Source organism: Caballeronia sp. LZ062 (assembly GCF_031450785.1).
GTDB lineage: Bacteria > Pseudomonadota > Gammaproteobacteria > Burkholderiales > Burkholderiaceae > Caballeronia.
Genome location: NZ_JARTWB010000002.1, coordinates 515507 through 570338 on the forward strand (window position 1 = coordinate 515507; position 54832 = coordinate 570338).

Sequence of the window (54832 nt, forward strand, 5' to 3'; positions counted from 1 at the left end):
GTCGCGCCGCGCTGTGATCGAAGCCACGCAAGGCGAAGAGCGCGCAAAGCTGCTCGAAACGCTGAAGGAAGGCGCGATCGTGGAAGGCGTGGTCAAGAACATCACCGACTACGGCGCGTTCGTGGACCTGGGCGGCATCGACGGCCTGCTGCACATCACCGACATCGCATGGCGTCGTGTGCGTCACCCGTCGGAAGTGCTGTCGGTTGGCCAGGAAGTCACCGCGAAGATCCTCAAGTTCGACCAAGAGAAGAACCGCGTCTCGCTCGGTATCAAGCAACTGGGCGACGATCCGTGGGAAGGCATCTCGCGCCGTTACCCGTCGGGCACGCGTCTGTTCGGTAAGGTCACGAACATCACCGACTACGGCGCATTCGTCGAAGTGGAATCGGGCATCGAAGGCCTGGTCCACGTGTCGGAAATGGACTGGACCAACAAGAACGTTGCACCGTCGAAGGTCGTGCAGCTGGGCGACGAAGTCGAAGTCATGGTTCTCGAAATCGACGAAGACCGCCGCCGTATCAGCCTCGGCATGAAGCAGTGCAAGCCGAATCCGTGGGACGACTTCAGCCGCAACTTCAAGAAGGGCGACAAGCTGCAAGGCGCGATCAAGTCGATCACCGACTTCGGCGTCTTCATCGGCCTGCCGGGCGGCATCGACGGTCTGGTTCACCTGTCGGACCTGTCGTGGTCGGAAACGGGCGAAGAAGCGGTTCGCAAGTACAAGAAGGGCGACGAAGTCGAAGCCGTGGTTCTGGGCATCGACGTCGAGAAGGAGCGCATCTCGCTCGGCATCAAGCAGCTCGAAGGCGATCCGTTCAGCAACTTCGTCGCGATCAACGACAAGGGCGCGATCGTCGACGGCGTCGTGAAGTCGGTCGATCCGAAGGGTGCGGTCGTCACGCTGTCGGGTGAAGTCGAAGGCTACCTGCGCGCTTCGGAAATCGCACAAGACCGCGTGGAAGATGCGCGCAATGTGCTGAAGGAAGGCGACAAGGTCAACGCGATGATCATCAATATCGATCGCAAGTCGCGCGGCATCAACCTGTCGATCAAGGCGAAGGATTCGGCCGAGCAGCAGGAAGCCATGCGCGGCCTGCAAGCTTCGGACTCGAACGCCGCCGCTACCGGCACGACCAACCTCGGCGCGCTGCTGAAGGCCAAGCTCGACGGCCAGAACAGCTAAGCCTTAACGGTACTGCTGCAGTATGACCAAATCGGAATTGGTCGCCCAGTTGGCCTCGCGATTTCCGCAACTTGTGCTCAAGGATGCGGATTTCGCGGTCAAGACGATGCTCGATGCGATGTCGGAGGCGCTTGCCAACGGTCATCGCATCGAAATTCGCGGCTTCGGCAGCTTCGGGCTCAACCGTCGTCCGTCGCGCGTCGGGCGCAATCCCAAGTCGGGTGAAAAAGTGCTGGTGCCGGAGAAATTCGTGCCGCACTTCAAGCCGGGCAAGGAGTTGCGCGAACGCGTCGATGGCCGCGCGGGCGAGCCGCTGAAGGCGTCGAACGACGACGATGCGGACGATCTCTGATCGGCGCGCATCGGCAGGAAAATTCGTCTGCGCGTGTGCACAGACGGTCCGCCGCGACGTCCGGCCATGAGGCAATCGACCAGAAAAGCACCCCTTGCGGGTGCTTTTTTTTCGCCCCGACGCGCCGCACGCGTGGGCATCGCGTTCGCTAGCGCACATAGCGCCGGCCATTTCGTCGGAGGCTTGCGCCGCGCCGGTGCTTCGCAGCAAACGCATCCATTACAATACCGGTCACTTTGACTCGGGTAATCACGTAGGCCGGACGGCGAATAGACGGCCGCGAGATGCAACCGCTATTGCGAGACGTACATGAAATTCATAGTCTGGCTGATCCGCGTTCTGGTGTTCGTGTTGTTGCTCGTGCTGGCGCTCGCCAATACGCAGCCGGCGACATTGAACTTCCTCGCAGGCTACGCCTGGCAGGCGCCGCTGATCCTGATCGGCCTGGCATTTTTCGTAGTGGGACTGCTCGCCGGGCTCGTGTCCGCCGTGCCTGCGGTGCTGCGATTGCGGCTCGAAAACGGCCGTCTGAAGCGCGACGTGCGCGTCGCCCGAGAAGCGCCGGTGGTCAAAGAAGAACCGCCGATGCCGCCGCTCATCTGAACGCGCATCATCCGGGCGGCGCGCACGCTTGCCGTTGCCCGAAGCAGACACCTAACCGACTCACCGACCAAAACGCATGGATCTAGACTTCTGGTGGCTGCTCGTCATCCCCGTGGCTTTCGCGCTGGGCTGGATGGCATCCCGCTACGACCTGAAAACGCTGCTATCCGAAAATGCGAACCTGCCGCGCTCGTACTTTCGCGGCCTGAATTTCCTGCTCAACGAGCAGCACGACAAGGCGATCGACGCCTTCATCGAAGTCGCCAAGCTGGACCCGGAAACCATCGAGCTGCACTTCGCGCTCGGTAATCTGTTTCGACGGCGCGGCGAGACGGATCGCGCCATCCGCGTGCATCAAAATCTGTTGAGCCGCGCGGACCTGCCGGTCGCCGAACGCGATCACGCGCTGTATGAACTGGGGCAGGATTTCCTGAAAGCGGGCTTGCTGGATCGCGCCGAGGAAACGTTCCGGTCGCTGGACGCCGGCGAATATTCGCTCGGCGCACAGCGCGCTTTGCTGACCATTTACGAGATCGAAAAGGACTGGCCGAAGTCCATCACGACGGCCGAGCGCATCGAGAAGATGGGCGCGCCGTCGCTGCATATGGAAATTGCGCATTTCCATTGCGAACTCGCGCAGGAAGCCTTGCAGCGCAAGAATCAGGACGATGCGCGCGCCGAACTGAAGCTCGCGCTGGCGTCGAATCCGGACAACGTCCGCGCCACGATTCTCTCGGGCGACGCCGAAGCCGCTGCCGGAAACGTCGAAGCCGCGATTGCAGCCTGGAAGCGCGTCGAGGCGCAGAATGAAGCGTATTTGCCGCTCGTGGCGGAAAAGCTGATGAAGGGGTACGCCGCGCTCGGGCGCAAGGAAGAGGGCGTCGACTTGCTGATCGACTACGCGACGCGGTACCCGTCGAACGATCTGCTGGATGTTGCGTACAAGCATGTTCAGGAACTGCGCGGCCTCGACGCGGCGCACGCGCTCGTGCGCAGGCAGATGGAAATCGCACCGAATCTTGCGGGCATGACGCGCTTGCTCGAAGCGCAGGAAGCGACCGCCGAGGAGCCGCGCCGGGGCGAGCTGGAGCTCATGCGCACGCTGGTGAGACAACGCACCAAGAATTTGCCGCGGTACACATGTCAGACGTGTGGATTCCGCGCGCGCCTCTTTTATTGGCAGTGCCCCGGCTGCAGCGGCTGGGAGACTTACGCGCCACGACGCGTCGAACCGATCACGAGTTCGGCCTGACTTCGCACACCATCGCGAGCGCGCAGTTTCCGCGCTCATCATCATCGCCGCTATCTTAGAAACCTACGGAGAGCTATGAAAGTTACCATCGTTGGTACGGGTTACGTCGGTCTCGTGACCGGTGCTTGCCTCGCTGAAATCGGCAATGACGTGTTCTGTGTCGATGTCGATCCGCGCAAGATCGAGATCCTCAATAACGGCGGCGTGCCGATTCACGAGCCGGGCCTCCAGGAAATGCTCAAGCGCACCCGCGCGGCCGGTCGCATCCAGTTCTCCACCGACGTGAAGGCGAGCGTCGAGCACGGCGACATCCAGTTCATCGCGGTCGGCACGCCGCCCGACGAAGACGGCTCCGCCGACTTGCAGTACGTGCTCGCGGCCGCGCGCAACATCGGACGCTATTCGAACGGCTTCAAGGTGATCGTCGACAAATCGACGGTGCCGGTCGGCACGGCGCTGCAAGTCAAGCGCGTCGTGGACGAAGAACTGAAGGCGCGCGGCGTTGGCGACGGCTTCTCCGTCGTGTCGAATCCGGAGTTCCTGAAGGAAGGCGCTGCAGTCGACGACTTCATGCGGCCCGACCGAATCGTGATCGGCATCGACGACGATCAGGCGGGCAACCGCGCGCGCGAAATGATGAAGCGCCTCTACGCGCCGTTCAACCGCAATCACGAGCGCACGCTTTACATGGATGTGCGCTCCGCCGAGTTCACGAAGTACGCGGCCAACGCCATGCTCGCCACGCGCATCTCGTTCATGAACGATCTCTCAAACCTGGCCGATGCAGTCGGCGCGGACATCGAATCCGTGCGTCGCGGCATTGGCTCGGACCCGCGCATCGGGTATCACTTCCTGTATGCGGGTTGCGGCTACGGCGGCTCGTGCTTCCCGAAGGACGTGCAGGCGCTCGTGCAGACGGCGCGCGAAAACGGGCATCGGCTGCAAATTCTGGAATCGGTCGAAGCGGTCAACAACGCGCAGAAGGAAGTGCTCGTCAACAAGATCGTCAAGCGCATGGGCGAAGACCTGCACGGCCGCACGTTCGCCGTATGGGGCCTCGCGTTCAAGCCGAACACCGATGACATGCGCGAGGCGTCGAGCCGGCGTCTGATCGCGTCGCTCCTGGAACGCGGCGCGACGGTGCGGGCGTACGATCCTGTCGCGATGGCCGAAGCGCAGCGCGTGTTCGCGCTCGATCTCGAAGGCCGCCGCGAGGACATGGAGCGTCTGCACTTCGTGCAAACGCAGCAGGAAGCGTTGACGGGCGCGGACGCGCTCGTCATCGTGACGGAGTGGAAGGAATTCAAGAGCCCGGACTTCGGGCACTTGAAGAGCGAGCTGAAGATGCCGGTTATCTTCGACGGCCGCAATTTGTATGAACCGGAAGCGATGGCCGAACTAGGCATCGATTATTTTGCAATAGGACGTCCCCATGTCGAACTCGACGGCAATGGCAGCCGGCAATAGCCCGGCGAATATCCCAGTGGTGCCGCGCGCCCGCATTTCGGCGGCGCGCGTGCTGGTGGTCGGCGATGTCATGCTCGACCGCTACTGGTTCGGCGACGTGAACCGCATCTCGCCCGAGGCGCCCGTGCCGGTCGTGCACGTGCAGAAGAAGGAGGATCGCCTGGGCGGGGCGGCGAACGTCGCGCGCAACGCGGCGGCGCTCGGCGCGCAGGCGGGTCTGCTGTGCGTCGTGGGGCATGACGAGCCGGGCGAGCGCATCGTGGAGCTGCTCGGCGAGAGCCGGGTCGCCGCGCACCTCGCGCGCGACCCGGAGTTACTCACGACCATCAAGTTGCGCGTGTTGTCGCGCCAGCAGCAACTGCTGCGCGTCGACTTCGAGAACACGCCGAATCACGAAGTGCTGCGCGCGTGCCTCGAACGCTTCACGGAACTGCTGCCGCAGCACGACGTGATTCTGATGTCGGACTACGCGAAGGGCGGTCTCACGCACGTGACGAAGATGATCGCCGACGCGCGCGAGGCCGGCAAACCCGTGCTCGTCGATCCGAAGGGCGACGACTGGGAGCGTTATCGCGGCGCGACGCTCATCACGCCGAATCGCGCGGAACTGCGCGAAGTGATCGGCCACTGGAAGTCCGAAGAAGATTTGCATGAGCGCGTGACGAAGCTGCGCGCGGATCTGGATCTTGGCGCGCTCTTGCTGACGCGTTCGGAAGAGGGCATGACGCTCTTCACCGAGAACCAGGTGCTGCACAACTCGGCCGAAGCGCGCGAAGTGTATGATGTGTCGGGCGCGGGCGACACCGTCATCGCAACGGTCGCCACCATGCTCGGCGCAGGCGTGCCGCTGGTCGATTCGATCGTGTATGCGAACCGCGCGGCCGGCATCGTCGTGGGCAAGCTCGGCACGGCGACCGTCGACTACAACGAACTCTTCGCCTGATCTCACATGACTTTCATCGTTACCGGGGCGGCCGGCTTCATCGGCAGCAATATCGTCAAGGCGCTCAACGAGCGCGGCGAGCATCGCGTGATCGCGGTGGACAACCTCACGCGCGCCGACAAGTTCAGGAATCTGGTCGATTGCGAGATCGACGATTACCTCGACAAGACCGAGTTCATCGAGCGCTTCCGGCGCGGCGACTTCGGCAAGGTGCGCGCGGTGTTCCATGAAGGCGCCTGCTCGGACACGATGGAAACCGACGGCCGCTACATGATGGACAACAACTTCCGGTACAGCCGGGATGTGATGGACATCTGTCTCGCGCAGGGCGCGCAGTTCCTCTATGCGTCGTCGGCGGCCACGTACGGCGGATCGAGCCGCTTCGTCGAGGAGCGCGAAGTCGAGAAGCCGCTCAACGTCTACGGCTATTCGAAGTTCCTTTTCGATCAGATCGTGCGTCAGGTGTTGCCGAAGGCGGGCAGCCAGATCGTCGGCTTTCGCTACTTCAACGTGTACGGTCCGCGCGAGACGCACAAGGGGCGCATGGCGTCGGTCGCATTCCACAACTTCAACCAGTTCCGCGCGGAAGGTAAAGTCAAGCTCTTCGGCGAATACAACGGCTACGCGGCCGGCGAGCAGACGCGCGATTTCGTGTCCGTGGAAGACGTCGTGAAGGTCAATCTGCACTTCCTCGATCATCCGGAGAAGTCGGGCATCTTCAATCTCGGCACGGGGCGCGCGCAGCCGTTCAACGACATCGCCTCGACGGTCGTCAACTCGCTTCGCGCGATCGACGGCGAAGCGCCGCTGTCGCTCGCGGAACTCGTGCAGCGCGGGCTGATCGAGTACGTTCCGTTTCCCGACGCGCTGCGCGGCAAGTACCAGTGCTTCACGCAAGCGGATCAGACCCGTCTGCGCGCAGCCGGCTACGACGCGCCGTTTCTCACCGTTCAGGAAGGCGTCGACCGCTACGTGCGTTGGCTATTCGGCCAGCTATAAGCGCCTTCGAAGTCTCTCTACACTGGGTCTCGCGGTCGGCACTGTTCGCCGGCCGGTTCTTCTGGAGACTCAGTATGTTCAAGCAAGCCCTTTCGACCCTCGTCGCGTTCGCGCTCACCCTGTCCATCGGTTCGGCGCTCGCGGCGGTCGATGTCAACACTGCCAATACCGATGCCTTGCGCGGCATCAAGGGCATCGGCCCGGCGAAGGCGAAAGCCATTCTCGATGAACGTCAGGCGCACGGCCCCTTCAAGGACGCGGCCGATCTCAGCTCGCGCGTGAAAGGCATGGGCGGCAAGACGGTGCAACGGCTCACGGCCGAAGGTCTGACCATCGGCACCGCATCGAAAACCGCAGCGGCCACCGCCGCGACTGGGGCGAACAGCGCGAACAGCGTCAGCGCGACGCCCGTGCTGTCGTCGCCGGCGTCGAAGCCCGTCGTCGTCAAAAAGTAAGCGGTAGTGCGCGCGGCGTGGCTTGTCGGCGGCCGCGTCGCGCGTCGCAATGGATTTCTTCGCTCCTTCAGCCTTCGGATGGTTTGGGCTCCCCGCGGTTCGGCTCGCCGCGGGCTTTTTGCGTGGCGCGCGGCGGTGGGCCGTGGCGGGCGCGTAGCCATCCGCGCATGAGGGGCGAGGCGCATGGCGCGAAGCGGTGGGCTACAATCGATGAACTCCCATATCAATATTCCGGCGAACGCGCGCGCGTATGCGCAGTCGTTACGTGGAACTCGAATCCGGTCCGCTATGGCTTACATGACTATCGAAGACACGATCGGCAATACGCCGCTCGTGCAACTCGTCCGCGTGGTGGACGATGAAATCCGCAGCCGCAATAACGTCGTGCTCGGCAAGCTCGAAGGCAATAACCCGGCGGGCTCGGTGAAAGACCGCCCGGCGCTGTCGATGATCAGGAAAGCTGAAGAGCGCGGCCGCATCAAGCCGGGCGACACGCTGATCGAAGCGACGAGCGGCAACACCGGCATTGCGCTCGCCATGGCCGCGGCCGTGCGCGGCTACAAGATGGTGCTCATCATGCCGGAGGACTTGTCCATCGAGCGGCGTCAGAGCATGGGCGCGTACGGCGCGCAGATCATTCTCACGCCGGTGACGGGCGGCATGGAGTACGCGCGCGATCTCGCCGATCAGATGCAGCGCGACGGCAAAGGCATCATCCTCGATCAGTTCGCGAACCCGGACAATCCGCTGGCTCACTACGAAACCACCGGCCCCGAACTTTGGCGGCAGACGGAAGGACGCATTACGCATTTCGTCTCGTCGATGGGAACCACCGGCACGATCATGGGCGTGTCGCAGTATCTGAAGGAAAAGAACGAGAAGATCGAGATCATCGGTGCGCAGCCGGAAGAGGGCTCGCGCATTCCGGGTATTCGCAAATGGCCGGAAGCCTATTTGCCGAAGATCTTCGATCGCAGCCGCGTGGACCGCGTGGAAAACGTGAGTCAGGCCGCAGCGGAGGCGATGGCGCGGCGGTTGGCGTCGGTGGAAGGTATCTTCGCCGGCATTTCGTCGGGCGGCGCGTGCGAAGTGGCGCTGCGCGTCGCGCGTCAGCTCGAGAACGCGACCATCGTGTTCATCGTCTGCGACCGCGGCGACCGTTATCTGTCGACCGGCGTCTTTCCTGCCTGAGGGCACTCATTAATCGCGGTCCGCTTGCACGGCGGACCGCCGATGAGAAGCGCGCTTACTGCGACGCGTCGCCCGCCGCCATGCGCGCCTTCACGGCCTCGCCCAACTGATACACGGCGAGCGCGTAGAAGAAGCTGCGGTTGTAGCGCGTCAGCACATAGAAGTTCTTGAGGCCGAGCGTGTATTCGGTCGCGCGGCCCGGCGTCGGCAAGTCCACGACGGTCAACGGCGTGGCGGCCTCCGCGCTCAGGTTCAGGCCCGGCTCCGTCAGCAACATGCCCGCCTTGGTCAACTGCGCGAGCGACCAGTGCGGTTCCGGCTGGCCGTCGGCCGCGGCTTGCGCGATGCCCTGGCTGCCTTCGTCGCCCGCAATCCGCCACACGACCGGACGGCCGGGCTCCCATCCGTTCTGCTTCAGATAGTTCGCGACACTGCCGATGGCATCCGCCGGGCTCGCGCGCAGATCGATGCGGCCGTTGCCGTCGAAGTCAACCGCGTATTGCACGATGCTGCTCGGCAGAAACTGCGGAATGCCGATGGCGCCGGTGTACGAGCCGAGCACGGTGGTCGGATCGATTTGCGAATCGCGGGTCCAGACGAGCAGGTCCTCGAGGTTCTTGCGGAACGTCGCCATGCGTTCCGCGCGATTCGGCGTGTTCGGATAGTCGAACGTGAGCGTGGTCAGCGCGTCGAGCGCGCGGAAGTTGCCCATGTACTTGCCGTAGATCGTCTCCACGCCGATGATCCCGACGATGACTTCCGGCGGCACGCCGAACTGCGCGGACGCGCGCTGCAACGTGGCCTGATTCGCGCGCCAGAACTTCACGCCCGCGTTGATGCGAATCGGTTCGATGAAACGCGACTGGTACGTGCGCCAGTTCTTGAGCGAAGGCGTGGGCGAAGGCAGCACGAGCTTCACGGCCGTCGCCGAATAGCTGACGCGATTAAAGAGGTCGTGCAGCGTGGCCGGGTCGAAGTCGTAGCGCGCGACCATGTCGTTGATGAACGCCTCGACGTTCGGATTGTTCGCGTACCGCTGCGGCACGATCTCTTCTTCGAACACTTGCCCTTGCGGCGTCGCGCTCTGCGGCTGCTGCGACTGCGCAAGCGCACTGTTGCCGCAGATGCCGCCGGCCGCGCAGAGCAGCGAAGCGATGATCCCGCGCGTCAGCGGCTTCAAGATCGGGTCGAGCGAGGCAAACTGAAAAGTCATAGTGTGCTTGATGAGCGATTGAGGGCGATGCCGGATGTTATGCCGTCGCATGCAGCTTCTTGCAACGATTCTTGACCGAGCGCATTGGCCTGCAACGTGCCGCCGGCGCTGGCTGCCGTGGCGTCGGGGCAGTATAACCGACGCCCCACGGTGCAATGCCCGCGCCAGCCCGCGAGCCGGCTGTATCGAACGGTGTGGTAACTTAACGTCAAATGCGCGGCGCGGGATCGCGTATGACGAAAAAAGACGAGACGAGAGCCGACGATAGCGGCACAAGGAGACATCATGGCCACCGGCTTCTACACTCACTCCGACTGCCTCCAGCACGATAACGGCCAATGGCATCCTGAATGCGCGGCGCGCCTTCAGGCAATCGAGGATCAACTCATCGCGAGCCGTATCGACGCCCTGATCGAGCGGGAAGATGCGCCACTCGCCGACGAAGCCGATCTGGCGCGCGTCCACACGCAGGCGCACATCGACTACATCAAGAGCCGCACGCCCGAGCATGGGCGCAGCGAACTGGATCCGGATACGTCGATGTGCCCGCAGTCGTATCGCGCGGCCTTGCGCGCGGCGGGCGCGGCGATCGCGGCCACCGATGCCGTCATCGAAGGCCGATACGACAACGCGTTTTGCAGCGTGCGTCCGCCGGGCCATCACGCGGAGCCGGCGCGCGCGATGGGTTTCTGTCTTTTCAATAACGTCGCGATTGCCGCGCGCCATGCGCTGGAAGTGCATGGGCTGCAACGCGTCGCGGTCATCGACTTCGACGTGCATCACGGCAACGGCACCGAAGCGGCCTTCACCGGCGACCCGCGCGTGCTGATGTGCAGCTTCTTCCAGCATCCGTTCTACCCGTTCAGCGGCGCGGACAGCCACGCGCCCAACATGGTGAACGTGCCGCTGCCCGCGCGCACGAAGGGCATGGCGGTGCGCGAAGTGATCGACATGCTGTGGCTGCCGCGTCTCGAGGAATTCAAGCCGCAGATGCTGTTCATCTCCGCCGGTTTCGACGCGCACCGCGAGGACGATCTCGGCAACATGGGACTCGTCGAAGACGATTACGCGTGGATCACCGAGCAGATTCGCGCGGTCGCCGAGCGGCACGCAGAAGGGCGCATCGTCAGTTGTCTCGAGGGCGGGTATAACCTGTCGGCGCTCGGGCGCAGCGTCGTCGCGCATCTGCGGACATTGGCGCAGATCTAGCGGGGACGCCCCAAATAGGCGGGCGTAATTAGCCGATCCGAAATCGTTATTAAGCGGAGCGTTCAGCGTCCTGTAAAATCGCGCTTCTCAAAAAGCGGCAGTTCAACAAGCGGCGGCCGGCTGCGCGGGTGCTTTCACCTGGCGAAGCCTCCGCCGTTTGCATTTTCCAGACCGGCGCATGATCGATATACGTAACCTCTCGCAGCGTTTCGCGGGACCCCGAGGCTGGGTCGAAGCGCTGCACAACGTCAATCTGACGATTCCCGCCGGCGAAGTGTTCGGCATCATCGGGCGCAGCGGGGCGGGCAAGAGCACGCTGGTGCGCACGCTTAATCTGCTGACGCGTCCGAGCGAAGGCAACGTGATCGTCGACGGCCGCGATCTCACGACCCTGCGCCCCGACGACTTGCGCGCCGCGCGCCGCGACATCGGCATGATCTTTCAGCACTTCAATTTGCTGTCGTCGCGCACCGTGTACGGCAACGTAGCGTTGCCGCTCGAACTGGCGGGCAAGAAGCGCGCGGAAATCGAAGCGGCCGTGTTGCCGCTGCTCGATCTCGTCGGCCTGACCACGCACAAGGACAAATATCCGGCGCAGATCAGCGGCGGGCAGAAGCAGCGCGTGGGCATCGCGCGGGCGCTCGCGAGCAATCCGAAAGTGCTGCTGTCCGACGAAGCTACGTCCGCGCTCGACCCCGAAACCACGCGCGCCATTCTCGACCTGCTGCGGAAGATCAATCGAGAACTCGGGCTGACCATCGTGCTGATCACGCACCAGATGGAAGTCATCAAGCAGGTTTGCGATCGGGTGGCCGTGCTGGACGCGGGGCGTGTCGTCGAAGAAGGCAAGGTCGTCGATGTCTTCATGCAGCCGCATCACGAAGTCACGCGCGCGCTAATCGGCGATGTTATCGCGCACGAACTGCCGCCCGCCCTGAAGGCGCGTGTCGCCGAGCGCCTGAAGAGCGGCAGCGGCCATTTGCTGCGGCTCGCGTTCACCGGCTCGGGCGTCGATCAGCCGATTCTTTCGGAAACGATCCGGCGCTACGAACTGGACTTCAACATCCTGCACGGCCAGATCGACGAGATTCAGGGTCAGGCGTTCGGATCGCTCGCCGTGCTGGCGGGCGGTCAGCCGGTCAAGGTCGCGGAAGCGATCGCCTATTTGCGCACGCAAGGTGTGGTGGTGGAGGAGTTGTCTCATGTTGAGTGAAATGTTCGACATGTTCGTGCAGTCGTTCTGGGAAACGCTGATCATGGTCGGCATCTCGGGACTCGTCGGCGCGGCGGTGGGCCTGCCGCTCGGCGTGCTGCTGTATCTGACCGACCGCGACGGCGTGCTCCGGAACATGGCCGTCAACCGTGTGCTCGGCGGCATCGTCAATGCAGTGCGCTCGACGCCGTTCATCATCTTGCTGGTCGCGGTGATTCCGTTCACGCGGCTGATCGTCGGGTCTTCAATCGGCACCGCGGCGGCCGTCGTGCCGCTGACCATCGCGGCAGCGCCGTTCATCGCGCGGCTCGTCGAAACGGCGCTGCGCGAAGTGGATCGCGGTCTCATCGAGGCGGCGCAGGCCATGGGCGCGACCACCAGCCAGATCGTCTTCAAGGTGCTGCTGCCGGAATCGCTGCCGGGCGTCGTCGCGGGACTCACCATCACGTTCGTCTCGCTCGTCGGCTATTCGGCCATGGCGGGCGCAATCGGCGGCGGCGGTCTCGGCGATCTCGGCATCCGCTACGGTTATCAGCGGTTCCTGCCGGAAGTGATGCTGGCGGTCGTCGTCATTCTCATTGTGTTCGTGCAGCTCGTGCAGTCGTTCGGCGACTGGCTCGTGCGCCGTCTGAGCCATAAATGAGCCATAAATAATTCCATCGAAAAAAAAGGTCAGCACATGCAACGTCGATTCATCCTGAAGTTCGCCGCGGCGCTCGGCGCGGCATCGCTCATCAGCACGGCCGCGCACGCGGACGACAACGCCATCAAGGTCGGCGTGACAGGTGGCCCGCACGCCCAAGTGATGGAAGTGGTGAAGCAGGTCGCCGCGAAGAACGGGCTGAAGATCACGGTCGTCGAGTTCTCGGACTACGTGCAGCCGAACGCGGCGCTAGCGGCCGGCGATCTCGATGCCAACAGTTACCAGCATCAGCCGTATCTGGACGCGCAGGTTAAGGACCGCGGCTACAAGCTGATCAAGGTGGCCGATACGGTCACGTTCCCGATGGGCATCTATTCGAAGAAGCTCAAGTCGCTGAAAGAATTGCCCAACGGCGCGCGCATCGCCGTGCCGAACGATCCGACCAACGGCGGCCGCGGTTTGCTGCTGCTGCAAAAGCAAGGTTTGCTCAAGCTGCGCGCCGATGCGGGCCTGAAGGCGACGCCGCTCGATATCGTCGAGAATCCGAAGAAGCTGAAGATCGTCGAGCTGGACGCCGCGCAGATCCCGCGCTCGCTCGGCGATGTCGACGCCGCTGCCATCAACACGAACTTTGCGATGGAAGCCGGCCTGAAACCGAAGTCCGACGCCATCGCCATCGAAGATCCGCACGGGCCTTACGCGAACATCATCGCCATTCGCGCGTCCGACAAGGACAAGCCGTGGGTCGGCAAGCTCGTGGCCGCCTATCATTCGCCGGAAGTGAAGCAGTTCATCGAGGGCAAGTACGCCGGTGCGGTTATCGCGGCGTGGTGAGCGCTTATCCGAATTCGGGTTTTTTGGGATACAAAGCGAACGACCGTTCTATTAAAGTGGACGCAAATTTATTGCACGCTGACCCGGCTCGCTCGTCGATGGCCGAAGCGCGAAACGCGCCGCTCGTATAATGACGCTGGGTTGACGTAATCGTAACTTTGGAGCGTGTGGATGAAAATTCTGGTGCCAGTCAAGCGCGTGGTCGACTACAACGTGAAGGTCCGCGTGAAATCGGACAACACGGGCGTCGAACTCGCCAACGTGAAGATGTCGATGAACCCATTCGACGAAATCGCCGTGGAAGAGGCGGTGCGTCTGAAGGAAGCGGGCGTCGCAACCGAAGTGATCGTGGTGTCGTGCGGCGTCACGCAATGCCAGGAAACGCTGCGCACGGCGCTGGCGATCGGCGCGGATCGCGCGATTCTGGTCGAATCTGCCGAGGAATTGCAGCCGCTGGCAGTCGCGAAGCTGCTCAAGGCGCTCGTCGATCAGGAAAAGCCGGAACTCGTGATTCTCGGCAAGCAGGCCATTGACGACGATTCGAACCAGACCGGGCAGATGCTCGCCGCTTTGGCGGGCCTGCCTCAAGCGACGTTCGCATCGAAAGTCGTGATCGCCGATGGCCGCGCCACCGTCTCGCGCGAAGTCGATGGCGGCGCGGAAACGCTGTCGCTGAAGCTGCCCGCGGTCGTCACGACGGATCTGCGCCTGAACGAGCCGCGCTACGTGACGCTGCCGAACATCATGAAGGCGAAGAAAAAGCCGCTGACGACGGTCACGCCCACCGATCTGGGCGTCGATGTCACGCCGCGTCTGAAGACGCTCAAAGTCACCGAGCCGCCCAAGCGCAGCGCCGGTGTGACGGTGCCGGACGTGAAGACGCTGGTCGAGAAACTGAAAACCGAAGCGAAGGTGATCTAACGTGACGACTCTGGTGATTGCGGAACACGACAACGCGTCGATCAAGGCGGCGACGTTGAACACGGTCGCGGCAGCGGCCAAGCTGGGCGGCGACATTCACGTGCTCGTCGCGGGATCGAACGCGCAGGGCGCGGCGGATCAGGCCGCGAAGATCGCGGGCGTTTCGAAGGTGCTGCTGGCGGATGCGCCGCAGCTTGCCGAAGGCCTCGCGGAGAACGTCGAAGGCACGGTGCTGAACATCGCGAAGGACTATTCGCACATCGTTGCTCCGGCGACGGCTTACGGCAAGAACATCGCGCCGCGCATTGCCGCGCATCTCGATGTCGCGCAGATCAGCGAGATCACCGCTGTCGTCAGCGCCGACACCTTCGAGCGCCCGATCTACGCGGGTAACGCGATTGCGACCGTCCAGTCGAGCGATCCGATCAAGGTCATCACCGTGCGCGCGACGGGCTTCGATCCGGTGGCGGCGGAGGGCGGCAACGGGTCGGTCGAGAAGATCGAAGCAGCGGCGGACGCGGGCGTCTCGCAGTTCGTGAACCGCGAAGTAACGAAGCTGGACCGGCCCGAACTGACGAGCGCGAACATCATCGTCTCCGGCGGGCGCGGTTTGGGCAGCGGCGAGAACTACACGCAAGTGCTGGAACCGCTCGCGGACAAACTGGGCGCAGCGCTCGGCGCATCGCGCGCGGCGGTCGATGCCGGTTACGTGCCGAACGACTATCAAGTCGGCCAGACGGGCAAGATCGTCGCGCCGCAATTGTATGTGGCCGTCGGCATTTCGGGCGCCATTCAGCATCTGGCCGGCATGAAGGACAGCAAGGTGATCGTCGCGATCAACAAGGACGCCGAAGCGCCTATTTTCAGCGTGGCGGATTACGGACTGGTCGGTGATCTGTTCGCGGTCGTGCCGGAACTGGTGAAAGAACTCGGCTGACCGCGTGCGTCGCGAGCGGCGCCTGCAATAAAAAGACAAAGGGGCGCGACAACCGTTGCGCCCTTTTTGCATCCGCAAACGAGAGAGGAGACAAACGATGAGCTACCGCGCGCCCATGAAGGACATGCTGTTCGTCATGAAAGAACTGGCGGACATCGACAGCATCGCCGCGCTGCCGGGCTATGAGGACGGCAACTTCGACACCGCGCAGGCCGTCGTCGAAGAGGCCGCGCGCTTCTGCGGCGAAGTGCTGGCGCCGCTGAACGTCACCGGCGACCGCCAGCCCAGCACGTGGGCGAGCGGACAAGTGACGACGACGCCTGGCTTCAAAGATGCGTTTCGCCAGTTCGGGGAAGGCGGGTGGCAAGGCATCGTGCATCCGGCGGAATTCGGCGGACAGAACCTGCCGAAGCTGATCGCGACTGCCTGCATCGAAATGCTCAATTCGGCCAATCTCTCGTTCGCGCTGTGTCCGCTGCTGACGGACGGCGCCATCGAAGCGTTGCTGACGGCCGGCAGCGAAGAGCAGAAGGCGCGTTATCTGCCGAAGTTCATCTCGGGGGAATGGACCGGCACGATGAACCTCACCGAGCCGCAAGCGGGCTCGGATCTCGCGCTCGTGCGCACGCGCGCCGAGCCGCAGGGCGACGGCACGTACAAGCTCTTCGGTACGAAAATTTTCATCACGTACGGCGAGCACGACATGACGGAGAACATCGTGCATCTGGTGCTCGCACGCACGCCGGATGCGCCGGAGGGCGTGAAGGGCATTTCGCTTTTCATCGTGCCGAAGTTCCTCGTCAACGACGACGGTTCGCTCGGCGCGCGCAACGACGTGCACTGCGTGTCCATCGAGCACAAGCTCGGCATCAAGGCGAGCCCGACCGCTGTGCTGCAATACGGCGACCACGGCGGCGCGGTCGGCTATCTGATCGGCGAAGAGAATCGCGGCCTCGAATACATGTTCATCATGATGAACGCGGCGCGCTTTGCCGTCGGCATGCAAGGCGTTTCGGTGTCGGAGCGAGCGTATCAGCAGGCGGTCGCATATGCGAAGGAACGCGTGCAAAGCCGCCCGGTCGATGGCAGCGCGAAGGCGGCGGTGCCGATCATCCAGCATCCGGACGTGCGCCGCATGCTCGCCACGATGCGCGCTTATACGGAAGGCGCTCGCGCGCTCGCGTATGTCGCCGCCGCGCACAGCGACCTGGCGCACGCGCATCCGGAAGAAGCGGTGCGCAAGCGCCATCAGGCGGTCTATGAATTTCTCGTGCCGATCGTGAAGGGCTTCAGCACCGAGATCTCGGTTGATGTCGCGAGCCTCGGCGTGCAGGTGCATGGCGGCATGGGCTTCATCGAGGAGACGGGTGCCGCGCAGCATTATCGCGATGCGCGCATCTTGCCGATCTATGAAGGCACGACCGCGATTCAGGCGAACGATCTGATCGGCCGCAAGACGGTCCGCGATGGCGGCGCAACCGCGCAGGCGCTTCTGGCCCAAATCGACCAGACCATCGCGGCGCTCGCGGAAATCGACGGCCAGCCGTTCAAGTCGATGCATCGCCATTTGAGCGCCGGCAGCTTGTCGCTGGCGCGCGTCATCGAGTTCGTCGTCGCGCGGTTCAAGAGCGATCCGAACGCGGTGTTCGCGGGCAGCGTGCCGTATCTGAAGCTCGCGGGCACCGTGCTCTCCGGCTGGCAAATGGCCCGCGCGATGCTCGTCGCGCAAGCGAAGCGCGCCGAGGACGAGCCGTTCTACTCGGCGAAGATCGCGACCGCCGAGTTCTTCGCGGAGCACATTCTGTCCCACGCGCCCGGCTTCGAGGCGGCGATCGTGAGCGCCAACGGACACGAAGGCGTGCTCGCGTTGAGCGAAGATCAGTTCTGAAAACGACGACGGCGCCTTTGCAGGCGCCGTCGCTGATCGAGGGCGATTCGGGCTTCAGACTCCCGCGTACGCCGGCCGCCCCTTCACGCTGGCATCGCCCAAATAACGATGCACCGACAAGTCGTCCGAGCGGATCGCGGGCTGTCTGCCGGACATGAGATCGGCGAGCAACTGGCCCGAGCCGCACGACATCGTCCAGCCGAGCGTGCCGTGGCCGGTGTTCAGAAAGAGGTTGGGCACGGGCGTGCGGCCGACGATGGGCGTGCCGTCCGGCGTCATCGGGCGCAGGCCCGTCCAGAAGCTCGCGCTCGCGGTGTCGCCGCCGCCGGGGAACAGGTCGTTCACGCACATCTCGAGCGTCTCGCGGCGCGCCTGCTTCAGCGTCTTGTCATACCCGACGATTTCCGCCATGCCACCGACGCGAATGCGGTCGTCAAAACGCGTGATCGCGATCTTGTACGTTTCGTCGAGCACGGTGGAAACCGGCGCGCGCTTCGCATCGACAATCGGCGCGGTGATCGAATAGCCCTTCAGCGGATACACCGGAATCTTGACGAGATCGCCGAGCAGCTTCGGCGAATACGAGCCGAGCGCGACGACATACGAATCTGCCTTGATCAGTTCGCTGCCGCATTGCACGCCCGCGATGCGGCCGTTGCTCACGCGCAGCGCGTCGATTGGCGTGTTATAGCGAAACTCGACGCCTAGCGCTTCGGCCATGGCGGCCAGGCGGGTGGTGAACATCTGGCAGTCGCCTGTTTCGTCGTTGGGCAGGCGCAGGCCGCCCGTCAGCTTGTGCGATACGGCGGCGAGCGCGGGTTCGGCCTTCGCCAGTTCCGCCGCCGACAGAAGCTCGAACGGCACGTTGGCTTCCTTGAGCACAGCGATATCTTTCGCGGCGCCGTCCAGTTGCTGCTGGGTGCGGAACACCTGAAGCGTGCCGCCCGTGCGGCCTTCGTACGCAATGCCCGTGTCGGCGCGCAGCGCCTGCAGGCAATCGCGGCTGTATTCGGCGAGGCGCACCATGCGGCCTTTGTTCACCGTGTAGCGCTCCTGCGTGCAGTTGCGCAGCATCTGCCACATCCACTGAAGCTGGCTCATGGTGCCGTCGAGGCGGATGGCGAGCGGCGCGTGCTTTTCGAACATCCATTTGACGGCCTTGAGCGGCACGCCCGGCGCGGCCCACGGCGACGCGTAACCCGGCGAAATCTGTCCCGCGTTGGCGAAACTGGTTTCGAGCGCGGGGCCGGCTTCACGGTCGATGACCGTGACTTCGTGTCCGGCGCGAGCGAGGTAATACGCGCTCGTCACGCCGACGACGCCGCTTCCCAGAATAACGATTCGCATGTGATCTCCGTTTCCGATCCGACTGGACAGTCGCGAATCGCACGAGGGCTGCGACGGATTGTCCGGCCAGTGTTATCGCCTATACTATTGGCTGTAAGGCAGTTTTAGTTATCGTATTTCGCGGATTTTCAGGAAGGAAACGATGAGAACGCAGCGAAATCCCCTTCGGACGCTCGATAAACTCGATCACAAGATTTTGAGCATCCTGCAGCAGGACGGGCGCATCGCGATGAAAGATCTCGCGGAGCGTGTCGGCCTTTCGGTGACGCCGTGCATCGAGCGCGTGCGGCGCATGGAGCGCGATGGCGTCATCACCGGCTACTACGCGCGCGTGAACCCTGCGCAGCTCGGCGCGGCGCTGCTCGTGTTCGTGGAGATCACGCTGGATCACAAGAGCGGCAACATGTTCGACCAGTTCCGGCGCGAGGTTCAGCGCATTCCCGAAGTGCTCGAATGTCACCTCGTTTCGGGCGATTTCGACTATCTGATCAAGGCGCGCATCGGCGAGATGGCTGACTATCGCAAGCTGCTCGGCGACATTCTTTTGCAACTGCCGGGGGCGGTGCAGTCGAAAAGCTACGTGGTGATGGAGGAGATCAAGGAGACGCTGACCATTCCGGTCGACGTCTAAAAAACGCTTGCGGTCGCCGCGCGATACTGTATATTTGTACAGTCCTTTGAGACGCTGAACTGTGACCGCAATGCCCACGCCGGACGATGAATTTCCTGTCGCGCCGCCTTCGCCGCTGAAGGGGCGCGGCGCTGTGTCCAATATTCAGGGGCGCTACGAGAAAGACGAACGTGAGCGCATCGACGACGGCTGGACGCATGAAACCGCCGACGACGAAGGTTCACCGCCGCTGCGCACGCAGGTTTTCGAGGAGCGCGCGAAGGGCATTCTCACGCGCAACAACTCGCCTGATATTCCGTTCACGGTTTCCTTGAACCCGTATCGCGGCTGCGAGCACGGCTGCATCTACTGCTTCGCGCGTCCGACACACAGTTATCTGGGGCTGTCTCCGGGGCTGGATTTCGAAAGCCGCATCTACGCCAAGATCAACGCCGGCGAATTGCTCGAGCGTGAATTGGCGAAGCCGAGCTATCAACCCGATCCCATTGCGCTCGGTGTCAATACCGACGCGTATCAGCCCGTCGAGCGGGATCTGAAGCTGACGCGGCGGGTAGTCGAGATTCTGCACGACTGCGGGCATCCGTTCGCGGCGATCACGAAGTCGTCGCTGATCGAGCGCGATATCGACCTGCTCGCGCGCATGGCCGAGCGCAAGCAGTTCATGGCGGCGATCACAGTCACGACGCTCGACGCCGACATCGCGCGCACGCTGGAACCGCGCGCCGCCACGCCGTCGCGCCGGTTGCGCACCATTCGCACGCTCGCCGACGCGGGCATTCCGGTTGGCGTGAGCATTGCGCCGGTGATTCCGTTCGTCACTGAACCGGACCTCGAGCGGGTGCTGGAAGCGTGCGCGGAGGCGGGCGCGACGACGGCGAGCTATATCGTGCTGCGCCTGCCGTGGGAAGTCGCGCCGCTTTTCAAGGATTGGCTCGCCGCGCACTTTCCCGATCGTGCGGACCGCGTGATGAGCCGCGTGCGCGACATGCGCGGCGGCAAGGACTACGACTCGGACTTCGCCACGCGCATGAAGGGCGAGGGCTTGTGGGCCGACATGCTGAAACAGCGCTTTAGTCAGGCGACGAAGCGGTTGGGGCTGAATCTGCGCAATCGCGGCATTCTGGATATGTCGGAATTCCAGCGGCCCGCGAGCGTCAAGGTGCAGCGAGGGCCCGTCTCTCCTGCGGGTGGCCAACTGAATCTTTTCTGACTTATTGCGACAACGTCTTGGCGGCTTCGACCTGTCCTTCGAAATACGTCTGGAACGTGAGCGCAAGCCCCGTCATCAGCAGGAAAGCGCCGATCAGCAGCGAAAAAATCACCACGAAGATCACGGTCCAGCCCGAGCGGCTCTGACGTTCCGTGTGGGCGTTGAACTGCGCGTCCCACTTCGCATCGGGTCGCAGGCCGTAGACGATCGCGGAGAGAAACGCCGCGAGCAGCGACACCGCTCCCGGCACGGCGAGCACCCAGCCGAGCACCGAAGTACGCTCGGTTGCAGCGAGCAGCAGATAGCCGACTGCGCCCATCGCGATTCCGACAATGTGCGCCCAGCCGTACTTGTCGCGCATGCCATACAGATAGAAGCGGTGCAGACCGATGCTGCCGAAGAAAAACGCAAGCGCCGCGGTCAGTGTTTTGGAGCGGAAGTACGGCGGCGGCGCCTTGCCCGCGGGCTTCGGGCCGGACTGCGCGGCAAAGGACGAGGAAGTCATCGTGAGATGCGGTGATAAAATCGAATTCGTCATTTTACGATGCAAGGCGCGGCCTAGACACAATGCGACAAATGGGTCGCGGCGGCTCGTCGGGCACACGTCAGCAGCAAAAAATGCGTTAAGTGTTTGTTAGGGCTTCGGATTCCCGTTATAATCGCGTGTTCTGGTAGTTCCGAACCCCGGTTTTCAAGGATTTCAGCATGGTCATCATCCGCTTGGCTCGTGGCGGCTCGAAGAAGCGCCCGTTCTACAACATCGTCGCAACCGATTCGCGTAGCCGCCGTGACGGCCGCTTCATCGAGCGCGTGGGTTTCTACAACCCGGTCGCCACGAAGGGCGAATCGCTGCGTATCGCTCAAGATCGCCTGACCTACTGGCAAGGCGTTGGCGCGCAACTGTCGCCGACCGTCGAGCGCCTGGTCAAGCAATCGAAGCAAGCTCAGCCGGCTGCTTAAGCTGTCTTGCTGCTTGCCGACTGGGGCGGCGCGTCACGCTGTCAAGCGTAAGCAGTCGCCCGAGTCGCTTCATATTTGCCCAAAGGTTCGCTGATGCCCGCGCGTGATCCTCAAAACGGCCACGAGTCCGGTTCCGTCAGTCAACCGAAGCCGGGGCAACAGGAAGGTGCCGCCACGTTCGGCGCGTTCGTCCGCAAGCCGGGCGCGCGCCGCGTGGCGGCCGGCGTTTCCGGCGCAGGCAAGTCCGAAGCACACGTCGAGGGCATCGAGCCGGCGGAAACGCTGCCGGAAGACGCCGTCGAAGTGGGTTTCATCGTCGATGCCTACGGCCTGAAGGGTTGGGTCAAGGTCGTGCCGCACGCGCACGGCAAGTCGGGCGGCGACGCGCTGCTCGCGGCGAAGCGTTGGTGGCTCGTCAAGAACCGCGATCGCAAATCCGCGCGCTGTTTGCAGTCGAAAGTGCACGGCGATTCGATCGTCGCGCGCTTGTCGGGCTGTGACGACCGCGACGTCGCGCTGGCGCTGAAAGGACATGCCGTGCATATCGCACGCAGCGACTTTCCGAAGCTGGACGACGAAGACGAGTTTTACTGGGTCGATCTTATCGGCCTAGATGTCGAAAACGAAGCGGGCGTGGCGCTTGGCCGCGTCGCCGACATGATCGACAACGGCGCGCATTCCATCCTACGGGTCGAGTACCCTGCGACGAACAAGGATGGCCAGCCCGTTACCGGCGAGCGGTTGATTCCGTTCGTCGGCGTGTATGTGAAGACGGTGGATCGGGCGGCGAAGCGTATCGTCGTCGACTGGGACGCCGATTATTGAAAGCCATCGGCAGAACACGGAGAGGGCGATGCAGTTCGATGTCGTGACGCTCTTTCCCGAGATGTTTCGCGCGCTGACCGACTGGGGCATTACCAGCCGGGCGGTAAAGCAGGGGCGGTTCGGTCTGCGTGCGTGGAATCCGCGCGATTTCACCACGGACAACTACCGTACCATCGACGACCGTCCTTACGGCGGCGGCCCCGGCATGGTCATGCTGGCGCGTCCGCTGGAAGACGCGATCAACGCGGCTAAGGCAGCGCAGCGCGAGCAGGGCATCGAAAACACGCGCGTCGTGATGATGTCGCCGCAAGGCGCAAAGCTCGACCATGATCGCGTGATGCGGTTCTCGCAGGAACCCGGCCTCGTGCTTCTGTGTGGCCGGTACGAAGCGATCGACCAGCGGTTGATCGATCGCGTGGTGGACGAGGAAGTGAGCCTCGGCGACTTCGTACTATCGGGCGGTGAATTGCCCGCCATGGCACTGATGGACGCCGTCGTGCGCCACTTGCCCGGCGTGCTGAACGACGCGCAATCGGCGGTGCAGGACAGTTTCGTCGACGTATTGCTCGACTGTCCGCACTACACGCGGCCCGAGGAATACGAAGGCGTGCGTGTGCCGGATGTGCTGCTCGGCGGCCATCACAAGGAAATCGACGCCTGGCGCAGGCGCGAAGCGTTACGCAACACATTCATCAAGCGGCCCGATCTGATCGAGCGGGCGCGCAAAAGCAAGTTGTTGAGCCGTGCCGACGAGGCGTGGCTCGCAAGTCTCGCGAAGGACGTGTCGAAGCCGCAGTGACGCTTCGAGCGACGAGCGGGACAATGGGGGCGCCGAGTCACATCGGCGCCGGAAGTGAACCCATCCTCTACCGGGGCCTCATCATGAGAAGTCGAGGCACACAACTCCGGCAAGATGGCACTAGGAGTCAGTAATGAATCTGATTGAACAACTCGAGAAGGAAGAGATCGCACGCGTGCTGGGCGAGAAGGCCATCCCCGACTTCGGTCCGGGCGACACGGTCGTCGTCAACGTGAACGTCGTCGAAGGTACGCGCAAGCGCGTGCAGGCTTACGAAGGCGTCGTGATCGCAAAGCGCAATCGTGGCCTGAACTCGAACTTCATCGTCCGCAAGATTTCGTCGGGCGAAGGCGTCGAGCGTACGTTCCAGACTTACTCGCCGCTGCTCGCGAGCATCGTCGTGAAGCGTCGCGGTGACGTCCGTCGCGCGAAGCTGTATTACCTGCGCGAGCGTTCGGGCAAGTCGGCTCGAATCAAGGAAAAGCTGGTCTCGAAGGACCGTGCTGGTTCCGCTGCCGAGTAAGTGGCTCAGTAGTTTGCTGCATCGAGAAAAGCACCCTTCGCGGGTGCTTTTTTCTTTGGTGTGTTCAAATCGTATCTTCCACATTCAGGCTTGAGACCCGTGTCCACTGGCAAGACATCGACTCCGCGCATTCTCGAACCCGAACAGATGCCCGTCCTTTCGACGGGTGAAGCCATGCCGCGTATCGAGCCGGAGCGCCTCACGCCGGACGGACTGCGCGCGCGCTTCGCGAAAGAACTGGATTGGACGCAGGAGCCGCCCGAGCAGCGCATCAAAGCGATCGGCGGCGATCCCCGCGTCGCTTCGGTGCTGGTGCCGCTCGTTTTGCGCGAGGACGGACTGACCGTGCTGCTGACTCAACGCGCCGACCATCTCTCCGACCACGCCGGCCAGATCAGCTTCCCAGGCGGGCGCCGCGAGCCCGAAGACGCCGATGCCGCCGCCACCGCGCTGCGCGAGGCGCGCGAAGAGGTCGGCCTCGCCGCGGAGCATTGCGAAGTGATCGGCGCGATGCCGGACTATCTGACCGGCACGGGCTTTCGCGTGACGCCGGTCGTCGCGCTCGTCTATCCGCCGTTCACGCTTCAGGCCGACACGAGCGAAGTCGCCGATATCTTCGAGGTGCCGCTCGCCTGGCTCATGGATCCCGCGAATCACGAAGTGCGCGTGTTCCGCTGGGAAGGGGGAGAGCGTCGTTTTTTTGCCATGCCGTACACGCCCAGCGAAGGCAGAGCCCCGTATTTCATCTGGGGCGCCACGGCCGGCATGTTGCGCAATTTCTATCGCTTTCTCGCCGCCCGCTAGCGACGGCTCGCGACGCTAGCCGCGACCGATCGTACAAAACGCACAAGGCGCTGTGCTATCGTTACGCGAAACTCGAATCAACCGACTGTTTCGGCGCTTCGCATGACTTTTTTCTCCGTATTGCTGGCTCTCATCATCGAGCAAGTGCGTGCCTTGTCGCCGCACAATCCCGTTTCGGCGTTGCTTCACTATCATGCGGAATCCACCGCACATGGCTTCGATGCCGGCAAGCCCAAGCATGGCGTCGTCGCGTGGCTTCTCGTCGTATTGCCGTGGACGCTCGCGGTCGGCCTCGTCTATTACGTGTTGTATCGCATCAACTTCGTTCTGGCGTTTCTGTGGAACGTGGTGATCGTGTACTTCACGCTCGGCTTTCGCCAGTTCAGCCACTATTTCACCGACATCCATCTCGCATTAAATAACGACGACGTGCCCCGTGCGCGCGAAGTGCTGACCGAGTGGACGGGCCTCGATACCGTCGATATGCCCGTGAGCGAAATCGTGCGGCACACGCTGGTTCACGCGGTGGTGGCGTCGCACCGGCACGTGTTCGGCGTGTTCTTCTGGTTTCTCATTCCGATCGGTCCGGCGGGCGCGGTCTTCTATCGCATCGCCGAATATCTCGCGCGCGCGTGGGCCGTGCCGAGCCCCGAGCGCACCGCCGAGTTCTCGTCGTTCGCGCAGCGCGCGTTCTTCGTCATCGACTGGATTCCGACGCGCCTGACCGCAATGGGCTTCGCGATCGTCGGCAACTTCGAGGACGCGATTTATGCGTGGCGAAATCACGCGCGGCAGTGGCCGGACTCGAACGACGGCGTGCTGCTGGCCGCAGGCAGCGGCGCGTTGGGCGCGCGGCTCGCGGGGCCGCTGGCCGAACCGTTGAGCGTGGAAGCACTCGCTGTCGGCGACGCCAGCCCGCTGCCCGTCGGCGACGACTGCACGCCGCGCACGCTGCAATCGGCGGTCGGCCTCGTGTGGCGCGCCGTCATCTTGTGGATGCTGCTCTTGCTCATGCTCACCATCGCGGTGTGGCTGGCCTGAGCGTCAACCGTCGAGCGGGTCGCGCTCCGTCTGACATTGCCAGCACACGGTGAACTGCGGCTCCAGCCGTTCGCCGCAATGCTTGCAGAACCAGGGCTGGGCGTTCGCGTCCGGCCCTTTTTGCGCGCGGTCTAATAGTCGGCGCGCCAGCGCTTCGTCGCGATCGTCGACGATCCAGATCTCAGGCGAGCACTGATCTGCCGGAATCTCGCCTAGCGCACCGTTGAGATAGCGGTTGTGCAGCTCGCACGGCACGCCCGCAATCGCCAGCACGTTGACCCAATGTTGTGCCGTGATCAGGTTGGGCGCCCAGGTGAGCCGTTTCATCGCACGATCTGGCTGGCTTCATGCACAAGCTGCGCGTAAAGCGCGTGCCGTTCCGGGCGGACCTTGCCGGCCTCGACGGCTTCGAGCACCGCACACCCCGGCTCTTGCAGATGGTGGCAGTTGTAGAAGCGGCAGTGGCCCAGATACGGCCGGAAGTCGGCGAATGCGCGCTCGAGCTGGCCTTCCGACAAGTGATGCAGCCCGAACTCCTGAAAGCCCGGCGAATCGATCAGCGAACCGCCGCCGGGCAGCGTGTAGAGGCGCGTGAACGTGGTCGTGTGCCGGCCGCTATTGAGCGCCGACGATATCTCGCGCGTGGCGGCGTCTGCATCGGGCACGAGCAGATTCACGAGCGTCGACTTGCCCATGCCGGACTGACCGAGCAGGATAGTCGCGCGGTTGTGCAGATGCGCATCCAGTTGCGGATGCACCTCGCCCGGACGCGCCTTCGCCGATAGCTCGATCACCGTGTAGCCCAGCTCGCGATACGGCGCGAGGCGTTCGCGCGCGAGCGGCAGCGCGTCCGTCACGTCGGTCTTGTTGAGCACGATGAGCGCATGGAGTTCGTGCGCTTCAGCCGCGATGAGCGCACGCCCGAGCAAGTCTTCGCTGAAATGCGGCTCGGTGGCGAGCACGATCAGCAGTTGATCCAGATTCGCCGCGAAGAGCTTCGACTTGAACTGGTCGGAGCGGTAAAGCAGATTGCGCCGCTCGCCGATTTCGACGATCACGCCCTGATCCGCTGACGACTGTTCGTACATCACATGATCGCCCACCGCAACGTCGCTCTTCTTGCCGCGCGGGAAACACTGAAGCATCGCACCGCCGTCGTCCGGCATCACGAGATAGTGCCGGCCATGCGCGGCGATCACCGTGCCGCGCAGGCGCGCGGCAGACGACGCGCCGGTCTTGCGCGTGGCGCGCGTCGTCATGCGGCGTGTTGCATCAGACGGTCGATGCGCTGCGAGGCGGGTGGATGAGAGTAATAGAACGCGGTGTAGATCGGATCGGGCGTCAACGTGGACGCGTTGTCCTCATACAGCTTCACGAGCGCGTTGACGAGATCCTTCGGATCGGTCTGGCTCGCGGCGAAAGCGTCGGCTTCGAACTCGTTCTTGCGCGATGTCAGGCTGCCGAGCGGCGTCACGAAGAACATGAACACGGGCAGCACGAGCATGAACAGCACGAGCGCAAGCCCGTTGTTGCCGCCGACGAGCGACGGCCGCACGCCTAGGCCTTCGTAGAACCAGACCGTCTGAACGAGCCAGCCGAGCAGCGCGAGCATCGCGAGGCTGATGCCGAACATCACGATCATCAGCTTGAGCACGTGACGGCGCTTGAAGTGGCCGAGTTCGTGCGCGAGCACCGCTTCGATTTCGCTGCCGGACAGCCGCGCGAGCAGGGTATCGAAGAACACGATGCGCTTGGCCGCGCCGAAGCCCGTGAAATACGCGTTGCCGTGCGCGGACCGGCGGCTGCCGTCCATCACGAAGAGGCCTTTGGCGGCGAAGCCCGTGCGCGACATCAGATTTTCGATGCGCGCGCGCAGCGCCTCGTCTTTCAGCGGCTCGAACTTGTTGAAGAGCGGCGCAATAAACGTCGGGTAGATGATCATGGCGAGCAACTGGAACGCGACCCAGACCATCCACGTCCACAGCCACCAGTAAGCGCCCGCGCGATCCATGAGCCAAAGCGTGAGCAAGAGCAGCGGCGCGCCGATCACGACGCCGAGCACCGTGCCTTTCACGAGATCCACGAAAAAGAGCTTCTTCGACATGCGGTTGAAGCCGAATTTCTCCTCGACGACGAAGTGGCGGATGTAGTCGAACGGCAAGTCGATGAGACTCGTGATCGCGACGACCGACGCCACCAGCGCGATCTGCCCGAGATAGCCGCGCCCGAGCCAGCCGGAGATGGCGGTGTCGAGCGCCTGCACGCCGCCGAGCAGCGTCAGCGCGACGAGCACGACGGCACTCGTCACGACTTCGATCATCGTGAGGCGCGTGCGCTCGATGGTGTAATCCGCCGCCCGCCGATGCGCCGCGAGCGGGATGGTGCCGGTGAACTGCGGCGGCACGCCGTCGCGGTGCGCCGCGACGTGGCGAATCTGGCGCGACGCGAGCCAGAGCTTGGTCGAAACCATGGCGGCGAGCGCCACGACGAAGATGGTCGAAAAGGCGAGCGAGAGGTGGGTCATCCGGGCATTCCGATTGAACTATGCGAGAATTATAGGTTCTTGGCCGTGTCGCCGTTGTCACATCATGCCATCGCGATGGCACCATCGGATGGCACCTCGGCCCGCGCCTCATCCTCTTCTCAGGCAGCATCCATGACCGACTCTTCCGACCGTCCCGCAAGCGCTGACCTCGCCGCCGAATCCGCGCTCGCGCGCAGCGACATGAATCTCATCTGGCTCGACATGGAAATGACCGGCCTCGAGCCGGACAACGACCGCATCATCGAAATCGCCGTGGTCGTGACGAACTCGACGCTCGACAAGATGGTGGAAGGTCCGGTGCTCGCCATCCACCAGACGGAAGAAGCGCTCGAACGCATGGACGAGTGGAACCGCAACACGCACGGTCGCTCGGGGCTGATCGAGCGCGTGAAGGCGTCGACGGTGGATGAAGCCGAAGCCACGCGGCAGATTCGCGAGTTTCTCGGCCAGTACGTGCCGCCCGGCAAGTCGCCGATGTGCGGCAACTCTATATGTCAGGATCGCCGTTTCATGGCGCGCTGGATGCCGGAACTGGAGACGTTCTTCCACTACCGCAATCTGGACGTCAGCACGCTCAAGGAACTGTGCCGCCGCTGGCAGCCGGCCATCTACAAGGGCTTCCAGAAGCGCGCGATGCACACGGCGCTCGCCGATATCCACGAATCCATCGACGAACTGAAGTACTACCGCGAGCACTTCCTGATTCCGGCGGCGGGCAGCGCGTCTTAAACCTTCGGCGGCCGGATTGCGCTCTTGGGACGAAACGCGGCGACGACTTCCGGCTGCGTCTCGATATACGGCCCGCCGATCAGGTCGATGCAGTAGGGAACCGCCGCGAAGATGCCCGGCACAGTGGTCTTTCCGTCCGCGTCCTTCACGCCTTCCAACGTCTCGCGAATCGACTTCGGCTGCCCCGGCAGATTGATGATGAGCGCGGCGTGGTCGGCGGTCTCGCGAATGACTGCCACTTGCCGCGAAAGAATGGCGGTCGGCACGAAGTTCAGGCTGATCTGGCGCATCTGTTCGCCGAAGCCCGGCATTGGCTTCGTGGCGACGGCGAGCGTGGCTTCGGGCGTCACGTCGCGGCGCGCGGGGCCGGTGCCGCCGGTGGTCAGGATGAGATCGCAGCCGAGCGTATCGACGAGTTCGATGAGCGTCGCCGAAATGGTGGCGGCGTCGTCCTGAATCAGCCGCGTTTCGGCGCGCCACGGCGATGCCATCGCGCCGCCGAGCCACGCCTGCAGCGACGGCAAGCCTTTGTCCTCATACACGCCTTGCGACGCGCGATCGCTGATCGACACGAGTCCGACGATCAACTCGTCCGGATGACTGCGCTCAGGCTTCATCGTGTCCGTCCTCGTCGCCCTCGTCCTTCTCGTCGATGTCTTCGTCGTCTTCCACGCCCGCCGCGTTCTTGATCCACTGGAACAGCTCGCGGTAGTAGCGCGGTGGCTTCTGCTGCTGGCGCTCCTTGCGCGCGTTGCGAATGAGCGTGCGGCCTTCCTGCGGATCGACGCCCGGATGCTGGCGAATGAATTCGGTGAGCGCGGCGTCGTCGGCGAGCAGTTGTTCGCGTGCGCGCTCGATCCAGTGCAGCCGCGCCGTTTCCGCCTTGTTCACGCCGCGATGCGTGTCGAGCGCGGTGCGCAGCGCGGCGACTTCCTCGTCCGACAGCGAGCGCATCACGCGCCCGACATACTGCAACTGACGGCGCTTGCCCTCGTGATCCGTGATGCGGCGCGCTTCGCGCACGGCGCTGTCGAGATCTTCGTTCATCGGCATGCGCTTGAGCGCGTCTTTCGGCAGCGCGATGAGCGCTTCGCCGAGCTCTTGCAGCGCGTGCATCTCGCGCTTCAGTTGCGATTTGCTCGGGCGGTCGTAGGCCTGATCGGGCGCGTCGTCGCGATCGGCTTCCATCGGTTGAATGCGGGTTTTACGGTTCATGACGACATTGTAGCTTGCGCCCGCGCGCGAGCCGACGCGGTGGCGACGGGTGAACGCGCGCCGTCCTTGCTATGATCGCGTGGAGAGTCGGCGTGCGTCTCGAGCAACGACGGACGCAACGGCAGGCGCGACATTCATGGCACGGAGCGCAACGGGCGCTTGCGCGGTCAACAAAACCGAAGGCAACGACACATGGCAGCAGACATCGACGTCAGGCAACGCTTTTTTCCGCACACGCAAGACGAGTTGAAGGAGATCGCGTCGGATATCCTGCGCTACGCGAAGGAACTCGGCGCGAGCGATGCCGCCACCGAAATCTCCGAAGGCGACGGCCTCTCGGTGAGCGTGCGGCGCGGCGAAGTGGACACGATCGAGCACAACCGCGACAAGATGGTCGGTGTCACGGTGTTCATCGGCAAGAAGCGCGGCAACGCGAGCACCGCCGACTTCACGCGCGAGGCGTTGCGCGACACGGTCGCGGCGGCGTACAACATCGCGCGGTTCACGGCGGAAGACAGCGCCGCCGGGCTCGCCGAGGAAGAACTGCTCGAGAAGTCGCCGCAGGACCTCGATCTTTATCACCCGTGGGACATCGACGCCGAAGAGGCCGCCGACATCGCGCGCCGGGCCGAGGCCGCCGCGTTCGCGGTCGACAAGCGCATCACGAATTCGGAAGGCGCGAGCGTCTCCGCGCAGCATTCGCAATTCGTGCTCGCGACATCGCGCGGCTTCATGGCGGGGTATCCGTACTCGCGGCATTACATCGCGTGCGCGCCGATCGCGGCGAGCGGCCGCGACATGCAGCGCGACGACTGGTACACGTCCAGGCGCGACGCCTCCGAGCTTGCCGATCCCGAAGCGGTCGGCCGCTATGCCGCCGAGCGCGCGCTCGCGCGCCTGAACGCGCGCAGTCTCGACACGCGCAAGTGCCGCGTGCTGTTCGAAGCGCCGCTCGCAGCCGGCATTCTCGGCGCGTTCGTGCAGGCCGTGAGCGGCGGGGCGTTGTATCGCAAGACGACGTTTCTCGTCGACAGTCTCGGCAAGCCGGTGTTCGCGCCGCATATTCAGGTCGTCGAAGACCCGCACGTGCGCGGCGGCATGGGCAGCGCGCCGTTCGACGAAGAGGGCGTGCGCACGCAGCGGCGCAATGTCGTGGAAGACGGCGTCGTGCAGGGCTATTTCCTCTCGACGTATTCGGCGCGCAAGCTCGGCATGCAGACGACCGGCAACGCGGGCGGCTCGCACAATCTCTCGATGAAAAGCGCGCACACGCAGCCTGGCGACGACTTCCAAGCCATGCTGAAGAAGCTTGGCACGGGCCTTCTGCTGACGGAACTGATGGGGCAGGGCGTGAACTACGTCACAGGCGACTACTCGCGCGGCGCGTCGGGCTTCTGGGTCGAGAACGGACAGATTCAGCACGCCGTGGAGGAGATCACGGTCGCGAGCACGCTGCAGGAGATGTTCCGCCATATCGAGGCCATCGGCGCGGATACGGTCGTGCGCGGCACCAAGGAGATCGGTTCGGTGCTGATCGAGCGGATGACGGTCGCAGGGCAGTAACCGCTTCCACGCCGCTGCTGCAGAAGCGAAAGGCCCCGGACGACGCGCAGTCGTCCGGGGCCTTGGTCTTTGTTATGCGCGCCGCTCGTAAGTGACGAACGCGAACTCGAAATCGTTCGGCGCCGCCGCGCGATGCCGCTCGCGCGACACTTCGCGCCACTGCGACGCATCGGGTGCAGGAAAACGCGTGTTGCCGTCGAAATCGGCGTCGATCTCCGTGACGATGAGCTTCTGCGCGCGGCCGATGGCATCGCCGTATAGCTGCGCCCCGCCGATCAGAAACGCTTCCGCCGCGCCATCGGCGGTTGCGAGCGCGAGGGCTTCGTCGATGCTCGTCACCGTGTCGCAGCCTTCGAAGCGGCGTGTAGCGTCGCGCGTGACGACGATATTGCGCCGCCCGGGCAGCGGCCGCCCGATCGACTCGTGCGTCTTGCGTCCCATGATGATGGGCGCGCCCATCGTCGTTCGTTTGAAGAAGGCGAGATCTTCGGGCAGGCGCCAGGGAAGTTGGTTATCGCGTCCGATCACGCCATTGCGTGCGCGGGCGACGATGAGAGTCAGCGTCGTCATGTGCAGGTAGGAAGGGGCGGCACGCGCCGCCAGGCCGGGGCACGAATTTTAACCGACGCAAACTGGCACGCCCACTGGCACGCTGCGGCGCTGCTGCTGCTTCCTGATGGATGCGGCGTCAGGCTTCGGACGTATCGTCCCCGCCCTCCACGCTGTCCCGGTACAGGCGCGGCACTTCCGGCGCGATTTCGTCCCACAGCGTCACGCTAGGATTTGTGGCCGGGGCGCGGCCGGGTGAGCCGGCTGAATTGTCGGCCGTCGCGCCCGTTGCGGGCGACCACTCGAATGCGTCGGCCTTGTCGGCATCCGACGGTGCCGCGGCGTTCAATGCGAAACGCGGTAAATAATTATCGAGAGCCATCGTGGATACGGGAAACGGGTAATTAATTCCGGGAAAGCGGTTTCGTGGAATAAACCAGTGGGCCGATACGTATGAAAGGTATCGCACTGCATTATTGCGTTCGGATGAGCGCATAAAGCTAAATGCGTGCCATTCGCATCGGTTCCTTGATGGGTAAAGCTTTGCAGCGCGGTCAGCCGGAAGATGCGGTAAAAATCGCGGGAAAACGTTTCAGCGCTGAAACGTCAAGCAAGAAAAACCGGAAAGCCGCTCCGAAGCGGTATAAGCTCTCGTCGTATAAAAAGCACGACGCAAACTTTTAATAAATTCGTGCGAAGCTGGTTGTGAGCCTTATCCAGTAAGGTTTTGCGGCGCGTCAAGCCGCTTCCGAGGTATTTGTTTTTGGCGGTTCTGGGTTATAGTAGTCTCTTCAATGCGGCGCAGAATCAAACCAAAAGGGTTTCGCGGAAGGCTGCCGGCGTTACGCTCGGCACGTTCCAGGGGGCGAGGTATCGAATTGCAAGTCCGTACGCACACATGCGAGGGCCAAGAATTCTGCTTGAAGCGAGAGCCTGAACTACGCGACCTTTTCAACGAACGTTGAACCAAGGATCTGAATAATGGACGTCGCTCGGCGGCAACTGATCTATGTGACTCGGGACCCCAGCGAAACGCTATGCGCGCGTTTCGAGGAGCGCGGCTGGCAAATCGAGATCGTGGCAAGCGCGCGTGACACGCGCAAGGCGCTGCGCAGCGACCTCGCCATGGGCGGCCTGCTCGATTTGTCGGGACACTTCGAATCACACGAACTGGCGGCGTTCGAATCGTCGCTGACCATGACCAACGTCGGCTGGGTGGCGGCAACCGTCCCCGGACAGCTGGAAGACGCCGCGGTGCGCCGGCTCATCCGCGACTACTGTTTCGATTACGTCACGTTGCCGACGTCGAACGACCGCGTGGTCGATTCCGTCGGCCACGCTTATGGCATGGTGGCGCTGCACGACGCCGCGTCGAACGACGCGCGCAGCGAAGGCCGGGCCGAAGGCGAAATGGTCGGCTCCTGCGACGCCATGCTCGCGCTCTTCCGCTCCATCCGCAAAGTCGCGATGACGGACGCGCCGGTGTTCATCTCGGGCGAGTCGGGCACCGGCAAGGAACTGACGGCAGTGGCAATCCACGAACGGTCGGCGCGCCGCGATCAGCCGTTCGTGGCCATCAACTGCGGCGCGATTCCCGCGCATCTGCTGCAATCGGAGCTTTTCGGCTACGAACGCGGCGCCTTCACGGGCGCCAACCAGCGCAAGATCGGTCGCGTGGAAGCGGCCAACGGCGGCACGCTTTTCCTCGATGAAATCGGCGATCTTCCGCTCGAGAGCCAGGCGAGCCTGTTGCGCTTCTTGCAGGAGCGCAAGGTCGAACGGCTCGGCGGCCACGGCTCGACGCCGGTGGATGTGCGCATCATTTCCGCGACGCACGTGGACATGCAGACCGCGATGATCGAAGGGCGCTTCCGTGCGGACCTGTATCACCGGCTTTGCGTGCTGCAGATCGACGAACCGCCGCTGCGCGCGCGCGGCAAGGACATCGAGTTGCTCGCGAAACACATGCTGGACCGCTTCAAGAAGGACGCGAGCCGCCGCCTGCGCGGTTTCTCGCCGGATGCGATCGCCGCGATTCACAACTATGGCTGGCCGGGCAATGTGCGTGAGCTCATCAACCGCGTGCGCCGCGCCATCGTGATGTCGGAAGGGCGGCAGATCACCGCGCGCGATCTCGAACTGGGCGAGTACGTCGAAGTGGCGCCGGTCTCGCTCGCGCAGGCGCGCGAAGCGGCGGAGCGGCAGGCCATCGAACTCGCGTTGCTGCGGCATCGCGGGCGGCTCGGCGATGCGGCGCACGAACTCGGCATCTCGCGCGTCACGCTGTATCGGCTGCTGAGCGCGCACGGCATGCGTCATATCGAGGTGGATGCGCCCCCGGAACACGCCACACGCGGCTGACCGACGCAGCGTTTTTCCTCACCGCAACGGGCGCCGCAAGGCGCCCGTTCTTCTTTTGGCGAAGCGCAGCAGCGCGCGGGTCTGCTTGGTAAAATCGGTGGTTTCCGGCTCTTCTCGCGTGGCCCGTGCCCGCATTCAAGGAACATCGAATGAAACAGTATCTCGAGCTCGTCCAGACGATCCTCGATACCGGCACGTGGCAGGAAAACCGCACGGGCATCCGCACCATCAGCATCCCCGGCGCCATGTTGCGCTTCGACTTGCAGGAAGGCTTTCCCGCCGTCACGACGAAGAAGCTCGCGTTCAAGTCGGCGATCGGCGAGATGATCGGCTTTCTGCGCGCGTCGAAGAGCGCGGCGGACTTCCGCGCGCTCGGCTGCAAGGTGTGGGACGCGAACGCGAACGAAAATCCGCAGTGGCTCGAGAATCCCTATCGCCGGGGCACGGACGATCTCGGCGATGTTTACGGCGTGCAATGGCGCAACTGGCCGGCGTACAAGCTGATCGACGCCGGCGCGGGCGACCAGATCGCGGACGCGAACAATCGCGGCTACGAACTTGTGACGAGTTTCGTGGAAAACGGGCGCGAGCAGGTGCTGCTGTACAAGGCCATCGACCAGTTGCGCCAGTGTCTCGATACCATCATCGAGCGGCCGACGGACCGGCGCATTCTCTTTCACGCGTGGAATCCGGCGAAGCTCGACGAGATCGCGCTGCCCGCGTGTCACCTGTTGTATCAGTTCATCCCGAACGTGACGAAGCGCGAGATTTCGCTTTGCCTGTATATCCGCAGCAATGACGTCGGGCTCGGCACGCCGTTCAATCTCACGGAAGGCGCGGCGCTGCTGCATCTCGTCGGGCGGCTCACGGGCTACAAGCCGCGCTGGTTCACCTACTTTATCGGCGACGCGCACATCTATGAGAATCAGCTCGACATGCTGAACGAGCAGCTGAAACGCGAACCGTATCCGTCGCCGCAGTTGATCATTTCGGATCGCGTGCCGGACTACGCGGTCACCAAACGCTACGAGCCAGAATGGCTGGAGAAGGTCGAGCCGAAGGACTTCGCGCTGGAAGGCTACCGGCATCACGATCCGATCAGCGCGCCGATGGCGGTCTGATCGAACGCAAAACTGACAAACGCGCGGCCTCGGTCGCGCGTTTTCGTTTTTAGCGCCTGGAAAGAAACGCTTCGAAATGCCGCTGCCCGGCGGGCGTCACGCGCAACACGCGACGCTTCGCCGTGTGTTCGATCCATCCGAAATGCCGCTGCCCGGCGGGCGTCACGCGCAACACGCGACGCTTCGCCGTGTGTTCGATCCATCCGTGCGTTTCGCACGCTTGCAGATATGCCGCGCCGAGCGCGCCGCCCAGATGCGGCCGCCGCTCGCTCCAGTCGATGCACGTGCACGCGAACCTTCGCCGCCGCGCGCGCTGCGCCGACACGTCGATGCCGAGCCGCGCGAACGCCTGCGTCCCGTCAGGCGTGGTGTCGAGCGCGGACGGTTCACGCGTTGCCAAACCGGCGTCCGGCGCGGCGAGCCAGTGGCGCGCGATCATGCCGTCGAAAAGCCGCACGGCCAGTTCTCCCGCGAGGTGGTCGTAGCAGGTGCGCGCATAGCGCATCTCGAGCGGCACGGCGCTCGCCGGACGCGGCGGCGCGGCTTGCGGTGCGCTCGCGCGCGCCAGGTTCGCAAGCGCCTCGATGGCGGCGGCGATATCCGGCGACGCAATTCGATAGTACCGATGCCGCCCGCTGACTTCGAGCGCGAGCAGCCCGCCCTCGGTCAGACGCGCGAGATGCGCGCTCGCCGCGGAGGGCGACAGGCCCGCGATCATTGTCAGTTCGCCCGCAGGACGCGCGGTGCCGTCCATCAGCGACCAGAGCATCGCGGCGCGGCCCGGATCGGCGAGCAGCGCGCCGATGCGCGAGAGACCGGGAAAATGCCGCGAGCGGGCGTCTCCGAGAGCGGAATTCATGACGATGAGAGCGCGCAACGATGAATGCCACCACTCTAGCGCGCATGCGCAACCGACGTTTCACATCCGCGTGAAATGTCGATGCGGCGCTAGAATGGTCGCTTGAATCACCACGCAGCAGGAATTCGCATGTTCAAGCTCATCACCGTAGCCGCGCTCGCCGTTCTCGTCCTGTGCGCCGGTTGCGCGGGCGGGGCGTCGTCGTCAGCGGGCGGAGGCGGCAGCATCACGATGTACGGCACCATGGATCAGGGCATTACGGTCCACAACTAGCGGCATTTTTTCGCGCCCTATAATCGCGGCTTTAATCTCAAAGCTGCGAACCGTCATGACCACGCCGACTCCGTCCGCCACACCCGCCGCCTTGCGCGCGGGCCGCGCCGAAACCACCTTCCGTTTCCTTGCCGAGCCGAGTTCGGTGAACTTCGGCGGCAAGGTGCATGGCGGCGCGCTGATGAAGTGGATCGACGAAACCGCCTACGCCTGCGCCGCCATGTGGAGCGGACGGTACGCCGTGACGGTGAGCGTCGGCAACATCCGCTTCAGGCGGCCGATTCTCGTGGGCAATCTGGTCGAACTGCGCGCGCGCGTGGTCGTGACGGGCCGCACCAGCATGCATATCCACGTGTCGGTGCACGCGGGCGATCCGAAAGTCGGCGAACTGGAGCAGACCACGGACTGTCTGATGGTCTTCGTTGCCGTCGATGAGAAAGGGCAGCCCACGCCCGTGCCGCCGTTCGTGCCGGAATCGGAAGAAGAGAAGCGTCTCGCGAAATACGCGATGGACGTGAAAGACGCGCTCGATGCAATCGTCGAGCTGAAGCCGGAAGAAGTGGCGGCGGGCAAGGTCTGACGCAGCGTTCGCGAGCGCGACCTGGAGTTCCGCGCGACGCGCTTCTGTTTGCGAGTGCGCTTTTGCGCTACCTCCGCCGCGCTATGCACACCTTGCCGTCGTCGGTCCAGCGGTGACTCCTGCGCGACGCAGCAGGCGCGCTCGCCCGGCTTGCGCCTGCCGGGCGGGAACGCCTGCAAACGGCTGCAAACGCCTACTTTCTGCCGACCATCTCGTGCGGCTTCACCCATTCGTCGAACTGCTGCTCCGTCACGTGCCCGAGCGCGAGTGCGGCGGCCTTGAGCGTGGTGCCTTCCTTGTGCGCCTTCTTGGCGATCTGCGCGGCCTTGTCATAGCCGATGTGCGGATTGAGCGCCGTCACCAGCATCAGCGATTCGTTGAGCAGGCTGTCGATGCGCGCCTGATTCGCCTCGATGCCCACCGCGCAGTTGTCGTTGAAGCTCTGCGCGCCGTCCGCGAGCAGGCGGATCGATTGCAGCACGTTATGCGCGATCATCGGGCGGAAGACGTTCAGCTCGAAGTTGCCGCTCGCTCCGCCGAAGTTGACCGCCACGTCGTTGCCGAACACCTGACAGCACAGCATGGTCACGGCTTCGGACTGCGTCGGGTTCACCTTGCCCGGCATGATGGAACTGCCCGGCTCGTTCTCCGGAATCGAAAGTTCGCCCAGGCCGCAGCGCGGTCCGCTTGCGAGCCAGCGAATGTCGTTGGCGATCTTCATCATGCTCGCCGCGACGGTCTTCAACGCGCCGTGCGCGGCGACGAGCGCATCCGCTGCGGCCATCACCTCGAACTTGTTGGGCGCAGTTTCGAACGGCAGGCCGGTGAGCTTGCCGATGGTCTGCGCGACCTTCACCGCGAATTCCGGATGCGCGTTCAGCCCCGTGCCGACCGCCGTGCCGCCTTGCGCGAGCTGATACAGATGCGGCAACGTCGCTTCGACGTGGCGGATGCCCTGATCGAGTTGCGCGACGTAACCGGAAAACTCCTGGCCGAGCGTGAGCGGCGTCGCGTCCTGCAAGTGCGTACGGCCGATCTTCACGACATCCGCGAACTGCTTCGCCTTCTTGTCGAGCGTCTCGCGCAGCGTTTTGAGCGACGGCACCAGATGCTTGACGATGGCATACGCGGCGGCGACGTGCATCGCGGTCGGAAACACGTCGTTGGACGACTGGCCGCGGTTCACGTCATCGTTCGGATGCACGAGGCGCTCTTCGCCCCGCGGCCCGCCGAGCAACTCGCTCGCGCGATTGGCGATGACCTCGTTCAGATTCATGTTGGTCTGCGTGCCGGAACCCGTCTGCCATACGGCGAGCGGGAATTCGTCCGGATGCTTACCGTCGATGATCTCGTCGGCGGCCTGCATGATCGCCTGCGCCTTCTTCCCGTCGAGCACCTTCAGGTCCTGATTCACCTCGGCGGCGGCGCGCTTGATGATCGCGAGCGCGGTAATGAGTTCGGGCGACTGCTTTTCCGTCGATATCTTGAAGTTCTGCAACGACCGCTGAGTCTGCGCGCCCCAGAGCTTGTCATTGGGCACGGCGATCTCGCCGAACGTGTCCTTCTCCATGCGTACATCGCCCTGTGCGTTCTGTGTCATGGCCTGAAGTTCCTATGAAGTGGTCAAAGCTGCTCGTCGACGGGCAGCAGTTCGAAAACGCCCGTCATCGCGTTACGGTAAATGCCGGCTTCGGGATCGAAGTTATACGTCACCGTGCCGATGTCTTCCTGACTAGTCCACACGAGACCGGACTGCGGCGAGCCGGTGCGGCGCAGTTCCGCCATCACCGCCGCGCTCGCCAGTTCCACGCGCCAGCTCGCTTTCGGCGAGATGCCTCTCTCGAAGAGCGCGGCGACTTGCTCCGCGACCGGCTTGCTGTGAACCACGAGCGCCAGTTCCGTGTTGAGCCGCGCCGAGCGCGGATCGAGATTCATGGAGCCGATCACGAGGATACTCCGATCGATCACATACGCCTTGGCATGCAGACTCGCGCGCGACGAAGAGCCGAAGAGACCGGGCGGCGGGCGGCTTTCGCCTTCGGGCTGAAGCGGCTTGAATTCGTACAGCTCCACGCCGTTGCGCAAAAGCGGAATGCGATACGGCGCGTAACCCGCCTGGACCGCGACGGCATCCGTGGCGGCGAGCGAGTTCGTCAGCACCGCGACCCGCACGTGGCGGCGCGTGACGTCGGCGAGCGCCTTCACGCCTACGTCGTGTGGCACGAAATACGGCGAGAGGATCAGGAATTCGCTCTGCGCGTTTTTCATCAGCTCGGCGAGCCGCGTCATCGGCGGGCTCTTGTAGTCGTCGCTCGGATGTTCAATTTTCGACGGCGAATCTGCTTCGAACTCCGCCCGCGCCCAGACGAGGCCCATCTCGTCGCGCGAGATCTGCTGGGCGAGCGGCGTCGCGTTGAGCGGCTTGGCGTTGAGCGGATCGGCTTCTTCGCGCCAGTGCTTGCGCAGGTCTTCGCGCGTCTTGTCGAGATCGGCTGGATCGAACTTTTGTTTGTTCAACACGCGCAGCGGGTACGAGAGCGTGCTGTTCCAGTAGTCGTCGAAGCTCGCGGAGACTTTGTGCACGACCGGGCCGGCGGTGAACATGTCAAGATCGCGAAATTGCAGCGTCGGGCTCGCGTTGAAGTATTCGTCGCCGAGATTTCGGCCGCCGACAATCGCAATCTGGTTGTCCGCGATCATCGCCTTGTTATGCATGCGGCGCGTGAAGTGGTTCAGCTTCGTGAAGAAGTTCTGCGTGCGTTCGGCGAAGCTGCGCTGCGCGCTGCCGTAAGGATTGAAAACGCGAATCTCGATGTTGTCGTGCGAGTTCAGCGCCGCCATGATGCGGTCGATGTCCTTGAAGTTCAGATCGTCCACCAGCATGCGCACGCGCACGCCGCGATCCGCCGCGTAGAGCGCGGCGCCGAGCAATAGCTTGCCGGTGTTGTCCTCTTCGGCGATGTAGTACTGCATGTCGAGCGTCTTCGTCGCGGCGCGCGCCAGCGCGACGCGCGCCTGAAGCGCGTCCGACCCGGTCGGCAGAAGGCGCACGGCGGATTCGCCCGGATGCTGCTTTTCGAGCGGCGCAAGCGCCGTTTGTAACGGCGTCGGCTCGGTCGCAGAGAGCGCGTGCGTCACCGGGCGATCGAACGCGGTGGCGGGCGGGCGCGTCGCGCAACCGGCGCAGACTGCGGCGATCATCGCCATGACCGCCGCGACCGCGATGCGGTGCGTGCGGTGTTTGCAGCTCGGCCACCTCGTTGTCTTGGTCGCGCCTGAAGCGCGCGCGACTCCCCATTCGGCTTGGCGAATTCCCCGGTTTTCCGACACTTCGCTTCCTCTTTTTTGTTTGTTCGATTCGGCTGCTTCGGTGCGACCGTTCACAGCAACAGCAGCTTCGGCGCGCAGCAAGAAGTGTTCTCGCCGACGCGACGTCTCGAAAATATTTTAGGGGAATTGACGTGCTGGCCAGGCGAGCGACCGCACGATGCGCGGGAATCGAAGGCCGAAAAAAAGCCCGCTCGGCAGAGCGGGCTATAACCCCTGTTACTGGAAAAAGTCTCAAGGAGGAGACGGGTTCATCCTAACAAGGCGTGCTCCACGGACCAACCAAGCAATCTTGCTTTGCATATGCCGTGGCAGGTGAACCGCTCAGGCGACGCTTTTCGGCGCGCCATCGACGCTCGCGGCTGCACGCGCGACGCCCGTTTCCACCATCCGCTTGCTGATGCGATGAAAGCGCAGCGTCATCAGCACGGCGACGCTCGCCAGTCCCGCCGCGAGCCCCCACCACAATCCTTTGGCACCCAGCTCGAAGTGAAATGCGAGCACATAACCGGTAGGAAAGCCGACGCCCCAGTAGCCGAACGCGGCGGCAAGCATCGGCACACGCGTGTCTTTCAGTCCGCGCAGACAGCCTGAGCCGACCGTCTGCATACCGTCGACGATCTGGAACACCGCCGCAACGCTCAGAAGCGATGCGGCAAGCGCGACGGTTCGCGCGTTCGCGGGATCGTCGAGATGCAGATACAGCCCGACGATCGCGCGCGGCACGATAATCAACACGAGCCCCGAGCACATCATGAAGCCCACGCCGAGCGCCAGCGCGACGAAGCCCGCGTGGCGCGCGGCGACCGGCACGCCCGCGCCGGCCCAGTAGCCGACGCGCACGTTCGCCGCCTGTCCGATGGCGAGCGGCACCATGAAGGCCGCCGACGCCACGTTGAGCGCGATCTGATGCGCGGCGAGCGGCGCTTCGCCGAGCAGACCGACCATCATGCCGGTGGCGAGAAAGAGCGTCGATTCGACGCCATACGTGATCGCGACCGGCCAGCCGATGCCGAAGAGTTCGCCCATGAGCGGCAGATGCGGCCGCGCCGCGGCGACGAAATGCCGGTAGCGCGGACGCAGATGCAGCAGCGCGACGAGCGACAAAGCGGTCAGCCAGACGGTGATCGCGGTCGCCGCAGCGGAACCGAGAAAGCCTTCTCGCGGCAGGCCGTATGCGCCGTGGATCAGCCCGTAGTTCAGAAAGCCGTTGACGAACACGCCGCCGATGGACACCCACAGCAGGCGCTTCGCCGCGCCGATGGCCGGCAAGAACGCGCGCATCATGCCGATGCCGATCAGGCTGCCCGGCGTGCTCCAGCGCAAAACCGCGCAGTACTCGCCGACGTTGTGCGCGAGCGTCGCGGGTTCGTGGAACGCGAGCAGGATCGGCTCGGCGCAGGACAGCAGCACGAACGCGGGCACGGCAAGCAATACGGACAGCACGAGCCCCGTCCAGTAGATGCCCGGCACGCGCTCTTCGGCGTCCGCGCCGCGCGCATGCGCCACGGCCACGCTCACCGACGTGAGCACGCCTTGCAGCAGCGTTACCACGACGAAGAACATGTTGGCGCCCAGACCGCCCGCCGCGAGCGCGTCGGGGCCTAGCGAGCCGAGCAGGATCGTATCGGTGACGCCCATCGCCATTTGCGACAGTTGCGCGATGGCAAGCGGCGCGGCGAGGCGCGCGGTATCGACGGCGTGGCGAGACAGGCTGGGGTGTCGCCTATGCGCGCGTGTCGCGCGGCTGGTGTGCGATTGCATGATCGAGGAAATGAGCGGAACGGGCGCGCAAACTCGCAGGTAGGCCCGCGCTGAAACCGGAACGAAAGACGCCTAGCTTATTGCCTCGCGCGCGGCATGTCGATGACGCACCTTGTTATGGCTGGCTTTTCGCAATCGGCGGGCGCATGAGCGCAAAGGAATCAGCCGGGCGCGCGGACGCGAATCTTCTGGCCGTCGAGCATCACGACCTGACCTGCGCGGATCTTGCACGTCTTGCGCAGTTCCACTTGGCCGTCGACGGTCACGTCGCCCATCGCGACGCGCGCCTTCGCGGAGCCGCCGCTGTCGGCGAGGCCCATCAGCTTGAGCAGATTGTGGAGTTCGACGTAGTCACCCGTGAGGGTGAATTGAAGCTGCGGCATGGCGGACGGGCGTTTGAGCGGCGCAAAGACCACCATGATAAACCAGCGCCCCCGCGACCTACGGGCACGTGCCGTGCTCTATCGAAATCGACCGTCGATTCGTCGGACGAACAAGATGTAGCGAAGTGAAACCGTCGGTAACAATGACTGGTTTCGCGAAACTCGCGCGTCGTCCGGCTGGTCTGTACGTTTGATCGATGCAGCTTCGGTCATCTTCTAAACGACAAGTCGCGTCACCGCGCTCAGGTTTTCCTGAAACGCGTCTGGCCGACACACCCAGAGAGGACAAGCTCATGACTAAGGCTCGAATTCTGATGATCGGTGCAGCTTTCGCCACGCTGGCCGCCACCGGCGCACAGGCGCAAACCGCCCAGCCGACGGACTCGGCTCCCGGCCAGGCCCCGATGCAGGCGCAGCAGCAAGTGTCGCCGCCGCCGCAGAACGTGGTCGCCCCGGCATCGCCCGATCCGCTGGTTCAAAAGCGCAATGCCGACGCCCAGGCGAACGCCGAATATCGCGCGTCCAAGAAGGCGTCGAAGGCCGAGATGAAGGCTGCCGACAAGCAGGCCAAGCAGCAGTACAAGGAGCAGGTCCGCAACGCGAAGATCAATCGCAAGGCCGACAAGGCCGCCGCGAAAGACGACCTGAACGCCGCGACCGACCGCACGCCGAAGGATGAAGGCGAGCAGCAATAATCGCGTGAACGCCGCGAAGCCTTGATTTGACCGGCTTCGCGGTGCAAGCACAACGACCACAACAAGACCCACGGAGGACGCCATGAATCGACGCACCCATGCACTGCTGGCTGCGCTCATCGCGGGCGCACTGACGAGCGTGAGCGCGGCATCGGCTTTCGCGCAGACGACGAGCGACGCGCCGACCCACGCCGACAAAAAGGCCGCGAAGAAGCAGGCCGAAGCCGACAAGGACGCCGCCGTCGCGCAGGCGAAGGCGGACAAGAAGAAGACCGAGTCGCAATCGGAAGCGAACGAAGCGGCGGCCAAGGCCAATCTGAAGGACGCGAAGAAGGCCGATTGAGGTCGATTAAGGTCGATCAGGCGCGTCCTGGTAAGCCGCGGCCGTCGACCGAAAGACGTGCCGCGGCAAAGACTTGCGTGCGCGGGTTGTATGGATATACAGTATGCGTCACTTCTTCGACGCCCGCTTTTCTCTGTGCTGACCCTTCCGGACGACACCGCCACCGCCGACGCCTCCTCGGAGCAAGTCGCCGCTTATCTTGCCAAGCTCAACGATGCGCAGCGCCGGGCGGTCGAATTCGGCGTCGACGCGCCGGGGCGCTGCGCCGGTCCATTGCTCGTGATCGCAGGCGCAGGGTCCGGCAAGACGAACACGCTCGCGCACCGCGTCGCGCATCTGCTGGTGAAGGGCGCCGATCCGCATCGCATTCTGCTGCTGACGTTTTCGCGCCGCGCGGCGCTCGAAATGACGCGTCGCGTGACGCGCATCGCGACGAACGCGCTCGGCAACAAGAGCGCCATCGCGCAGGGGCTCACGTGGTCCGGCACGTTTCACGGCATCGGCGCGCGGCTCTTGCGCGATTACGCCGATCTCGTCGGCCTCGCGCCGTCGTTCACCATCAACGACCGCGAAGACTCCGCCGACCTGATGAATCTCGTGCGGCACGAACTCGGGCTCTCGGCCAAAGAGAAGCGGTTCCCGGCCAAGTCCACGTGCTTTGCCATCTACTCGCGCGTGGTGAACACGGGCGCGTCGCTCGCAACCGTGCTCGACCAGTCGTACCCGTGGTGCCGCGAGTGGGAAGCGGATCTCAAACGCCTTTTCGCCGCCTACGTGAGCGCGAAGCAGGCGCAAAGCGTCCTGGATTACGACGACCTGTTGCTCTATTGGTCGCACCTCGCCGCCGAGCCGAGCATCGCGGCCGACTTGTCGAGCCGCTTCGACCACGTGCTCGTGGACGAATATCAGGACACGAACCGCCTGCAAGCCACCATCCTGCTTGCGATGAAACCGGACGGGCGCGGCCTCACCGTCGTCGGCGACGACGCGCAGTCCATCTATTCGTTTCGCGGCGCGACGGTGCGCAATATCCTCGACTTTCCGCAGCATTTCGATCCGCCCGCCGCGACCGTCACGCTCGACCGCAACTATCGTTCGACGCAGCCGATCCTGGAAGCGTCGAACGCGGTGATCGGGCTCGCCGCCGAGCGTTACACGAAGGATCTGTGGACCGACAAGGCATCGGCGCAGAAGCCGCGCGTCGTGTCCGTCGCGGATGAGGCGGACCAGGCACGTTATGTTGTCGAGAAAGTGCTGGAGGCGCGCGAGGGCGGCATGAAGCTCAAGTCGCAAGCAGTGCTCTTTCGCGCGGCGCATCACAGCGCGACGCTCGAAATCGAACTCACGCGGCGCAACATCCCGTTCGTGAAGTTCGGCGGCCTCAAGTTCCTCGATTCCGTGCACGTCAAGGACGTGCTCGCGGTGCTGCGCTGGGCCGAAAATCCGCGCGATCGCGTCGCGGGCTTTCGCGTCGCGCAACTGCTGCCGGGCATCGGGCCGGCGATTGCCGGGCGTTTGCTCGATAGCGTCGCGCAGGCCGAACGCGCGCCGAATGCGCTCGCGGCGTTCGGCGCACCCGCGCGCGCGAGCGAAGACTGGCCGCGCTTCGTCGCGCTCATGGGCAAGCTGTGCGGCCGCGAATCGCCGTGGCCCGCCGAATTCGAGATGATCCGCCGCTGGTACGAGCCGCACCTCGAGCGCAATCACGAAGACGCGGCAATCCGCATCGGCGATGTGTTGCAGATGGAAAGCATCGCGTCGACGTACCCGACGCGCGAGCGTTTCCTGACCGAACTCACGCTGGACCCGCCCGACGCGACGAGCGACGAATCGGGCGTGCCGCTCATCGACGAGGATTATCTGATTCTTTCGACCATCCACTCGGCGAAGGGGCAGGAGTGGCGCAACGTGTTCGTGCTGAACGGCGTGGACGGCTGCATTCCGTCCGACATGGGCACGGGCAGCGACGAGGAAATCGACGAAGAGCGCCGCCTGCTGTATGTGGCGATGACGCGCGCGAAGGAAGACCTGCACATCGTCACGCCGCAGCGGTTTTATGTGCACAACCAGACGAATCTCGGCGACCGCCACGTGTGGGCGCAGCGCACACGGTTCATTCCGCCGCATCTGATGCAGCACTTCGAGGCAGGCGCGTGGCCGCCGGTGCCGGTCGCCGCACCGCCGACCGCTGCGGGGCTTGCTGCGGCGGCGAAAGCGAAGATCGATATCGCCGCGCGTCTGAAGGGAATGTGGGAGTAGGGTGGCGGCGCTTCAGCGCGAGGCGCGCGAAGCGCGCGGTGTGCGCGGCGCGCTGCCGAAGATGCTGCGCAGCCACGCCGCAAAGCGCGTGAAGCCGTCGTACGGTTCGTCGATGAAAAGCTCCGGCCGCAGCGAGCGCAGATATTCGAGCAGTTGCTGTGCTTCCTGCTTCTGAATCGATCCGTAGAAGATGCCGAGCCGCAGCAGCGCCCGCAGTTCGCCGAGCTTTTCGCGCGCAGCCGAGCCGACGTTCGTTTCGACTGCGATCTTTGCTTCGAATACGCGCTGGCGCAGTGAATCGGCAACACGCCAGGCGGGCGTCTGCATTTTCTGTTCGACTTCGCGGATATCCATCGCCGCGGACTTGATCTGCGAGGCGAGCACGTCTACCTGCGATGCATCGCCGTTGGCTTCCGTGACGATGGCCGTCGCCCACTCGCGCGAAGCCTTCACCAGATCTTCGGCGCTCCAGTCCGAGCGGATCGCGAACGCGAAACCGTGCTCGGCCGCCTGCCGGATCAGAATTTCGACGACGTCCGGGAACTCCTTGTCGAGCGCGCGCTTGGCCCACGCATACTGGCCGTGCGTGAGCATGCGCTGCACGGCCTGCTCGGTGAGGGGCGTGTCGTTGTCGAGCAGCTTCGCGCGCAGATAGTCCTCGAACGACGGCGTGATGAACTGCGGGTCGAGCTTGAGCGACAGACGCAGGAACGCCTCGAAGTCGCGATTCAGCGACGCGATGGTCTCGTCGCGCAACGAAAGGGTGATTTGACGCATGTCGGTTTCCGGTTCCGCGCTCGGCTGGCCCGAGGGCGGGAAGTGCTGTCGGCCCGCCGCGCGGGCGGAGTCCATTCGTTTCAGATAACGGCGGGCCGGCCGGAAACTTGAGGGCTCTTGAAAGGCGCCTCGGTTTGGCGTTTAGCGCAGCACGACGAGCTGCCAGACGAAGAACACGCCGAGCGACACGGCGATCGTCAGCAGCGCGCGGCGCGTGAGCGCGCATACGACGATGGCGACCGCCGCCGCGACGAGTTGCGGATTGCGCCACGTCAGTTCGGCGCCGTTGCCGTGCGGCGAAACGGTCATCGGCACGATGATGGCGGTGAGCACCGTCACCGGCACGAAGCCGAGCGCCGTGCGCACGACGGGTGCGAACGACAGCCGTTCGCCGAGCACGAACACGGCCGCCCGAATCAGGTAGGTGACGAGCGCCATGCCGACGATCAGGACCACGTAGTTCATTGCGCGCGCTCCTTCGCGTCTTTCATGCGCGGTTTGGGTTCGATGACCGTCAACAGCAAGCCGACGCCGACGCCCGCGAGCACCGCCGCGAGCAGCCCGAGCTTATACGGCCAGCCTTGCCACGCGAACGACAGCACACCCGAGGCCAGCGCCGCCGCGACGAAGCGCAGCGCCACGAGTTGCGGCACGATGATCGCGATGAATGTGGCGACCATCGCGAAATCGAGGCCGAGCGATTTCAGGCCCGGAAACGCGGCGCCGAAGAAAAGCCCGATGAGCGTCCATGCTTGCCAGTTGACATACATCGCGAGGCCGGAACCGAGGAAGTAGTGCGGTCCCGTCTCGCCCGGCGCGCGCGCCCGATAGTGCGTGTAGGCGACGGCGAACACTTCGTCGGTCAGAAGCCCCGCCAGCGCCCAGCGCCAGCGCGCGGGCAGATGCGCGACGTAGGGCGCGAGCGTCGCCGAATAGAGCACATGGCGCAGATTGACGACGAAGGTCGTCGCCCAGATGACGGCAAAGCTCGCGTGTCCCGCGATCATGCCGACCGCAATGAACTGCGCCGAGCCGGCGAAGACCACGAGCGACATCAGCTGGCCGTGCCAGAGCGCGAGCGGACTGGCCGTGACGAGCGTGCCGAAGATCACGCCGAAGGGCGCGGCGCCGATCATCATCGGAATGGTGTCGCGTGCGCCGGCGGCGAGTTCCCGCCAGGCGTTGCCGGATGGTGCGTTCAAGATCGTCCTCCTGATGCGTGGAGGATAAGACGGCGTGCGTGCGAAGGCTTGTACGTTCTTGCGGTGGCGCCCCGCCGATCACCGCCAGCGCCCCGGCGCGACCCCGAACGCCCGCTTGAAATGCCGCGTGAAGTGGCTCTGATCGGTGAACCCGCTGGCCGCCGCGACATGCGCGACGGACGCCCCCGCGCGCAACGCAGGCAGCGCCCGCGCAATCCGCAACTGATTACGCCACGCATGCGGCGCGAGACCGGTTTCCCGCGTGAAAAGCCGCGCCGCGTGAAAGGTCGAGAGGCCGACCGTGCGCGCCAGTTCGGCGAGCGTGACGGGTTCGAGCAGATCGTCGGCGAGGCGGGATTTCATCGTGGCGACGCGGACGGCATCGGCGGCGGGCGGCGCGCACGACGGGCGTTCCCGCGCATGCCTTGCGAGCAGCGTCATGACGGCATCGACGAGCGCCGTTTCGGCGGCGAGCGGATCGGCGCGCGCGGCATCGCTCGTCAGGCTTTCCAGCGCCCGATGCGCGCGCAAGAGCCGGCGGGCGAGGTCGTCATCGCGGATGATGTCGGCTGCGAACCAAGGCGACGGGGCGTGCGGCGACAATTCGCACGCCAGCCCTTCGACGAACGGCACCGGCAGATAGAACACGCGATAACGCCATCCCGAATCGACGGCCCGTGCGCCCGTATGCACCTCTCCGGGATTGATGACCGGCACCGATCCCGCTTCCGCCACATGATGCGCGCCGCGATAGTCGTAGCACTCCGCGCCCGCTTCGATGACAGGCACCGTGTACGCGTCGTGCCAGTGCGGCGTGAACGCGTGGTCGTAGTACTCGGCCGTGACCATGTCCGCGTCCGGCACGAGCGGCGAGCGCCAGTACCGCGCGGCGTTGCGAAAGCGTGGTGCGGTCATCGGTAGATGCGCGGGCTTGAGGGCTAATCTCTCAGTCTACCGCTTCATCGTGCGGCGCAAAGCGCGGCGAGTGCATTCCGCGGATGCTGCCGGATGGCGTCGCCTCGGCCATCGTGCTCACTGCACTTGTGCGGGCCGCGACGACGCGGCTCGCTCACTTGACCGGAATCGTCGTGCCTTCGGGCACCGGCACTGCCGTGACACTGTTCTTCCCGCTGCCGCTCGTGACGCGGTCGCTGTACGTCAGATACACGAGCGTGTTGCGCTTCGTATCGACGATACGCACCACATGCAGCGTCTTGAAGATGAACGACATCCGATCCGTGAACACGTCGGTCTTCTGTTTGAGCGGCTGTGCGATCTTGATCGGCGCGACCTGACGGCATGCGATGGAAGCCTCGGTCGGGTCTTCAGCGATGCCGAGCGTGCCCTTGACGCCGCCCGTGCGCGCCCGCGACACGTAGCACGTCACGCCCGAGACGAGCGGGTCGTCGTAGGCTTCGACGCTCACGCGGTCCGAGCCGGTCAAGCGGAAGTTGGTGTTGACGCTCGCGATTTCCTCGGCGTGCGCGAGCCTTGCGCCGAAGAGAAGCAGGAGCGATGCGGTCAAAGCAAACGGTGCGGCGCGTTTCATCGGCATCTCACGGGGAAAAAGAAAAGGGCGTCGTATTGTAGCGACGCCCTTCGTTGCTTCCGCTGCGTGCGGTTCCCGCATCAATGGAAAATCAGATAAAGGATCACCAGCACCACGACCGGCACACCGAGCAGCCATCCGAGCAGGTAAGGCATGTCGTCCTCCTTTCGCATTTGTTTTCGACGATTCCAGTATCGCGGAGCGCGAAAGCTCGCGTTAGCAGTGTGTGTCCGAAATGCGTGTAGGCGTTGTCCTATCGGGTCTTACGGCGGCGTTACGGATTCGTCATGCCATCATGGGATACGGCGTCGCGCATTTTCTTTGCCGGCCGGTCGCGATAAAGCGCGCGCACGTAGTCCAGATGAGCGCCCGCGCAGTCGCGCGCCCGCGCCGGATCGCGCGCCACGATGGCATCGAGCATCGCGCGATGCTGCCCAAGCAGGTCGGCTTCCACGGCGTCGTCGTAATCGACGAGGCGATGCGACGTGAGCATCGACTCGCGCATCACTTCGTTCAGTCCGTGCATCACGTGCGTCAGCGCGATGTTGTGCGTCGCGTCTGCAATGGCGAGATGGAACGCCGCGTCTTTCTCCGCGATGCGCGTGCTTCTCTGCTCGACCGCGGCCTGCAGCGCATCGAAGGCGGCGGCGATGCGCGCCAGATCGGCATCGGTGGCGCGCTCGGCGGCGTAGGCCGTGGCGAGCGTTTCCAGGCCGTGACGCAGTTCGAGCACGTCGGCGCTCGCGTCGGGCTGTTGTTCGAGCAGCGCAGCAAGCGGATGCGAGACGAGCGGCGCTGTGACATCCGACACGACGAAACCGCCGCGCCCCGCCGCGCGGATGAATCCGTCCGATTCGAGACGAATGAGCGCCTCGCGCAAGGACGGCCGCGACACGTTCAACTGCTCCGCGAGATCGCGCTCGGCGGGCAGGCGCTGGCCGGGCAGCAGCGTGCCGTTCGAAATGAGCTGGCGAATCTGGCCGGACACGACATCGGAGAGGCGCACGCGGGCGTAGGCGTGAGAGTGGACGGGCTGGAAGGTCATCGTTCGGTGCGACGCTGTGCGAGGCTTTGGATTACCCTAGTTTGACACGAAAGCGCCGCATCCCTAAAGTCTTGGTCAGACCAAGCAGACCAACGCGGACGCTCCGCAAACCGATCCCCATGAAAGTTGCCCTGTTCGTGCCTTGTTTCATCGATGCCTTTTATCCGCAGATCGGCATCGCCACGCTGGAATTGCTGGAGCGGCTCGGCCTCGATGTCGACTATCCGCAAGACCAGACGTGCTGCGGACAGCCGATGGCCAATAGCGGCGCGCACGCCGACGCCGCCGGCGCGGAGCGCGTGTTCGCCCGCAACTTCGCGGACTATGACTATGTGGTCGGGCCGTCGGCGAGTTGTACGCATCACGTGCGCGAGCATTTCACGGCCATCGAGCAGACGAGTGCGGTGCAGAAGGTGCGCAAAAGCACCTATGAACTGGTCGAATTCCTGCACGACGTTTTGCAGGTGCGCGACTTCCCGTGGGCCGAGTTTCCGCATCGCGTCGGGCTGCACAACAGTTGCAGCGCGGTCCGGCATCTGCGCGAGACATCGAATTCGGAAGTCGCGGGCACGCCGTTTTCGAAGCCTCGCGCGTTGCTCGAACGCGTGAAGGGCATCGAGTTCGTCTCGCCCGCGCGGCCGGACGAATGCTGCGGCTTCGGCGGCACGTTCTCCGTCACCGAAGAGGCCGTGTCGGTGCGCATGGGACAGGACAAGGTGCGCGATCACATCGGCGCGGGCGCGGAGTACATTGTCTCGGGCGACATGTCGTGTCTCATGCATCAGCAGGGCTGCGCGGAGCGCATGAAGCTCGACGCGAAGTTCATCCACATTGCGCAGGTTCTGAACGGAGCGCGGGCATGACGAAGACCGTTCGCATCGATCATGCTAAGGCTGCGGGCGCGTTCCTGCAGAAGACGGATCACGTGGCGTTCCACGACAAGCGGCTCTGGGACTTGCGTTCGAAGCGCGACGCGCAGGCGCACGGTATTCCCGAGTGGGAAACGCTGCGCGATCTGGCCTCGGGCATCAAGGAACACACGCTGTCCCATCTCGCCGACTATCTCGCGCAGTTCGCGGATCAGGCGGAGAAGAACGGCGTCGTCGTGCATTTCGCGGCGGACGCGGAAGAGCATAACGCGCTCGTCTACCAGCTGATGAGCGAGCGCGGCATGACCACGCTCGTCAAAAGCAAGTCGATGCTCACCGACGAATGCTACATGCGCGACTATCTGGAGCCGCGCGGCATCACGGTGATGGAAACCGATCTGGGCGAGCGCATCCAGCAGCTCGATCATCAGGACCCGAGCCATATGGTCGTGCCGGCCGTCCACAAGCTGCGCGCGGACGTGGCCGAACTGTTCGGCAAGACCATCGGCACCGATCCGAAGAACAGCGACATTCACTATCTCGCGGAAAGCCAGCGCATGAACACACGGCCGTACTTCGTGCGCGAGAAGACGGCCGGGATGACCGGCTGCAACTTCGCGGTGGCGGAGACGGGCACGGTCGTCGTCTGCACGAACGAGGGCAACGCGGATCTGTCCGCGAACGTGCCGCCGCTGCATATCGCGTCCATCGGCATCGAGAAGCTGATTCCGAGCATCGCCGATCTCGGCGTGTTCGTGCGGATGCTTTCGCGCAGCGCGCTCGGCTCGCCGATCACGCAGTACACGTCGCACTTTCGCGCGCCGCGGCCGGGCACGGAGATGCACTTCATTCTCGTCGACAACGGCCGCTCCGAGCGGCTCGCACTCGACGATTTCTGGTATTCGCTCAAGTGCATTCGCTGCGGCGCGTGCATGAACACGTGTCCGGTGTATCGGCGAAGCGGCGGGCTCTCGTACGGCGGCACGTATTCGGGGCCGATCGGCGCGATCATCAATCCGACTTACGACCTCAAGCGCTACAGCAGCCTGCCGTTCGCCTCGACGCTCAACGGCAGTTGCACGAACGTCTGCCCGACGAAGGTCAACATTCACGAGCAGATCTACAAGTGGCGCGCGGTGATTGCGGAGCGTCACGAAGTGCCGTTCGTGAAGCAGGAAGTGCTGAAGATGGCGGGGCGTCTGCTCGCGAGCCCGACGCTGTATCGCGCGACGGTGGCGTCGCTCGGCGGCGCGTTGAAGCGGCTGCCGAACTTCGTGCTGTACAACCCGCTCAACATCTGGGGACGCGGGCGCGACTTGCCCGAAGCGCCCGCCGAGACCTTCCACGAGTGGTACAAGAAAAATCGGAAGCCCGCCAAATGACGACCCGTGATGCCTTTCTCGCGAAAATTCGCGCCGCGCAGCCCGCAGCGCGTCCGCGTCCCGAATTGCCGATTTTCCCGTCGCCCGAAGGCGATCTGCAGACGCGCTTCATCGCCGCGCTGACGGCGATGGGCGGCACAACGGCGCACGCGCATAGCCTCGACGAAGTGAAGGAGATGATCGCCGCGCGTTTCGGCGCGGATGCGGTGGTGGCCTCCGCCGTGCCGGGTATCGAAGGCACGCGCGTGCTCTCGCCGGAAACGTCGCCCGCGTCGCTACAGGATGTCGATGTGGGCGTCGTGCGCGGGCGCTTCGGCGTCGCGGAGACGGGGTCCGTGTGGTTCAGCGAAGACGAGTACGTCGTCAATTCGATCGGCTATCTCGTGCAGCATCTCGTCGTGCTGCTCGATCCGGCGGAGCTTGTCGACGGCTTGCAGCAGGTGTACCGACGGCCCGACTTCCAGTCGGCGCGCTACGCCGTGCTGGTGACGGGTCCGTCCGCGACGGCGGATATCGAAGGCGTGCTGATTCGCGGCGCGCAGGGCGTGCGCTCGCTGACCGTCGTGTGGATTCAGTAGCGCCAGAAGATTGCCACCGCGATGCCGCCGAACAGCAGCCACTTCACGATGTAATACACGGTCCGGTTCCACGCCTTGAGCCGCTTGCCGACGAGCCGAACCGAATACAGATACTTGAACGCGCGATTCAATCCGCCGGTGCGGTCGCCGGTTTCGTTCGGCGAGGCCGCCGCGCGCATCAGAAAGCCGCCGACCGCGTTGTTCACTGCCTGCGCCCAGCGGTATTTCATCGGCCGCTCGATATCGCAGAACAAAATGATGCGCTCTTTGTCCGTCGTGTTCTCGGCCCAGTGCAGATAGGTTTCGTCGAAGACGACTTCCTCGCCGTCGCGCCACGAGTACCGCTCGCCATCCACGACGATCGCGCAGCCGTCGTCGTTCGGCGTCACGAGCCCGAGGTGATAGCGCAGCGACCCGGCGTACGGATCGCGATGCAGCGTGAGCGTGCCGCCGGGCGGCAGCATGGCAAACATCGCGGCTTTCACGCTCGGGATGTTTTGAAGGATCGAGAGCGTCTTCGGGCATACGGCGACCGCCGACGGATGCGGCCGGTCGTACCACTTTAGATAGAAGCGCCGCCAGCCGCGCCGGAAGAACGAGTTGAAGCCGATGTCGTTGTACGCGCCAGCCGCCTGGATTTTGCTCGCCTCATGCAGCGCGAGCGCTTCGGCGCGAATCGTCTGCCAGTGCGCCTTGATCGGCGCGAGATCCGGAAAAAGCGACGGCTGAAGGTACGGCGTGGAAGGCACGCGCGAAAAGAGATAGACGAAGCCGTTCACGGGCGACATGAACGTCGAGTGGTCGGAAAGCTGCCGGAAAAAACCGTGGCGAACCTTGCCCCGCCAGTGCGTGTATGCAGCACACGCAATAAAGATCACGAGAACTAGCCAGCGCATGTGCGGTTGCCCCTTCGCGTCGCCGTCGATAGTTGTGTCACAAGAAGTGACAAAATTATACAAACGGAAACGGAGTGTCTGCTTAAACCACCCGATGCAACGCCGACGGACGTTCAGAAAGCAAAAAGCCCAGTCACGTGACTGGGCTTTTTGCTTGGAGCTTTTGGCTCCCCGACCTGGGCTCGAACCAGGGACCTACGGATTAACAGTCCGGCGCTCTACCGACTGAGCTATCGGGGAACATCTACAACGGTGATACTGAATAAAAAGCCCAGTGAATTGACTGGGCTTTGCTGAATTTTTTTGGCTCCCCGACCTGGGCTCGAACCAGGGACCTACGGATTAACAGTCCGGCGCTCTACCGACTGAGCTATCGGGGAACATCTACAGCAGAGAAGCGGAATTATAGGGAGCGTCTCTTACCCTGTCAACGCCGATTCTTCACTCGAAACACCTTTTTGCACCGGCGCGAACTCGTCCTAGCACTGACCGCAGAAGCCGACCGCAGAAGGACGCCCGTTC

At 63.9% G+C, this 54832-nt stretch carries 59 protein-coding genes and 2 tRNA genes (1 of these 61 only partly in view); 37 read left to right on the forward strand and 24 right to left on the reverse strand.

Going from position 1 to position 54832, the window contains the following annotated elements:
• The 9 genes from rpsA to cysM all read left to right on the forward strand — a co-directional run.
• Positions 1-1186, forward strand: the 3' portion of a protein-coding gene (gene rpsA / locus P9239_RS08390) for a 30S ribosomal protein S1 (RefSeq protein WP_175944619.1). It extends 548 nt beyond the left edge of the window; the window shows 1186 of its 1734 coding nt (coding positions 549-1734); the start codon falls outside the window, past its left edge; it ends in the stop codon at positions 1184-1186.
• A gap of 22 nt (positions 1187-1208) precedes the next feature.
• On the forward strand, positions 1209-1538 hold the full coding sequence (locus tag P9239_RS08395) for an integration host factor subunit beta (protein ID WP_008342376.1): 330 nt from the start codon (positions 1209-1211) through the stop codon (positions 1536-1538).
• Between the two features lie 309 nt (positions 1539-1847).
• Positions 1848-2141, forward strand: a complete 294-nt coding sequence (locus tag P9239_RS08400) for a LapA family protein (RefSeq protein WP_309750032.1) — start codon at positions 1848-1850, stop codon at positions 2139-2141.
• A 76-nt stretch (positions 2142-2217) separates the two neighbouring features.
• The gene (gene lapB / locus P9239_RS08405) at positions 2218-3393 is read left to right on the forward strand and encodes a lipopolysaccharide assembly protein LapB (protein ID WP_309750033.1); all 1176 of its coding nucleotides are present in this window, start codon (positions 2218-2220) and stop codon (positions 3391-3393) included.
• 75 nt (positions 3394-3468) lie between these two features.
• On the forward strand, positions 3469-4860 hold the full coding sequence (locus P9239_RS08410) for a UDP-glucose/GDP-mannose dehydrogenase family protein (protein ID WP_309750034.1): 1392 nt from the start codon (positions 3469-3471) through the stop codon (positions 4858-4860).
• On the forward strand, positions 4826-5803 hold the full coding sequence (rfaE1, locus tag P9239_RS08415) for a D-glycero-beta-D-manno-heptose-7-phosphate kinase (RefSeq protein ID WP_244140210.1): 978 nt from the start codon (positions 4826-4828) through the stop codon (positions 5801-5803). Before P9239_RS08410 ends, rfaE1 begins: the two co-directional genes overlap by 35 nt.
• A 6-nt stretch (positions 5804-5809) precedes the next feature.
• On the forward strand, positions 5810-6802 hold the full coding sequence (gene rfaD, locus P9239_RS08420) for an ADP-glyceromanno-heptose 6-epimerase (RefSeq protein WP_309750035.1): 993 nt from the start codon (positions 5810-5812) through the stop codon (positions 6800-6802).
• A gap of 74 nt (positions 6803-6876) precedes the next feature.
• A complete protein-coding gene (locus P9239_RS08425) occupies positions 6877-7257 on the forward strand; it encodes a helix-hairpin-helix domain-containing protein (protein ID WP_309750036.1) in 381 nt (126 codons plus the stop codon).
• A 288-nt stretch (positions 7258-7545) separates the two neighbouring features.
• Entirely contained in the window at positions 7546-8448 is a 903-nt protein-coding gene (gene cysM, locus P9239_RS08430; RefSeq protein ID WP_309750037.1) for a cysteine synthase CysM, read from the forward strand.
• Positions 8449-8503: 55 nt separating this feature from the next.
• On the opposite strand, the gene mltB is transcribed toward cysM, so the two are convergent.
• The gene (mltB, locus tag P9239_RS08435) at positions 8504-9661 is read right to left on the reverse strand and encodes a lytic murein transglycosylase B (RefSeq protein ID WP_309750038.1); all 1158 of its coding nucleotides are present in this window, start codon (positions 9659-9661) and stop codon (positions 8504-8506) included.
• A 285-nt stretch (positions 9662-9946) separates the two neighbouring features.
• Here mltB and P9239_RS08440 point away from each other — a divergent pair, with 285 nt between their 5' ends.
• From P9239_RS08440 to P9239_RS08470, 7 genes are all read left to right on the forward strand, one after another.
• A complete protein-coding gene (locus P9239_RS08440) occupies positions 9947-10870 on the forward strand; it encodes a histone deacetylase family protein (protein WP_309750039.1) in 924 nt (307 codons plus the stop codon).
• 178 nt (positions 10871-11048) lie between these two features.
• Entirely contained in the window at positions 11049-12083 is a 1035-nt protein-coding gene (locus tag P9239_RS08445) for a methionine ABC transporter ATP-binding protein (RefSeq protein WP_248320294.1), read from the forward strand.
• Positions 12073-12726 (forward strand): methionine ABC transporter permease, encoded by a 654-nt coding sequence (locus P9239_RS08450; RefSeq protein ID WP_175944601.1) that lies wholly within the window; start codon positions 12073-12075, stop codon positions 12724-12726. The genes P9239_RS08445 and P9239_RS08450 overlap by 11 nt, the downstream gene beginning before the upstream one ends.
• 36 nt (positions 12727-12762) lie before the next feature.
• Entirely contained in the window at positions 12763-13560 is a 798-nt protein-coding gene (locus tag P9239_RS08455) for a MetQ/NlpA family ABC transporter substrate-binding protein (RefSeq protein WP_309750040.1), read from the forward strand.
• A gap of 171 nt (positions 13561-13731) precedes the next feature.
• Positions 13732-14481, forward strand: coding sequence for an electron transfer flavoprotein subunit beta/FixA family protein (locus tag P9239_RS08460; RefSeq protein WP_309750041.1), 750 nt, complete (start codon positions 13732-13734; stop codon positions 14479-14481).
• A 1-nt stretch (position 14482) separates the two neighbouring features.
• On the forward strand, positions 14483-15418 hold the full coding sequence (locus P9239_RS08465) for an FAD-binding protein (RefSeq protein ID WP_309750042.1): 936 nt from the start codon (positions 14483-14485) through the stop codon (positions 15416-15418).
• 97 nt (positions 15419-15515) lie between these two features.
• Positions 15516-17306, forward strand: a complete 1791-nt coding sequence (locus P9239_RS08470; RefSeq protein WP_309750043.1) for an acyl-CoA dehydrogenase — start codon at positions 15516-15518, stop codon at positions 17304-17306.
• Positions 17307-17360: 54 nt separating this feature from the next.
• Here P9239_RS08470 and P9239_RS08475 read toward each other — a convergent pair whose 3' ends face one another.
• Positions 17361-18653: a D-amino acid dehydrogenase gene (locus P9239_RS08475; protein ID WP_309750044.1), complete on the reverse strand. Its 1293-nt coding sequence runs from the start codon at positions 18651-18653 to the stop codon at positions 17361-17363.
• Positions 18654-18795: 142 nt separating this feature from the next.
• Here P9239_RS08475 and P9239_RS08480 point away from each other — a divergent pair, with 142 nt between their 5' ends.
• A complete protein-coding gene (locus tag P9239_RS08480) occupies positions 18796-19284 on the forward strand; it encodes an Lrp/AsnC ligand binding domain-containing protein (RefSeq protein ID WP_175944590.1) in 489 nt (162 codons plus the stop codon).
• A 70-nt stretch (positions 19285-19354) separates the two neighbouring features.
• The gene (locus P9239_RS08485) at positions 19355-20494 is read left to right on the forward strand and encodes a PA0069 family radical SAM protein (RefSeq protein WP_309750045.1); all 1140 of its coding nucleotides are present in this window, start codon (positions 19355-19357) and stop codon (positions 20492-20494) included.
• A 1-nt stretch (position 20495) separates the two neighbouring features.
• Here P9239_RS08485 and P9239_RS08490 read toward each other — a convergent pair whose 3' ends face one another.
• Positions 20496-20999 (reverse strand): NINE protein, encoded by a 504-nt coding sequence (locus P9239_RS08490; RefSeq protein ID WP_309750046.1) that lies wholly within the window; start codon positions 20997-20999, stop codon positions 20496-20498.
• 200 nt (positions 21000-21199) lie between these two features.
• On the opposite strand from P9239_RS08490, the gene rpsP reads away from it, so the two are divergent.
• The 6 genes from rpsP to P9239_RS08520 all read left to right on the forward strand — a co-directional run bounded on the left by rpsP (position 21200) and on the right by P9239_RS08520 (position 25446).
• Positions 21200-21454, forward strand: a complete 255-nt coding sequence (gene rpsP / locus P9239_RS08495; RefSeq protein ID WP_175944588.1) for a 30S ribosomal protein S16 — start codon at positions 21200-21202, stop codon at positions 21452-21454.
• A gap of 93 nt (positions 21455-21547) precedes the next feature.
• Complete coding sequence (rimM, locus tag P9239_RS08500) at positions 21548-22279, forward strand: ribosome maturation factor RimM (protein WP_309753943.1); 732 nt, start codon at positions 21548-21550, stop codon at positions 22277-22279.
• Positions 22280-22307: 28 nt separating this feature from the next.
• On the forward strand, positions 22308-23078 hold the full coding sequence (gene trmD / locus P9239_RS08505; RefSeq protein WP_309750047.1) for a tRNA (guanosine(37)-N1)-methyltransferase TrmD: 771 nt from the start codon (positions 22308-22310) through the stop codon (positions 23076-23078).
• A 133-nt stretch (positions 23079-23211) separates the two neighbouring features.
• Complete coding sequence (gene rplS, locus P9239_RS08510; RefSeq protein ID WP_309750048.1) at positions 23212-23601, forward strand: 50S ribosomal protein L19; 390 nt, start codon at positions 23212-23214, stop codon at positions 23599-23601.
• Positions 23602-23748: 147 nt separating this feature from the next.
• The gene (locus tag P9239_RS08515) at positions 23749-24405 is read left to right on the forward strand and encodes a CoA pyrophosphatase (protein ID WP_309753944.1); all 657 of its coding nucleotides are present in this window, start codon (positions 23749-23751) and stop codon (positions 24403-24405) included.
• Positions 24406-24507: 102 nt separating this feature from the next.
• Complete coding sequence (locus P9239_RS08520; protein ID WP_309750049.1) at positions 24508-25446, forward strand: CobD/CbiB family protein; 939 nt, start codon at positions 24508-24510, stop codon at positions 25444-25446.
• A 3-nt stretch (positions 25447-25449) separates the two neighbouring features.
• On the opposite strand, the gene P9239_RS08525 is transcribed toward P9239_RS08520, so the two are convergent.
• From P9239_RS08525 to P9239_RS08535, 3 genes are read right to left on the reverse strand one after another with little or no spacing between them, the layout of a single operon-like run.
• Positions 25450-25773 carry a DUF2007 domain-containing protein gene (locus P9239_RS08525; RefSeq protein WP_309750050.1) on the reverse strand — a complete coding sequence of 108 codons (324 nt, stop codon included), beginning with the start codon at positions 25771-25773 and terminating at the stop codon, positions 25450-25452.
• Positions 25770-26705, reverse strand: coding sequence for a ribosome small subunit-dependent GTPase A (rsgA, locus tag P9239_RS08530; RefSeq protein ID WP_309750051.1), 936 nt, complete (start codon positions 26703-26705; stop codon positions 25770-25772). Before rsgA ends, P9239_RS08525 begins: the two co-directional genes overlap by 4 nt.
• A complete protein-coding gene (locus P9239_RS08535) occupies positions 26702-27970 on the reverse strand; it encodes a M48 family metallopeptidase (protein WP_309750052.1) in 1269 nt (422 codons plus the stop codon). Before P9239_RS08535 ends, rsgA begins: the two co-directional genes overlap by 4 nt.
• Positions 27971-28102: 132 nt before the next feature.
• Here P9239_RS08535 and orn point away from each other — a divergent pair, with 132 nt between their 5' ends.
• A complete protein-coding gene (gene orn / locus P9239_RS08540) occupies positions 28103-28720 on the forward strand; it encodes an oligoribonuclease (RefSeq protein WP_309750053.1) in 618 nt (205 codons plus the stop codon).
• Here orn and mog read toward each other — a convergent pair.
• Both mog and yjgA read right to left on the reverse strand, forming a co-directional pair.
• Positions 28717-29337, reverse strand: a complete 621-nt coding sequence (gene mog / locus P9239_RS08545) for a molybdopterin adenylyltransferase (protein ID WP_309750054.1) — start codon at positions 29335-29337, stop codon at positions 28717-28719. The genes orn and mog overlap by 4 nt on opposite strands.
• Positions 29327-29935, reverse strand: coding sequence for a ribosome biogenesis factor YjgA (gene yjgA, locus P9239_RS08550; protein WP_309750055.1), 609 nt, complete (start codon positions 29933-29935; stop codon positions 29327-29329). Before yjgA ends, mog begins: the two co-directional genes overlap by 11 nt.
• A gap of 192 nt (positions 29936-30127) precedes the next feature.
• Between yjgA and pmbA the strand changes: the two genes are divergently transcribed.
• A complete protein-coding gene (pmbA, locus tag P9239_RS08555; protein WP_309750056.1) occupies positions 30128-31498 on the forward strand; it encodes a metalloprotease PmbA in 1371 nt (456 codons plus the stop codon).
• Positions 31499-31570: 72 nt separating this feature from the next.
• Here pmbA and P9239_RS08560 read toward each other — a convergent pair whose 3' ends face one another.
• Together P9239_RS08560 and P9239_RS08565 are read right to left on the reverse strand one after the other, a co-directional pair.
• The gene (locus P9239_RS08560; RefSeq protein ID WP_309750057.1) at positions 31571-32068 is read right to left on the reverse strand and encodes a dihydrofolate reductase; all 498 of its coding nucleotides are present in this window, start codon (positions 32066-32068) and stop codon (positions 31571-31573) included.
• A 118-nt stretch (positions 32069-32186) separates the two neighbouring features.
• Complete coding sequence (locus P9239_RS08565) at positions 32187-32429, reverse strand: hypothetical protein (protein WP_309750058.1); 243 nt, start codon at positions 32427-32429, stop codon at positions 32187-32189.
• Positions 32430-32551: 122 nt separating this feature from the next.
• On the opposite strand from P9239_RS08565, the gene P9239_RS08570 reads away from it, so the two are divergent.
• From P9239_RS08570 to P9239_RS08580, 3 genes are all read left to right on the forward strand, one after another.
• Positions 32552-32731: a hypothetical protein gene (locus tag P9239_RS08570; protein WP_309750059.1), complete on the forward strand. Its 180-nt coding sequence runs from the start codon at positions 32552-32554 to the stop codon at positions 32729-32731.
• Positions 32732-33028: 297 nt separating this feature from the next.
• A complete protein-coding gene (locus P9239_RS08575; RefSeq protein WP_159836703.1) occupies positions 33029-34408 on the forward strand; it encodes a sigma-54 dependent transcriptional regulator in 1380 nt (459 codons plus the stop codon).
• Between the two features lie 149 nt (positions 34409-34557).
• Positions 34558-35529: a thymidylate synthase gene (locus P9239_RS08580; protein ID WP_309750060.1), complete on the forward strand. Its 972-nt coding sequence runs from the start codon at positions 34558-34560 to the stop codon at positions 35527-35529.
• Positions 35530-35578: 49 nt separating this feature from the next.
• Here P9239_RS08580 and P9239_RS08585 read toward each other — a convergent pair whose 3' ends face one another.
• Positions 35579-36388, reverse strand: a complete 810-nt coding sequence (locus P9239_RS08585; RefSeq protein WP_309750061.1) for a helix-turn-helix transcriptional regulator — start codon at positions 36386-36388, stop codon at positions 35579-35581.
• Between the two features lie 129 nt (positions 36389-36517).
• Between P9239_RS08585 and P9239_RS08590 the strand changes: the two genes are divergently transcribed.
• Together P9239_RS08590 and P9239_RS08595 are read left to right on the forward strand one after the other, a co-directional pair.
• The gene (locus P9239_RS08590) at positions 36518-36661 is read left to right on the forward strand and encodes a hypothetical protein (protein ID WP_309750062.1); all 144 of its coding nucleotides are present in this window, start codon (positions 36518-36520) and stop codon (positions 36659-36661) included.
• Between the two features lie 55 nt (positions 36662-36716).
• A complete protein-coding gene (locus P9239_RS08595; protein ID WP_309750063.1) occupies positions 36717-37241 on the forward strand; it encodes an acyl-CoA thioesterase in 525 nt (174 codons plus the stop codon).
• 193 nt (positions 37242-37434) lie between these two features.
• Here the strand turns inward: P9239_RS08595 and fumC are convergent, their stop codons facing one another.
• The 4 genes from fumC to P9239_RS08615 all read right to left on the reverse strand — a co-directional run bounded on the left by fumC (position 37435) and on the right by P9239_RS08615 (position 42715).
• On the reverse strand, positions 37435-38841 hold the full coding sequence (gene fumC / locus P9239_RS08600; protein WP_309750064.1) for a class II fumarate hydratase: 1407 nt from the start codon (positions 38839-38841) through the stop codon (positions 37435-37437).
• Positions 38842-38864: 23 nt separating this feature from the next.
• Positions 38865-40448, reverse strand: a complete 1584-nt coding sequence (locus P9239_RS08605) for a phospholipase D family protein (RefSeq protein ID WP_309750065.1) — start codon at positions 40446-40448, stop codon at positions 38865-38867.
• A 444-nt stretch (positions 40449-40892) separates the two neighbouring features.
• Positions 40893-42332 carry an MATE family efflux transporter gene (locus P9239_RS08610; RefSeq protein ID WP_309750066.1) on the reverse strand — a complete coding sequence of 480 codons (1440 nt, stop codon included), beginning with the start codon at positions 42330-42332 and terminating at the stop codon, positions 40893-40895.
• A gap of 161 nt (positions 42333-42493) precedes the next feature.
• Positions 42494-42715: an RNA-binding S4 domain-containing protein gene (locus P9239_RS08615; protein ID WP_309750067.1), complete on the reverse strand. Its 222-nt coding sequence runs from the start codon at positions 42713-42715 to the stop codon at positions 42494-42496.
• A gap of 293 nt (positions 42716-43008) precedes the next feature.
• Here P9239_RS08615 and P9239_RS08620 point away from each other — a divergent pair, with 293 nt between their 5' ends.
• From P9239_RS08620 to P9239_RS08630, 3 genes are all read left to right on the forward strand, one after another.
• Positions 43009-43410, forward strand: coding sequence for a hypothetical protein (locus P9239_RS08620; RefSeq protein ID WP_309750068.1), 402 nt, complete (start codon positions 43009-43011; stop codon positions 43408-43410).
• An 82-nt stretch (positions 43411-43492) separates the two neighbouring features.
• Positions 43493-43753: a hypothetical protein gene (locus P9239_RS08625; RefSeq protein ID WP_309750069.1), complete on the forward strand. Its 261-nt coding sequence runs from the start codon at positions 43493-43495 to the stop codon at positions 43751-43753.
• A 90-nt stretch (positions 43754-43843) separates the two neighbouring features.
• Entirely contained in the window at positions 43844-46012 is a 2169-nt protein-coding gene (locus tag P9239_RS08630) for an ATP-dependent helicase (RefSeq protein WP_404980060.1), read from the forward strand.
• 12 nt (positions 46013-46024) lie between these two features.
• On the opposite strand, the gene P9239_RS08635 is transcribed toward P9239_RS08630, so the two are convergent.
• From P9239_RS08635 to P9239_RS08660, 6 genes are all read right to left on the reverse strand, one after another.
• A complete protein-coding gene (locus P9239_RS08635; RefSeq protein ID WP_309750071.1) occupies positions 46025-46789 on the reverse strand; it encodes a DUF4088 family protein in 765 nt (254 codons plus the stop codon).
• Positions 46790-46930: 141 nt separating this feature from the next.
• Positions 46931-47254 (reverse strand): AzlD domain-containing protein, encoded by a 324-nt coding sequence (locus P9239_RS08640; protein ID WP_309750072.1) that lies wholly within the window; start codon positions 47252-47254, stop codon positions 46931-46933.
• Positions 47251-47928, reverse strand: coding sequence for an AzlC family ABC transporter permease (locus P9239_RS08645; protein ID WP_309753945.1), 678 nt, complete (start codon positions 47926-47928; stop codon positions 47251-47253). Before P9239_RS08645 ends, P9239_RS08640 begins: the two co-directional genes overlap by 4 nt.
• 141 nt (positions 47929-48069) lie before the next feature.
• Positions 48070-48906 (reverse strand): AraC family transcriptional regulator, encoded by an 837-nt coding sequence (locus tag P9239_RS08650; protein ID WP_309750073.1) that lies wholly within the window; start codon positions 48904-48906, stop codon positions 48070-48072.
• Between the two features lie 154 nt (positions 48907-49060).
• A complete protein-coding gene (locus tag P9239_RS08655) occupies positions 49061-49546 on the reverse strand; it encodes a CreA family protein (RefSeq protein WP_404980057.1) in 486 nt (161 codons plus the stop codon).
• A gap of 268 nt (positions 49547-49814) precedes the next feature.
• The gene (locus P9239_RS08660) at positions 49815-50585 is read right to left on the reverse strand and encodes a FadR/GntR family transcriptional regulator (RefSeq protein WP_309750075.1); all 771 of its coding nucleotides are present in this window, start codon (positions 50583-50585) and stop codon (positions 49815-49817) included.
• Between the two features lie 119 nt (positions 50586-50704).
• Here P9239_RS08660 and P9239_RS08665 point away from each other — a divergent pair, with 119 nt between their 5' ends.
• Genes P9239_RS08665 through P9239_RS08675 form a run of 3 tightly spaced genes read left to right on the forward strand, consistent with a single transcriptional unit; the run spans position 50705 to position 53414 of the window.
• A complete protein-coding gene (locus P9239_RS08665) occupies positions 50705-51448 on the forward strand; it encodes a (Fe-S)-binding protein (RefSeq protein ID WP_309750076.1) in 744 nt (247 codons plus the stop codon).
• On the forward strand, positions 51445-52836 hold the full coding sequence (locus P9239_RS08670; protein WP_309750077.1) for a lactate utilization protein B: 1392 nt from the start codon (positions 51445-51447) through the stop codon (positions 52834-52836). The genes P9239_RS08665 and P9239_RS08670 overlap by 4 nt, the downstream gene beginning before the upstream one ends.
• Positions 52833-53414, forward strand: coding sequence for an LUD domain-containing protein (locus P9239_RS08675; RefSeq protein ID WP_309750078.1), 582 nt, complete (start codon positions 52833-52835; stop codon positions 53412-53414). Before P9239_RS08670 ends, P9239_RS08675 begins: the two co-directional genes overlap by 4 nt.
• Here the strand turns inward: P9239_RS08675 and lpxO are convergent.
• The 3 genes from lpxO to P9239_RS08690 form a co-directional block, all read right to left on the reverse strand.
• Complete coding sequence (gene lpxO / locus P9239_RS08680) at positions 53408-54310, reverse strand: lipid A hydroxylase LpxO (protein ID WP_309750079.1); 903 nt, start codon at positions 54308-54310, stop codon at positions 53408-53410. The two genes, P9239_RS08675 and lpxO, sit on opposite strands and share 7 nt — an antisense overlap.
• Before the next feature lie 164 nt (positions 54311-54474).
• Positions 54475-54550, reverse strand: a tRNA-Asn gene (locus P9239_RS08685).
• 64 nt (positions 54551-54614) lie between these two features.
• Positions 54615-54690 (reverse strand) — tRNA-Asn (locus P9239_RS08690).
• Between the last annotated feature and the right edge of the window lie 142 nt (positions 54691-54832).

Excerpts from the sequence above, each read along its gene's own strand:
- P9239_RS08485 (WP_309750045.1), top strand. The coding sequence starts at position 19,355 with ATGCCCACGCCGGACGATGAATTTCCTGTCGCGCCGCCTTCGCCGCTG.
- mltB (WP_309750038.1), bottom strand. The coding sequence starts at position 9,661 with ATGACTTTTCAGTTTGCCTCGCTCGACCCGATCTTGAAGCCGCTGACG.
- lapB (WP_309750033.1), top strand. The coding sequence starts at position 2,218 with ATGGATCTAGACTTCTGGTGGCTGCTCGTCATCCCCGTGGCTTTCGCG.
- P9239_RS08455 (WP_309750040.1), top strand. The coding sequence starts at position 12,763 with ATGCAACGTCGATTCATCCTGAAGTTCGCCGCGGCGCTCGGCGCGGCA.
- P9239_RS08450 (WP_175944601.1), top strand. The coding sequence starts at position 12,073 with ATGTTGAGTGAAATGTTCGACATGTTCGTGCAGTCGTTCTGGGAAACG.
- P9239_RS08620 (WP_309750068.1), top strand. The coding sequence starts at position 43,009 with ATGACTAAGGCTCGAATTCTGATGATCGGTGCAGCTTTCGCCACGCTG.
- P9239_RS08475 (WP_309750044.1), bottom strand. The coding sequence starts at position 18,653 with ATGCGAATCGTTATTCTGGGAAGCGGCGTCGTCGGCGTGACGAGCGCG.
- P9239_RS08480 (WP_175944590.1), top strand. The coding sequence starts at position 18,796 with ATGAGAACGCAGCGAAATCCCCTTCGGACGCTCGATAAACTCGATCAC.
- P9239_RS08395 (WP_008342376.1), top strand. The coding sequence starts at position 1,209 with ATGACCAAATCGGAATTGGTCGCCCAGTTGGCCTCGCGATTTCCGCAA.
- P9239_RS08650 (WP_309750073.1), bottom strand. The coding sequence starts at position 48,906 with ATGACCGCACCACGCTTTCGCAACGCCGCGCGGTACTGGCGCTCGCCG.
- rimM (WP_309753943.1), top strand. The coding sequence starts at position 21,548 with ATGCCCGCGCGTGATCCTCAAAACGGCCACGAGTCCGGTTCCGTCAGT.
- P9239_RS08645 (WP_309753945.1), bottom strand. The coding sequence starts at position 47,928 with ATGATGATCGGCGCCGCGCCCTTCGGCGTGATCTTCGGCACGCTCGTC.
- pmbA (WP_309750056.1), top strand. The coding sequence starts at position 30,128 with ATGGCAGCAGACATCGACGTCAGGCAACGCTTTTTTCCGCACACGCAA.
- P9239_RS08605 (WP_309750065.1), bottom strand. The coding sequence starts at position 40,448 with ATGGCGATGATCGCCGCAGTCTGCGCCGGTTGCGCGACGCGCCCGCCC.
- P9239_RS08625 (WP_309750069.1), top strand. The coding sequence starts at position 43,493 with ATGAATCGACGCACCCATGCACTGCTGGCTGCGCTCATCGCGGGCGCA.
- P9239_RS08610 (WP_309750066.1), bottom strand. The coding sequence starts at position 42,332 with ATGCAATCGCACACCAGCCGCGCGACACGCGCGCATAGGCGACACCCC.
- P9239_RS08640 (WP_309750072.1), bottom strand. The coding sequence starts at position 47,254 with ATGAACTACGTGGTCCTGATCGTCGGCATGGCGCTCGTCACCTACCTG.
- orn (WP_309750053.1), top strand. The coding sequence starts at position 28,103 with ATGACCGACTCTTCCGACCGTCCCGCAAGCGCTGACCTCGCCGCCGAA.
- P9239_RS08445 (WP_248320294.1), top strand. The coding sequence starts at position 11,049 with ATGATCGATATACGTAACCTCTCGCAGCGTTTCGCGGGACCCCGAGGC.
- P9239_RS08535 (WP_309750052.1), bottom strand. The coding sequence starts at position 27,970 with ATGACCCACCTCTCGCTCGCCTTTTCGACCATCTTCGTCGTGGCGCTC.
- trmD (WP_309750047.1), top strand. The coding sequence starts at position 22,308 with ATGCAGTTCGATGTCGTGACGCTCTTTCCCGAGATGTTTCGCGCGCTG.
- P9239_RS08560 (WP_309750057.1), bottom strand. The coding sequence starts at position 32,068 with ATGACGACGCTGACTCTCATCGTCGCCCGCGCACGCAATGGCGTGATC.
- mog (WP_309750054.1), bottom strand. The coding sequence starts at position 29,337 with ATGAAGCCTGAGCGCAGTCATCCGGACGAGTTGATCGTCGGACTCGTG.
- P9239_RS08565 (WP_309750058.1), bottom strand. The coding sequence starts at position 32,429 with ATGGCTCTCGATAATTATTTACCGCGTTTCGCATTGAACGCCGCGGCA.
- P9239_RS08585 (WP_309750061.1), bottom strand. The coding sequence starts at position 36,388 with ATGAATTCCGCTCTCGGAGACGCCCGCTCGCGGCATTTTCCCGGTCTC.
- P9239_RS08425 (WP_309750036.1), top strand. The coding sequence starts at position 6,877 with ATGTTCAAGCAAGCCCTTTCGACCCTCGTCGCGTTCGCGCTCACCCTG.
- P9239_RS08400 (WP_309750032.1), top strand. The coding sequence starts at position 1,848 with ATGAAATTCATAGTCTGGCTGATCCGCGTTCTGGTGTTCGTGTTGTTG.
- fumC (WP_309750064.1), bottom strand. The coding sequence starts at position 38,841 with ATGACACAGAACGCACAGGGCGATGTACGCATGGAGAAGGACACGTTC.
- cysM (WP_309750037.1), top strand. The coding sequence starts at position 7,546 with ATGGCTTACATGACTATCGAAGACACGATCGGCAATACGCCGCTCGTG.
- rfaE1 (WP_244140210.1), top strand. The coding sequence starts at position 4,826 with ATGTCGAACTCGACGGCAATGGCAGCCGGCAATAGCCCGGCGAATATC.
- P9239_RS08575 (WP_159836703.1), top strand. The coding sequence starts at position 33,029 with ATGGACGTCGCTCGGCGGCAACTGATCTATGTGACTCGGGACCCCAGC.
- P9239_RS08660 (WP_309750075.1), bottom strand. The coding sequence starts at position 50,585 with ATGACCTTCCAGCCCGTCCACTCTCACGCCTACGCCCGCGTGCGCCTC.
- P9239_RS08670 (WP_309750077.1), top strand. The coding sequence starts at position 51,445 with ATGACGAAGACCGTTCGCATCGATCATGCTAAGGCTGCGGGCGCGTTC.
- P9239_RS08580 (WP_309750060.1), top strand. The coding sequence starts at position 34,558 with ATGAAACAGTATCTCGAGCTCGTCCAGACGATCCTCGATACCGGCACG.
- yjgA (WP_309750055.1), bottom strand. The coding sequence starts at position 29,935 with ATGAACCGTAAAACCCGCATTCAACCGATGGAAGCCGATCGCGACGAC.
- P9239_RS08615 (WP_309750067.1), bottom strand. The coding sequence starts at position 42,715 with ATGCCGCAGCTTCAATTCACCCTCACGGGTGACTACGTCGAACTCCAC.
- P9239_RS08655 (WP_404980057.1), bottom strand. The coding sequence starts at position 49,546 with ATGCCGATGAAACGCGCCGCACCGTTTGCTTTGACCGCATCGCTCCTG.
- lpxO (WP_309750079.1), bottom strand. The coding sequence starts at position 54,310 with ATGCGCTGGCTAGTTCTCGTGATCTTTATTGCGTGTGCTGCATACACG.
- P9239_RS08665 (WP_309750076.1), top strand. The coding sequence starts at position 50,705 with ATGAAAGTTGCCCTGTTCGTGCCTTGTTTCATCGATGCCTTTTATCCG.
- P9239_RS08470 (WP_309750043.1), top strand. The coding sequence starts at position 15,516 with ATGAGCTACCGCGCGCCCATGAAGGACATGCTGTTCGTCATGAAAGAA.
- P9239_RS08675 (WP_309750078.1), top strand. The coding sequence starts at position 52,833 with ATGACGACCCGTGATGCCTTTCTCGCGAAAATTCGCGCCGCGCAGCCC.
- P9239_RS08490 (WP_309750046.1), bottom strand. The coding sequence starts at position 20,999 with ATGACTTCCTCGTCCTTTGCCGCGCAGTCCGGCCCGAAGCCCGCGGGC.
- P9239_RS08590 (WP_309750062.1), top strand. The coding sequence starts at position 36,518 with ATGTTCAAGCTCATCACCGTAGCCGCGCTCGCCGTTCTCGTCCTGTGC.
- rplS (WP_309750048.1), top strand. The coding sequence starts at position 23,212 with ATGAATCTGATTGAACAACTCGAGAAGGAAGAGATCGCACGCGTGCTG.
- P9239_RS08635 (WP_309750071.1), bottom strand. The coding sequence starts at position 46,789 with ATGCGTCAAATCACCCTTTCGTTGCGCGACGAGACCATCGCGTCGCTG.
- P9239_RS08440 (WP_309750039.1), top strand. The coding sequence starts at position 9,947 with ATGGCCACCGGCTTCTACACTCACTCCGACTGCCTCCAGCACGATAAC.
- P9239_RS08520 (WP_309750049.1), top strand. The coding sequence starts at position 24,508 with ATGACTTTTTTCTCCGTATTGCTGGCTCTCATCATCGAGCAAGTGCGT.
- P9239_RS08410 (WP_309750034.1), top strand. The coding sequence starts at position 3,469 with ATGAAAGTTACCATCGTTGGTACGGGTTACGTCGGTCTCGTGACCGGT.
- P9239_RS08630 (WP_404980060.1), top strand. The coding sequence starts at position 43,844 with ATGGATATACAGTATGCGTCACTTCTTCGACGCCCGCTTTTCTCTGTG.
- rpsP (WP_175944588.1), top strand. The coding sequence starts at position 21,200 with ATGGTCATCATCCGCTTGGCTCGTGGCGGCTCGAAGAAGCGCCCGTTC.
- P9239_RS08460 (WP_309750041.1), top strand. The coding sequence starts at position 13,732 with ATGAAAATTCTGGTGCCAGTCAAGCGCGTGGTCGACTACAACGTGAAG.
- P9239_RS08515 (WP_309753944.1), top strand. The coding sequence starts at position 23,749 with ATGCCCGTCCTTTCGACGGGTGAAGCCATGCCGCGTATCGAGCCGGAG.
- P9239_RS08570 (WP_309750059.1), top strand. The coding sequence starts at position 32,552 with ATGCGTGCCATTCGCATCGGTTCCTTGATGGGTAAAGCTTTGCAGCGC.
- P9239_RS08525 (WP_309750050.1), bottom strand. The coding sequence starts at position 25,773 with ATGAAACGGCTCACCTGGGCGCCCAACCTGATCACGGCACAACATTGG.
- rfaD (WP_309750035.1), top strand. The coding sequence starts at position 5,810 with ATGACTTTCATCGTTACCGGGGCGGCCGGCTTCATCGGCAGCAATATC.
- rsgA (WP_309750051.1), bottom strand. The coding sequence starts at position 26,705 with ATGACGACGCGCGCCACGCGCAAGACCGGCGCGTCGTCTGCCGCGCGC.
- P9239_RS08595 (WP_309750063.1), top strand. The coding sequence starts at position 36,717 with ATGACCACGCCGACTCCGTCCGCCACACCCGCCGCCTTGCGCGCGGGC.